The sequence below is a fragment of the Empedobacter sp. UBA6305 genome (assembly GCF_002440405.1).
GTDB lineage: Bacteria > Bacteroidota > Bacteroidia > Flavobacteriales > Weeksellaceae > Empedobacter > Empedobacter falsenii_B.
Genome location: NZ_DJTP01000045.1, coordinates 57,672 through 110,390, shown reverse-complemented (window position 1 = coordinate 110,390; position 52,719 = coordinate 57,672). Strand labels below are relative to the sequence as shown.

The following is a 52,719-nucleotide window of genomic DNA, read 5'->3' as shown; positions in this document are numbered from 1 at the left end:
TAACAAGGGGAAGATTACAAACTATAATAAGTCCAGAAATTAAAAAATAATTGAAAGAGCTATATCCTATTAATATAAAAAAGAAATAGGCAACTACTGAAATTAATGTGACAATTTTCCTTAGAGCACCATCTTCCATTGAAGGAATAAAATGGGTATTAAATATTATCATTATAAAAACTCGTCTTCATCATCAAAATCATCTTCCATTTCGTCGTCGTCAGGAGGATAATCTTCGATAAAAACTTTGAATAATCTTGGACAAATGATTTGCAAATTGGTTAAATTTTCGTCATCCCAATCAAACTCAGGTTTTGGAGATTTTTCGGTATAAAATTTAAAACATTCTTTGTCTACAAAGTCAATAATTTTGTGTTCGAATTTTTCATAGAAAACATTATCAGCGATTAAATGAAAATCTTCAAACTCATATAAATCATCTTCGTTGAAGCCTTCGTTAAAATAATCAGCTAAATTATCAGGATTCAAAATTGCCTTTTCAAACAATTCTTGTCCTTGCGAAATAATCCAATTTTTGAAATAATAGAAATGTGTTGGATCTGTATCATCATTCATAATACAAGCTGCACACCATATTTCAGGCGAATGTAATGAATAGGAGTAGAACTCTAATCGAAGTTGAAAACCAATAATATCCTCGGCAGTTAGATCTTCTAATTCTTGTTCCAAAGCCTTTTCTTGATCTTGCAAATTATTGGCATTGAGCAAAGAATTTTCTATAATTTGCCAAAACAAATCTTCTTCGAGCATACGCGAAATGCGCTCTGAGGGAAGGGTTGAAGAGTTAAACAAATCATCTAAAAAATCCATATTTCTACTTTTTAGTTTGTATTTAGTTGGTTTTGATTCGTAAAAAATTATCTAACGTTTTATTTCTTAAACCTTTAATTGATAAAACATTTTAATAAAATCTTTTTATAATTTATAAATAAAATATGATGAAACCTATTAATTTTTAAACTATTTACAATTTTTAAGGTAATTGTTTGATTTTGTTTAAACTAAAAAATGTCTAATTCGAAGTGGAATTAGACTTTTTGGTTTAAAATATTTTACTCAATAATATGCGGAACAAAACGACTTTTATCGGTTGTAATAAATTGGTCACTTTCGCGGAACGTAATTCCACACGATTCTTGCCCAATAATCCAACTTCCGATAATGGTATAACCTGTTTCTTCGTGATGTAAATTAGCCAAAGCTTGATAAATAAAACCTTCTTCGCCATATTCGCCAGAAGTTTGCTCCGAAATAGCTCCACTTTTTACAACTTCTACATTTGCGCCTTCACGAGATAACAATGGTTTTTTGACATAATTCTTCATCTCTTTTGGTGAATCTGTATAAGCTTCTAATAATAATGGATGATCTGGATACAATTCCCATAAAATTGGTAAAATAGCTTTGTTCGAAAGAATCATTTTCCAAGCTGGTTCTATCCAATTTGCGTTGATTTCATCATTTTTGATGTTGTATGCAAACAACTCGTTCATCATCCATTCCCACGGATAAAGTTTGAAAATATCTGTAATTGGTTCTTCTTCTAAATCAACAAAATTGACATTATTCCAACCGATTTCGTCTACATAAATTAATTTGGTATTAATTCCGGCTTGTATCGCACAATCTCTGATATATTCGATATTCGTCAAATCTTCTAACGATTCTCTCACGCAAGAAAAATGCAAGGTTTCACCTTTCAAATAAGGTTTTAACATTTTCCATGTTTCAATTAATTTATCGTGAACAGAATTGAATTGATCTTTTGTTTCTCCAAAATAATTTTCCATCCAAAACCATTGTACAACACCACATTCAAACAACGAAGTAGGTGTATCAGCATTGAATTCTAACATTTTCAATTGATCATTATCGTAAGCAAAATCAAAACGTCCATAAATACTTGGCGCATCATTTTCCCATGTATCAATCAAATAAGGTTGAATAAATTTTGGAATTTTAAATTCGTCCAAACGATTATTTTGAATCACATGTTCGACAGCATTCAAGCACATTTCCCACAATTCGTTTGTCGCTTCAAAGATTTTATCCGCTTCTTTTTCCGAAATAGAATAGTAATAATCTTCTACCCAATAGGTTTGTTTATTTTCGTCTGTATGATAGCCAAAGCCAATATTTTCTAACCTTTCTTGCCAGTTTTCGTCAGCTTTTATTCTTTTTAATTGCATAAAATTTGTTTAAGATGAAACTGAACGAGAAGAAGCAGATTTTCCGAATCCACCGCGAACAGTTTGACTTTTATACGCTTGCGCTTTTGCTGCGTTTGTTCCGACGTTAGACTGTTGATGCAAACCTTGACTTGCATAGCCCATTCCGCTGCCAGTTAAGCTACGAAAAGCCATAAACCAAAGCAACGAACTTCCCATTCCACCGTGATGCGAACCACCAGAATGAGATGCATAATTTGACGTAACATCTGTGTAAGGAGCAGTAGAATCTGCACGCATATATACCTTTTGTGCATTGTTCGTAACAGGCGCTTCTTCACGATTCATACACGAACTAAGAACCGAAGAAATTAACACTAAAGTCACGACTTTACTTGCTCTTTTTTCTCTTTTATTCATGATAGATTATTGAATGGTTACGTAAATAGGAATTTTGGTAGAATCGGTAGGTGTATATTGTTTGTGCGTAATCAAAGTATCTACTTTTTCTGCAATCATCAAATCGTTTGACCAAATTTTTTGTTTGGTAATATGTAAAACAGAGTCGCCTTTAGTTTCGGTTGTCAATACAACTTCGCGAGCCGATTTTTTATCAATTTGTTCTAAATTTTGATTTTCGTTTTGATTAGATTGACACGCAAAAAAAGTTGTCAATGGTAGTGTTACTAAAAGTATTTTTTTCATGTTTCTTAGACTTCTAACAAAGTTACATTATTTCACAAAAAAAGCATAATTCAGAATTTCTGAATTATGCTTTTTGAAAAAGTATAGTCTTATTATTTATTATTCTAATGATTCAAAACTAATAATTCTTCTTTTTTCATAGAACCTGTTTGTTTCAATCTTGTATGCCAAGAGAACGCTTCTTCTAAGATATGTGGCGTTTGACCACCTCTTTCTGCACAAGCTCTTTCGAAATAAGATAATAATTCACCTTTATAATCTGGATGAACACAGTTGTTGATAATTTCGATTGCTCTTTCGCGTGGTGCTAAACCTCTTAAATCGGCTAAACCTTGCTCTGTAACAATAATATCTACATCATGTTCTGTGTGATCGTGATGAGAAACCATCGGAACGATAGAAGAAATATTTCCACCTTTTGCGATAGAAGCAGTAACAAAGATTGAGATAAATGCATTACGAGCAAAATCTCCAGAACCTCCAATACCATTCATCATGTGTGTACCAGAAACATGAGTTGAGTTTACGTTACCATAAATATCACACTCTAAAGATGTATTGATTCCAATAATTCCTAAACGACGAATAACTTCGGCTGAGTTAGAAATAGATTGAGGACGTAAAACAATTTTATCTTTATAATTGTCGATGTTTCCTATAACACGGTCATAACATTCTTGAGAAACTGTCATAGAAGATGCCGAAGCAAACTTCATTTTTCCAGAATCAATTAAGTCAAATGTAGAATCTTGTAAAACTTCTGAGTACATTACTAAATCTTCAAAATCAGAATGTTCTAAACCACCTAAAACAGCGTTTGCAACTTTACCAATACCACATTGTAATGGCATTAATGATTTTGTAAGACTACCTTCTTCAACTTCATTTTCGAAGAATTTCACAATGTTTTGAGCAATTGCAGCAGTCGCTTCATCAGCTGGTTGAATGTCTCCTGGAGCATCTTGAATGTCGTGAAAAACAATTCCAACAATTTTAGAAGGATCTACTTTTATTGTTTCTGTTCCAATTTTTGTATCACAAGCAGTGATGTTAATTGGTGTACGTTTTCCATATTCTTCTACACTATAAATATCGTGAATACCTTTTATATTTGTAGGGATAGACGTGTTAATCTCAATGATTAATTTGTCTGCATTTGCAGCAATTTCAGCATTATTACCGATAGAAGTTGTAGGTACTAAAGAACCATCTTCTAAAATTTCAGCAACTTCTAAAACACCTAAATTAATTTTAAATTGTCCATCTAAAATATGTTCAGCAGTTTCTCCTAAATGCTGATCGATAAATAAAACATTACCTGCATTTATATTTTTACGCATTACAGTGTCTACTTGGAATGGTAAACGTTTTTTTAATGCTCCACTTTCTACTAAAGCTGCGTCTGTACCATGTCCTAATGAAGCTCCTGTTACTAAAGTGATTTTTAAATTTTCAGATTTGGCACGCTCCGCAACAGCTTTTAATACAACTTTTGTATCGCCTCCTCTTGTAAAACCACTAGAACCAACAGTCATTCCATCTTCAAAAAATTTGGCAGACTCCTCTGCTGTCATTACTTTTGACTGTAAGTTAGTTAATTTTATTCTTTCCAACATAATGCAACTTTTTCTTTCTAATACTATTCAATAATTGTTCCCTTCTGAACGAAGGGAATTACAAATATTGGATTAATTAATAAAAAGTTAATATTAAAAATAGTCAAATAATTATCTATTTCGGACATTTTTATTTGTGTACATTATACATCATATCAAATAAATTATTATATTAGTTCGCAGATTAAAGAAACTATGAATATACATTTGGATAATAAGTTCGAAACACGATATTACCTAACCGAAATTGACAAATTACCAACCTCAATTTTCTGTTACCATAAGGAAATTTCGGAAGCATACGTGGTAGAACATAAACATAACAAAGCGCAATTTCTTTATTGTGAGGGAGGAATAGTTTATGTAAAAATAGGAAAAGATACTTTTTATTTACCTGCAAGACACTATATGTGGATACCGCCTCATGTGGAACATAGTATACACCCAAATACACCAGAGGTGATTATGAGAAATTTATATTTCCCTATTAATGAAAGTGATAATTCGTTTTATAAAAAAGTAGGAATCTATCCTGCTGATGGATTGTTGTTAGAGCTTTTATTATTTTCTAACCAATGGAAAGGAGATATTGTTCCAGAAAACAGAAGCGAATATGTAATTGCACAAGCTTTTAAAGAAATATTACCTAAAGTAAGCAAAAGTAGTTTACGATTAGCTCTTCCATTACCACACGACGAACGTCTGAAAAAAATCGTTCAATTCTTAGATGATAATATGGATTCTTCGATTACAATGAAGAAAATTACAGCCGAATTCGGTTTCTCTGAACGATCATTATCACGATTATTCCAAAAAGATTTGAATATGACATTTGTTCAATATTTCACTATTTTAAGAATGTTACGCGCTTTACAATTGTTAATTGATAATACGTATTCAATCAGTGAAATTTCGACAATGGTTGGTTACAATAGTTTACCAACATTTAGTAATACATTCCAAAAAGTAATTGGAATTCGTCCAACAGATTACTCAAAGAAAAAAGATATATTATAAATTAAGGTATGAAAATTTATCAAGTAAGTGGATTAGGCGCAAACGCAAATGCTTTTCGAAATCTACGCTTGGAACAAGATTTTGAGCAAGTTTATATTCCTTGGTTAGATCCAGAGAAAGATGAAACTTTGGCTCATTATACCGAAAGATTATTAGATAAAATAAATCCCACAGAAGATTTTCTTTTGATGGGATTATCTTTTGGTGGAATAATTGTGCAGGAAATGAATCGTTTTATTAATCCAAAACATACATTTCTGATTTCGACAGTGAAGAATAGGGCAGAGCTTCCGAAGTTATTTCGATTCTCGGCTTCTATTAATGCACATAAAATAATTCCGATGAGTTTCTTAACTTCGGATCGGACATTTTCGTACATGATGATGCGAAAATTATATTATACTGATCGAGAAAAAGATAATATTGACGATATTTTTGAGTTTCGAAACAAAGAATATTTAAGTTGGTCGATTCATAAGATTGTAAACTGGGAACATTCTACAGCTTATCATGAAGAAAATATTACACATATTCATGGTACAAAAGATATTGTTTTTCCGATTGAATATATCAAAGATGCAATACAAATAGAAGGCGGAACACATATTATGGTGATGCAAAAGCCAAAATTAGTGAGCGATGAAATAAATAAAGTATTAATCACTTTATAACTAAAAAAAGCTTGAACATTTGTTCAAGCTTTTCTGATTTTATACTTCTTCTGTTGTATTTTCTTCTTCAAAATAGCTTTTTTCTAAAGCGAAATTTTCAGCATTGATGACATCAAATTCGCCAATTTTTGTACGACGAAGTGCTGTTAAATATCCACCAGAATTGACTGCTTTTCCAAAATCAAAAGCCAAAGAACGAATGTAGGTTCCTTTGCTACAATTCACTTCAAAATCGACAAAAGGTAAATCTATTTTTGTAATTTTAAAATCGTGAATCGTTATTTTACGTGCTTTACGTTCTATTTCTTGACCTTCGCGAGCTAATTCATATAAACGTTTTCCATCTACTTTTACCGCTGAATGCATTGGCGGAAATTGTTCAATTTCTCCAACAAATTGTTTTGTTGCTTCGCGAATAATTTCTTCTGTGATATGATTTGTCGGAAAAGTTTCATTTTCTTCCGATTCTAAATCATAGGTAGGCGTTGTAACACCTAATTTAATTGTACCAGTATAAGTCTTTTCTTGCGCCTGAAATTCATCAATGCGTTTTGTCCATTTCCCTGTACAAACCAATAAAAGTCCAGTAGCTTTTGGATCTAAAGTCCCAGCATGTCCAACTTTTATTTTCTTTAAGTTATATGCTTTTCTAATGTTCCAACGAATCTTATTTACAACATCAAAAGATGTCCAATCAAGTGGTTTATCAATCAAAAAAACGTGACCTTCTTGTATTTTTTCTACATTCATCTTATTTGTGCTGAATCATTGTAGTTTCTACTGAAGCGGCATTATCTTTTTCTGCTTGTGTTGGAGAATTATATGAGAAATAAATCAATAAAATAATTCCGATGATTATTCTGTACCACCCCCAAAATTTGAAACCATATTTTGTTAAAACTGCGATAAATGTTTTCACTGCGATTAATGCTACAATAAATGCTACAACATTTCCAATTAAGAATAATATAATATGGTTTTGATCTTGTAAAATCATTTCATAACCTTTCATTGGTGTTGCAGTATCTTCTCCCCAAGTTTTAACAAAAATAGAATAAACTGTAACCGCTAACATTGTCGGAACCGCTAAAAAGAATGAAAATTCTGCAGCTGCTTTACGCGATAAACCTTGTGTCATACCACCAATAATAGAAGCGGCAGAACGAGAAGTTCCAGGCATCATCGCCAAACATTGCCAAAAACCAATGATAATTGCTTGTTTTAATGTGATGTCTTTTTCATCATTAATTTTAGGATTTTTGAACCATTTATCTACAAATAATAAAATGATTCCTCCGAAAACTAACATTCCAGAAATAGCAACTTGATTTCCTAAAACAGCCTCGATTTTATCATCGAATAGTTTTCCTAAAATAAGTGCAGGAACAACCGCACAAGCTAATTTGATATAAAAATTGAAATTGAAATTTTTGAAGTCAAAGAATTTTTTCCAATATAAAACTACGATTGATAAAATTGCTCCAAATTGTATCGAAACTTGAAACATTTTTAAGAATTCGCTTTCTGGCATTCCCATCAAAGCTGCTGTGAATCCCATGTGTGCTGTAGAAGAAATTGGTAAATATTCGGTAAGACCTTCTATTATAGCAATTATAATTGCTTGTAAAGTATTCATTATTTTTCTTTATTCGGATTGATTAAAATGGCATAAATCTCGACGATGAAACCAACGACAACTAAAAATGGCGCTAATCTAATTCTACGAAAAGAATAGATTTCGTCGTTCCAATAATTTGCATCCCACGTTCCATCTGGTCTTGTGTTGGCATCGTGTCCTGTCATTAATAAAAATCCAAGACCAATTAGTGCAACACCAATTGCCATGAAAATGTAATTTCTTTTTCCGAATAAAAAAGTAAAACCAGCATCATTTGTAGATGCTGATTTTTTTGTTGTATCGATAGAATTTGATTTCATTAATAAAGTTGATCAGTTTTTAATCTTAAATAACGCCATGCAGCAAACAATGTACTAAATACGGCAATGACAACTCCAATTCCAATTAAAATAATAATAAGTGGAGTGAAGCTTGGGTTCCAAAGTACTAAACCAACTTTTGTTGCTAAAATGTACCATAAGAAACCTAATCCTACAGCTGCAATAAATGCTGCTAAGAAACCTAAAACTGCGGCTTCTATCAAGAAAGGTTTTACAATGAAACGTCTACGCGCTCCAACTAATTGCATTGTTTTGATGCTGAAACGTTTTGCGTATATTTTCAGACGAATAGAGTTGTTGATTAATACAACAACGATTACCAAGAAGATAACAGCAAAAATCATAATCCAGAATGTAATTTTATTGATGCTGTGGTAAATCGTTACCATCGCTTCTTTGTCACTTTTTACTTCGTCTACAATCGGATTTTTAGCCAATACCTTATTAATAGAATCAATTTGTTCAACAGATTGTATTAATGCAGGATTCAATGTAATTTGAACTGATGCAGGGAAAATACTTTCTTCGAAGAAATCGCTACCATCCGTACCCAAATCTTTTTTCGCAATTTTAGCTGCATCCTCTTTGCTGATATACTGTGTAGCTTCAACAAAAGGATACTTCACTTTCAACGAATCGATATAAGATTTTTGTAAATCAAGCTCCTTATCTTTTAATTTTGGATCTTCGACATCTTTAAAATATGCCTCGATTTTTAACTCTCTTTTTAGATGTTCTGCGTAACTTTGTGCATTAATGACAATTAAGCCGAAAATACCTAATAGAAATAAAACAAGCGAAATACTAATCACAACAGTGATGTTAGAAGATCGCAGTCTTTTTTTCTCAAATTTATCGTTCGTTTTTGACATTTGGGTTAATTTTGGGGCTAAGATAAAAAAAACTTATTTCGCAAGAAAGATATTCCGTATATATTCTACGGTAAGTTGGTTAAAGAAAACTTAAAATTTAGAATTTTTGAAAGTAAAAGCTAAAAAACATTTAGGTCAGCATTTTTTGAATGATGAAAATATTGCACGAGACATCGCCGAAGGGTTAACTTGGGAAGGTTATGATCGTGTCTTAGAAATTGGTCCAGGAATGGGCGTGTTGACAAAATATATTTTACAAGCAAAGAAAAATATAGAGGTTGTGGAGATTGATACAGAATCAGTCGAATATTTAAAAGAATATTATCAACCATTTTACCCAGGATTTAAAATTCATTCCGAAGATTTCTTAAAAATGGACTTTTCATCAAAGTTTGATGAACAAATTGCTATTTTAGGAAATTTTCCGTATAATATATCTTCGCAAATTATTTTTAAAGCTTTAGAAGAGCGTTATACTGTTCCCGAAATTTGTGGAATGTTTCAGAAAGAAGTAGCCGAACGTATCGCTTCTAAAAAAGGTACAAAAGATTATGGTATACTTTCTGTATTAGCGCAAGCTTATTATCATTGCGAGTATTTGTTCACCGTTCCAGAACACGTTTTTACACCACCACCAAAAGTGAAATCGGGCGTTATTATTATGAAACGCTACCGAACAGAAATTGAAGGAGTTGAACAGAAACGATTTTTTCAAGTGGTAAAAGCTGGTTTTGGACAAAGAAGAAAAACGCTTCGTAATTCGTTGAAAGCTTTGGGGATTCCTGAAGATTTAAACGATCACGAGTTTTTGAACATGCGCGCAGAACAATTATCTGTCGAAGATTTTATTGAGTTAACGAAAAGAATGAAATAGATTATGGAGGTAAAAATTACAAAAGATTTTATTGAACATTTAAATGAAAGTATTAATCAGCAAAATGCTAAAGCGGTTAAGGAGATGTTGCAAGATTTGCACCCCGCTGATATTGCTGAATTGTTTGATGAGCTTTCGACCAAAGAACAGTCTTTTGTAATTGATTTACTCGATAATGAAATTTCTGCAGATATCCTTCTTGAATTAGAGGAAGATGATCGACGCAAATTCCTGAAAACGCTTACTGCAAAAGAAATTGCTGAAGATGTCATCAATGAGATGGATACCGATGATGCTGTTGACGTCATTAATGAGCTTTCTGATGAAAAGAAAGATGAGGTAATTGCGCAATTAGAAGACCAAGAACATGCCCGTGAAATTGTAGATCTTTTACGTTATGACGAAGATACGGCTGGAGGTTTGATGGGAAAAGAGTTGATAAAAGTCAACAAAGATTGGTCGGTAATCACAGCAGTAAAACAAATGCGAAAACAAGCTGAGGATTTAGAAGAGGTTTTTTCAATTTATGTTGTTGATGAAGATGAAAAATTACTTGGAACATTGAGTTTGAAGCGTTTGTTGACGACTTCTGCGAATACAAAAGTGGCAGATGTTTACAATGAAAAGATCCAATATGTAAAGACCTATACAAAAGATATGGAGGTTGCGAAAGTAATCGAAAAATATGATTTGTACGAAGTACCTGTTGTAGATGAATTAATGCGTTTGGTTGGTGTAATTACGGTGGATGATGTGATTGATGTGATTCGTGAAGAAGCTGAAGAAAATTATCAATTAGCAGCCGGGATTACTCAAAATGTCGATTCTGATGATAATATCTTAAAATTAACTCGCGCTCGTTTGCCCTGGCTTTTATTGGCTTTGGTAGGTAGTTTTGTTGCAGTTAATGTGTCGCAAAGTTTTAGCGATGCGATGAATTTGTATCCGCAATTATTCTTTTTTACGCCGCTTGTTGCTGCCATGGCAGGAAATGTAGGTGTGCAATCTTCCGCGATTATTGTGCAAGGTTTGGCGAATAGTAATATTTCGGGTTCTATTTGGAAAAGATTAGGAAAAGAAATGTTATTGGCTTTATTAAACAGTACATTATTAGCTTTTGTACTTTTATTGGCGACGCATTTTTTAATGAGTACGAGTTACGAAATTTCCTCAACCATTGTATTAGCTTTAGTTATTGTGATGATTTTAGCAAGTTTGATTGGGACATTTATTCCAATTATGTTGCATAAATATGGTGTTGATCCTGCGATTGCTACAGGTCCATTTATCACAACAAGTAATGATATTTTTGGTTTGTTGATTTATTTTTCAATTGCGAAAATGATTTTAGGATTTTAAAAAAATAAAATGAATACATTAAAAATTATAGGAATAGCAACTCAAACGTCTAATAACGATAGTCAAGCGATTGAAGATTTAGGAAAACTGTGGCATCAATTTTTTGGTGAGAATATAATGACTAAAATTCCAAATACAATTAGTTCTAATATTTATTCTGTTTACACAGATTACGAAAGTGATTTTACAGGAAAGTATATGACAATTATTGGTTTAGAAGTTTCTTCATTAGATGAAATTCCAGAAGGTATGGTTGGTCGTGAATTTGAGCCACAAACATTCAAAAAATATATTGCCAAAGGAGAATTGCACGAAGCAGTTGGGAAAACTTGGACAGAAATTTGGAATGATGATGCAAATCTAAATCGCACGTATAAATATGATTACGAATTGTACACCGAAAAAGCTCAAAATCCTGCTGATGCAGAAATTGAGATTTATATTGGTGTAAAAGAATAGTAATTAATACTGATATATTAGAAAATAATATTAAAAAAATGAGCTGAAAGTAAAACTTTTCAGCTCATTTTTTATTTTGGATATTTTGTAGGATTTCTATGCGCATTAAAAACTGCATAAATAAAAAAGTTTTTTCTTCTTCATTAGTTTCAAAAAAAAACAAATAAGGAAAAGATCTAAAAGGTTTTGAACGCAAATTTCTATAGTTCACTTGATAGAAAGGATTATTTCCAAAGTTTCCAAAACTTAAGATTTTGCCGCAGATGTAGAAAAGTTTGAATAATAAGAAAGAGCTTGTTCAATATCTTGGGCAGCTTCAGAAGAAATTCTAGTCTTATAAATCATATTTTTCGTGTAATTCTTTCAATACATCTTTTGCGTTCATAATTATTAATTTTACAAAACAGTTGTCGTTCTAACAAAGTTACAAAAAGTATACCTTATTATATAATCAAGATTTTGTGTAATATTTCTGATTATTTTTTCAATAAAATCTTAAACTCAGTTCCCGTTTCTTTAGATGATTTAGCTACAAATATTTTTCCTTTGTGATAATCTTCGATAATTCGTTTTGCTAATGATAATCCCAATCCCCAACCGCGTTTTTTGGTAGTAAAGCCAGGTTGAAAAATCTTTTTCTGCAATTTGGTCGGAATTCCAGAACCTGTATCAGCAATAGAAATTTCGACAAATTTACCTTTCGTTTTTATATCGATATCCAAAACGCCTTTATTTTGCATTGCATCAGCGGCATTTTTCATCAAATTTTCGATAACCCAACTATATAAAGAAGAATTAAGATTGATGTTAAATTCATCGACATCGGTAGTAAAGTTTAATTCAATTCCTTTCGAAATGCGTTGCGAAATATAATCCACTGTTTGTTTGGAAGTTGAAATAATATCAGTTTGTTTGAGTTCAGAAGTTGAACCAATTTTCGAGAAACGTTCGGCAATATGTTTCAATCGATCCACATCTTTTTCAATTTCTATGACTGAAGTTTGATCGATTTCTTCCAATTTCAATAATTCGACCCAACCCATCAACGAAGAAAGTGGTGTACCAATTTGATGTGCCGTTTCTTTTGCCATTCCAGCCCATAAATAACTTTTTTCGGTGTCACGAACTGTTTTGAAATACCAGTACGAAAATCCAAAAAACAGTAAAATCAATAAAATAATGATGAGTGGATAATATTGTAATTGATTGAGAAGTTTTGAATTTTTGAAATAAACATAATTTTTAGTTCCGATTAATTCAACATCAATTGTTTGTTCCGACGATTTCATTTTGTTGACATATTTTTTTAATTGAACCGAATCTTTTACGATGGATTCATCAATATTTTTGGTGTCTACAATAATGCCTTTTTCGTCTACAAGTGCAACAGGGATTGATTTGTTGTCTTCAATTAATTTGAATAGAAAATCTTGCGTTTTCGGGTCTAAAAATTCTGATGAGCTTATCAACTCTAGCGATCGCGCATAATTCTCTACACGTTTGTGTTCTTCACGTTTTAGCTCTTGTACAATTTTGTTACTCGACCATATTGTAATAGCGAAAATCACAAATATTATAAAGAAGCCAATCCAACGTTTGTTTATTTTTTTTGTTAGAAAATTTCTCATCTAAATGTAAAATCTTTCTTAAATTTATATCAAATGTAATGATTATTTGATTATAATATATTTTTATGGCGAGATAAGATAAATATGATGAAAGTAATTTTTTTTAAAGCCTTAAATAGTTTATTTTTGTAGCTAAATCTCATAGAGAGTAAAATTTATGGATCGTTTTTCGTTTTTAAATGCCGCTCATTTAGAGTTTATAGGCGACTTATATGATCAATACGTCCAATATCCGGATAGTATTGAACCAAGTTGGAAAGCTTTTTTCCAAGGGTATGACTTTGCGAATGCAACATATGATGGAGAGCCATTATTTGCACCAGCAACACAAACAGCTCCTAACAAAGCTAGTCAAACAACGCAAGCAGTAGTTAATCCTGCAGTAGTATCTCAAGTTCCAGACAACGTACAGAAAGAATTTAAAGTAATCAATTTGATTGATGCTTACCGTTCTCGTGGACATTTGTTTACTAAGACTAACCCAGTTAGAGCGCGTAGAACTTTTGAACCTTCATTAGACATCAAGAACTTCGGTTTGACAGATGCCGATTTAGGATTGACATTCAATGCTGGTGAAATTTTAGGTATTGGTGGACCAATCACTTTACGTGAAATCATTGGACACTTAGAAAACATGTACTGCGAATCTATCGGAATCGAGTATATGTATGTAAGAGAACCTCAAAGAATTAATTGGATTCAGAATTGGTTAAACCAAAACTTGAATCAACCAAAATTATCTAAGGAGGAGAAAGAACGTGTTTTAGAAAAGTTGAATGAAGCAACTGCTTTTGAAAACTTTATGCACACGAAATATGTTGGACAAAAACGTTTCTCAGTAGAAGGAAATGAATCTTTAATTCCTGCTTTGGATACATTGATTAACCGTTCTGCAGATCACGGCGTACAAGAGGTTATCGTAGGGATGGCTCACCGTGGTCGTTTGAATGTTTTGGCTAACATTTTTGGAAAATCATATTCTCAAATCTTTTCAGAATTCGAAGGAAAAGCTTTTGATACAGATTTAATGGCTGGTGATGTTAAATATCACATGGGATCATCAAATCAAATCAAAGCATTGAATGGAAAAGATATCCGAATCAATTTAGCACCAAATCCATCTCACTTAGAGACTGTAGATGCAGTTGTAGAAGGGATTACACGTGCAAAAGTTGAGGAAGATTACAAAGATGATTATTCTAAAATTATTCCAATCTTAATTCATGGTGATGCTGCTGTAGCTGGACAAGGAATCGTTTACGAGGTTGTTCAAATGGCAGGATTAGACGGATATAAAACAGGTGGTACAGTACACGTTGTGGTAAATAACCAAGTTGGGTTTACAACAAACTATTTAGATGCGCGTACATCTACATATTGTACAGATGTTGCTAAAGTAACATTGTCTCCTGTAATGCATGTAAATTCTGATGATGTAGAAGCGGTAGTTCACGCTTTCCGTTTTGCAGCAGATTATCGTGCAGAATTCGGTTCTGATGTATTCATCGATTTATTAGGATACCGTAAATATGGACATAACGAAGGTGATGAACCAAAATTCACTCAACCTAAATTATATAACTTAATAGCTAAACACCCAAATCCTCGTGAAATTTACAAGGATAAATTATTAAAAGAAGGTGTAATAGGAGAAGAAATCGTTAAACAAAAAGAAGCAGAATTTAAAGCTCTATTAGAAACGAATTTCGAAGCTTCTAAAGAAATTGAGCGTAATCACATTTTCCCTTTCATGCCAGAAGAGTGGGAAGGATTTGAAATAGCTGATGATGCAAAAGTTTTTGAACAAGCAAATACTTCTTACGACGAAGTAAAATTAAAAGAAATTGCAAAAGCTGTTTCTACAGTTCCAGAAGGTAAAAAATTAATCAAAAAAGTTTCTCGTTTAATTGAAGGACGTGGAAAAATGATTGAGGAAGATAAAATTGACTGGGGATTAGGAGAAGCTTTAGCTTTCGGTTCTATCTTAACAGACGGACGTAACGTGCGTGTTTCTGGGGAAGATGTAGAACGTGGAACTTTCTCTCACCGTCATGCGGTTGTAAAAACTGAAGACACAGAAGAAGAAATTATCTTATTAAACCATATCAATAATGAACAAGGTCAATTAAGAATCTATAATTCATTATTATCTGAGTATGCAGTTTTAGGTTTTGATTATGGATATGCAATGGCAAATCCTAAAGCGTTAACTATTTGGGAAGCTCAATTTGGAGATTTCGTGAATGGAGCGCAAATCGTAATCGACCAATATATTTCTGCAGCAGAAGATAAATGGAAATTACAAAATGGTTTAGTAATGTTATTGCCTCATGGATATGAAGGGCAAGGAGCAGAGCACTCTTCAGCACGTTTAGAGCGTTTCTTACAAATGTGTGCTGGTAACAATATGTTTGTTGCAAATATCACAACTCCAGCTAACTTCTTCCACGCATTAAGAAGACAGGTTGTAACAGATTACCGCAAACCATTGGTTGTAATGTCACCAAAATCATTATTACGTCATCCATCAGCAGTATCATCATTAGCAGATTTCGCAAATGGAGGTTTCCAAGAAATCATCGAAGATGTAACAGTAGATGCGAAAAAAGTGAAAAAAGTAGTTTTCTGTTCAGGAAAAATCTACTACGATTTAGACAAAAAACGCCAAGAATTAGGTGATAAAGAAACTGCAATTATTCGTTTAGAGCAATTATATCCTTTAAATGAAGAAAAAGTAGATGCTATCATCTCTAAATTTGGTAATGCTAAATTGGTTTGGGCACAAGAAGAACCAGAAAATATGGGAGCTTGGATGTATATCTTACGTAAGTTAAGAAAATATCCATTCGACGTAGTTTCTCCAGCAGAAAGTGCTGCAACAGCACCAGGTTCAAGTAAACGTTGGGCTGCAATTTACGAAGAGGTAATTAATAAAGTATTCAATTAAAAAATAAAGCTAATAGATATGTTAGAAATGAAAGTCCCATCACCAGGGGAATCAATCACAGAAGTAGAGATCGCTACGTGGTTAGTAAAAGACGGTGATTACGTAGAAAAAGACCAAGCAATTGCTGAGGTTGACTCAGATAAAGCAACATTAGAATTACCAGCAGAAGAAAGTGGAATTATCACTTTGAAAGCGGAAGAAGGTGATGTTGTAGAAGTAGGACAAGTTGTTTGTCTTATTGATACATCAGCTGCTAAACCAGAAGGAGGAAGCGCTCCAGCTGCAGAAGCACCAAAAGCTGAGGTTAAAGAAGAAGTAAAAGCTGCTCCAGCTCCAGTTGCTACGCCAGCACCTGCTGCTCCAGCTGCAACTTACGCTACGGGAACTCCATCTCCAGCGGCTAAAAAAGTTTTAGACGAAAAAGGTATCGATGCTTCTCAAGTAAAAGGTTCAGGACGTGACGGACGTATCACTCAAGATGATGCAGCTCGTTTTACACCAGCAATGGGAACTTCTACTCAAGGAACTCGTGCTCAATCAGAGAAAAAATTATCATCATTACGTCGTAAAATTGCACAACGTTTAGTTTCTGTTAAAAATGAAACTGCAATGTTAACTACATTCAACGAAGTTGATATGTCTGCAATTTTTGCTTTACGTAACCAATATAAAGACGAATTCAAAGCTAAACACGGTGTTGGTTTAGGATTCATGTCTTTCTTTACAAAAGCAGTTACACGCGCATTAGAGTTATACCCAGACGTAAACTCTATGATTGACGGTGACTACCAAGTAAAATTTGACTTTGCTGACGTTTCTGTTGCAGTATCAGGACCAAAAGGTTTGATGGTACCAGTAGTACGTAATGCAGAAAACTTAACTTTCCGTGGTGTTGAGCAATCTATCAAAGATTTAGCAATCAAAGTACGTGACGGAAAAATTTCTGTTGATGAAATGACAGGAGGTACATTTACAATCACTAATGGTGGTGTATTTGGATCTATGATGTCTACACCAATCATCAACCCACCTCAATCAGGTATCTTAGGAATGCACAATATTGTTGAGCGTCCAGTTGTTAAAAACGGACAAATCGTTATCGCTCCAATGATGTATGTTGCTTTATCTTATGACCACCGTATCATCGACGGACGCGAATCTGTAGGATTCTTAGTTGCAGTTAAAGAAGCGGTAGAAGATCCATTAAACGTATTAATGGGCGGTGACGCTAAAAGAGCTTTAGAATTGTAATACATAAAAACATTCTAACAATCCATAAATTGAAAGCCATTCGAAAGAATGGCTTTTTTGGTTTATAAGTTGAGATTACCTAATTCTCCCTTCCTCTTCATTTACTTTATTCTCTTTCGAGATGGTTTTATTCAATCGGCCAAAATTATATTTAACACTAACTGATAGTTCTTGATAATCGACTAAAAATAGATTTTTAGAACTTATTTTATCATAATTCAGTGTTTCGCTAAATTTCATTTGTTTGAATAAATCATTGAAACGAATAGAAAAATCAAAGTTTTTGTATGATTTTGTCAATCCAAGATTAACGATAACTTGAGAATTTCGATCATAAATTCCTTCAGTTCGTTTGCTTAACCAATATCCATCAACCATAAAGTTGAAATCTTTTCCCAATTTGAAATTGTGATTAGAGTATAAATAGATATACGGAATCGATTTTTTTAACACAGCTTTTTCATCAATTATTTTACTATAAATTATAGCTAAACTAATTTGTGTTGACCAAAATTTATATTCGAATGGAACATCCAAAGCAACAGAAATGTTTTTTTCTTTTTCGAAATTAATCGTTGTAAATGTTGAAATATTTCTCACATCATTATAAATTAATGTATAATTCATCGGATTTTTACTTTGATAATACGTCACATTCATGTTCCATTTTTTTAATGAATAATTCGCTGAAAATGTGTCGGTGTAAGTAGGTAAAATATTAAAATTTCCACTGTATTCGATATAAGGACTTCCGTACAAATTCCCAGAAGAAAGATTGCTGTAATTCGGTCTGTCAATCGTACGTTTATAGTAAATTGTTAACGCATTTTTATTATCAAAAGTGTAATTAATTTCTGCATTCGGAAACCAATCGATGTATTTTTTATCAATATCCGAAAGTTGTTTTATTTCATCAAGACCTTTAGAATTAGTCGTTTCTGTTCTTAATCCAGCTTTATAATTCCATTTTTCATAATTTTTAGTGTATTGCAAATAGGCGGAAAGATTCAGTTCTTTGAAATTATAAAGAAATTCTTCTGATGATTGTTGAGGAAAAAATGTTTCATTATTCGTCTCAGATTTAGCGTGTGTAAAACGTCCTCCAAATTCAATTTTTTGATCAGATTCAAACTTTTTCTCTACATCAAATTTTCCTGCAAAAACCTTAAGACGATATTTTTGATAGCGCGATTGATTGTATTCGACATCATTCTCATTAATCTTATTATAAAAATCATATGTTGTTCCTGTATTATAAATCGTGTATTGTAATCCTGTTAAAATACTTGCGTCAATTGATTGAATATTTTTATTGTAATTCACCAAAGTATTCACAAAATTTCGATGATTTTCATTATCATTTAACGTTAAAATAGATTGATTTTCATTGTTTTCGGTATATTCTGTTTTGGTATCAAGCAAACCTTTATCTTTTCTAAAATTTGAATTAATAGCAAACGAAAAATAATCTCCAGATTCATTTAATTCCTGAAAAAAGCTTGTGTTTACAATAAAATGTGGACGTTTAGTTTGCGATTTTATGAAATAATTGGACTGAATATTTTTGTCTTTTATGCGATAATCGAATCCATTTCCTTCCCACGGATTTAGTTGATTATAAGATGCGTTCAGTTTAAATTCGCTTTTATTTTTACGAATTTGAAAAGTCGAATTGAAATAATTATTAAACTTTCTTTTGAAAGATAATGTTTCTTGCAAAGTCAATTTTAAACCTTCTTTTTTACTTTTCTTTAGATTAATTTTTACGATAGATTTTCCATTTGCTTCATATTTAGCAGAAGGGTTTTTGATAATTTCAATCGATTTTATGTCCTCAATTGCTAAACTCGAAATGGTAGAAAAATCAACTTGTTGATCGTCCAAATACAACAAAGGATTTCCTTTTCCAATAATCGTCAATGTTTCTTGATCTGCGCCTAACATGACGCTTGGTAATTTTGAAAATAATTCTTTAGTTGTAGCAAGTTTATTAAAATTTGAATTGGCGACATCAATATTATAATTGCCATTTTCTATTTTGAAAGTTTCTTTTTTTCCATTGATTATAACTTCATCAATTTGTACAGTTTCATCAATATTTAAGTGAAATGTTTTATTTTCGTTTAAATAAAAAGGTTCTTCATCTTGAATATTATTGTCATAAATAACAGAAATTAAATAGATTTTAGGTTCTAAATTTTCAAAGTTAAATTTAGAATTTTCAGTTTCAATTGTTTGAATAACATTTTGAAATTCATCGTATAAAATAACTTTTGCGTGAATTGTTTTTGACTCTTTTTCTGATGAAATATAGCCTGTAATCGAATATTTTTCTTGTGCAAAAGCAAAAGAGCTAATCAAAATGAGAATTAATTGTAGAAACTTCATAATAAAATTGTGTTGATTATTGTTTTACTTACATTTAGAGGAAGTAAAATTTTTGTTTGAACAATTTTAATTTATATTTTTAAATGTTTTTTATCAACTTGGTGTCAAATGATAATTGTTTACAATATTATTTAAATTAAAGAAATACAATATGTTACGTTTTATGATTTCGGGAAATAGGTTTCTTAAATTTATTATAGTTATTCTATTCATATTCAGTTCAGTAAATATGTTTGGAAAAACACAAAAAGATAAAGCTGAATTTTTGCGTCAAAAAAATAATGATTTGGTTGAAGAAAATCTTCGAATTATTGATTCAACGATTTCAACAGCTTATCGATTGAATGATAAAGTTGTGTTGAGTGAAGCTTATATCGAAAAAGGAAATTATTTTTTGGAGCAACGTAATTACAATAATGCATTGAAAAATTTCACCATTTCGAAACAACTATCAACTGAAATAAAAGATGATTTTACATTTTATTCTTCGCTTGTTGGAATTGCGAAAACAAAAGAAAACTTACATGAAATCAAGGAATCTATAGTGTTATACGAAACTTCTTTATCATATTTCGAAAAGCATAAACAGCAACCAAAATCGTTCAGCATTTATCTTTCCATTCTTGGGAAATTGTCTTATTTATATAGCAAAACAAATCATCTGAACAAAAGTGATTATTACAACAAAATTGAATTATCTGAAACGGTTGATACGGTAAATTATCAATATGCTTTGAAGAATAAAGGAATTATTGATTTCTACAAAAAAGATTATAATTCGGCATTTAATACATTGAAAAAAGCACAACAAGCTTTCTGGAAGCAAAATGATATCAAATGGTATGTGATTTCGGAGCAATTTTTAGGTGAAATTTTATATCAACAAAAGCGAAATAGAGAAGCAATCCAATATTTTGAAAATGTTGTGGAATTCTCAAAACAATATAAAATTCTTGATGAAGAACTGCGACTTTCTTATGAACGAGTAGTTGAATACAACGAGAAATATGGAAATAGTCGAGATAAATTATTATCTGTAAATAATTTATTGTCTTTTGATAGTTTATTTTATGTGGCTGATCATACTGTTTTGAAACCAAATCTCGAGAAATATGAAAATACATTCCTGAAAACTGAACGAAATTTATTGAAAGAAAAGAATCAAAACTTCAAAAGATCTTCATTTTTTGGTTTAGTAGTAATTCTATTTTTTGGTGGAATTGTTTTTTATAAAATGAATCAAAAACATCAAAAAAAGAAGAATTATTTACAAAAATGTCTTGATGAAATAACAATACTTGAGTTAGATATTAAGGAAGAAAATCAATTAGAAAAAACAAAATTCGAAGTTGAAATTGATGAAGATTTCGAACAAAGTTTGCAATTATTTGAAGAACAAAAGTTATTTCTAAATCCAAAATTTTCGTTGAATGATTTGGTTCTAGAATTGAACGCCAATCGAACAATTGTGTCAAATTATATTAATCGTTCGAGATCGAAAAATTTTAACCAATATATCAATGAATTGAGAATTAATCATCTTTTGAAACGAATTGAAAATGAGCCAAATCTCAAAAAATACACAATTGATGCGTTGGCAGAAGAAACAGGTTTTAATTCGAGAAAGACTTTTTCAGATGCTTTTTTGGAACATACAGGTTTTCGTCCGTCTCAATATTTACGGAATATTCTTGAATAAAAAAAGCAATCCAATTGGATTGCTTTTTTACTATTATATGAAATTGATTAATTGACTTTACTTAATGTACGAATTCTAATTTCTAGTAAAACATCTTCTACAGACATTCCTACATATGCACCTTCTTCTACAATTGGGTATAATTGATCGTAAGACATAATACGTGTATTGTCGATACGTAAATTTACGTGATAACGATTGAAATCTCTGTGAGATTTAACACCTGTTGCAGAAATTAACTCAGATAAAATATGCATTGTTTTCTTGTGGAAATTATACATACGAGTTGCTTTATCTTCTACGTCTAAACCTTTCATTAATTCACGATCTTGCGTCGCAACACCAACAGGACATGTATTTGTATTACATTGTAATGCTTGGATACATCCTACAGCCATCATCATTGCACGAGCCGAATAAACTAAATCCGCACCAATAGCCATTGCACGAGCAATGTGGAAAGAAGAAATAATTTTTCCAGAAGCTACAACACGAATATCTTTTTTAAGACCATAACCACGTAAAGTATCAACTGCAAAAGCTAAACCATCTAACAAAGGCATACCTAAAGAGTTTGAAAACTCTACAGGAGCAGCTCCAGTTCCTCCTTCACCACCGTCAATTGCAATATAATCTGGTTTGATACCCGTTTTAATCATTGCTTCACAAATCTCGATAAACTCACGTTTAATCCCAATACACAATTTAAATCCAACTGGTTTTCCACCTGATAATTCTCTTAATTGTTTGATGAAATGTAACATTCCTTCTGCATCAGAGAAAGCTGAGTGAGATGGAGGAGAATCAACAGTTGTATATGGTTCTACAGCACGAATCTTAGCGATTTCTGGAGTATTTTTATTTGCTGGTAAAATTCCTCCGTGACCTGGTTTTGCACCTTGAGAAATTTTCAACTCAATCATTTTTACATTTGGTAAAGTAGCACGCTCTACATACTTATCTGGATCGAAACCACCATCAGCTGCACGACATCCAAAATATCCTGTACCAATTTGCCAAATCAAATCTCCACCTGGCTGTAAGTGATATGGAGAAATTCCCCCTTCACCTGTATTGTGCGCAAAGTTTCCTAATTTGGCTCCTTTGTTCATTGCTAATACAGCATTTTCACTTAACGAACCGAAAGACATTGCAGAAATGTTTAATAAACTTGCTAAATAAGGTTGTTTACATTCGCTTCCACCAACTTTTACACGTGGATCATCAGCATGTTTGATTTTTCCTGCATACATCGAGTGATTTAACCACTCATATCCTGGTTCATAAACATCTAATTGCGTCCCAAAAGGAACTGTGTCAATTACATTTTTTGCACGACGATACACCATACTACGCATCAAACGGTCAATAGGTTTCCCTTCAGTATCCGTTTCAACAAAGTATTGCATAATTTCTGGACGAATACTTTCTAACAAATAACGTCCATGTCCAATAATTGGAAAGTTTCTTCTGATAGCGTGTTTTGTTTGCGAGATATCTGCAAATCCTAAAGCAATCAAAGGAAGAATAATTATTAAAGACCATAAGATACCTGGCCAAAAATAAGAGATTACTCCAATTGCAACAAGAGTAACGATAGATCCTACTACGAAAAGTTGTCTTACTTTCATAAGTAAAAATTTAAATGATTTTGATTAAAAATTTGGTGTCAAATATATCTAAAAAAACTCGGTTTAACGCCTATATTTCTGAAATAATTTCTTTTAAATTGTTGATTTCAAACGTTAGAGAAAACCCATTATTTCAAATAAGTTAACAATTATCTAATGTCGTGAAATAAAATGAAATATTATTTAGATTTTTTTAAAAGATGTTCAAACTTTTTGAGAAATGTCAAAAGAATTATTCTTTGTAAACTCTCGTTAAATCCAATAATTTGATTGGTCCCATCGAAAAATTCTTAACTTTTTTATTCAAAAATAACGTTGTTTGATCATAAAATAATGGCAAAATTGGAGCGTTTTGCATCATCAATGCATCCATTTTTTGATAAATTTTGGCACGTTCGTCTAGATTATTGGTCAAAAATGCTTGTTCGTACATTTTATCAAATTCACCATTTTTGTAATGTGAATAATTTGGACCTTCTGGCGCAAAGTTTTTCGAATAATATAAAGACAAAAAGTTTTCGGCATCTGGATAATCTGCTCCCCAATTTGCGCGGAACAACGTAAATTTTCCCGTTGCTTTTCCATCGCGCATCGTTGGTCCAGGTACAACATTCACTTTTATTGGTAAGCCTAATTTTGCCATTTCTGCCGCAATATATTCACAAACATCTACATATTCTTGCACAGTTGTCAGCTCGATTGGTACAATTTTTTCGTTCGTTTTTTTATAGCTATTGATTAGTTCACGTGCTTTTTCGGGAGAATATTTGTAACCACTTTCTGGCGAATAACCTGGTAAACCTTTCGGAATGAAACCTCCATCTGCTTCAAAAGCTTGACCTTTCATCATATATTTGATGATTTTGTTTTTATCAACTCCATAATTTAATGCTTGACGCAATTTCAAATCAACTGCATTGGGCGCATCAAGATAAAAACATAAATAAACGGTACTTAAATAAGGAACTTTTTGAATCGTTAAAATATTTGAATATTTTGGATTCAAATCTCCGATTGGATTTAAAATTTCATCTTTATAAGAAGGATCCAAATCTGCCATCATATCCAAATTACCTTTGATTAATTCTAAAAATTCTGAATTTTTCTCTGGTAAAAATGATAAATTAACCGCTTCTAAATATGGTAAACGTTGTCCTTTTTCATCAAACTCGAAATACTTTGGATTTTTTCTAAAAACCATTTTCACATTATCTTCCCAAATCTTAAATTGAAAAGGGCCTGTACCAATTGGATGTTTCAAGAATTCATCGTTTCCATTTTTGAATAATTCTTTCGGAACAACCGAAGCATATTTCATCGAAATTAATCCCAAAAATGCAGGATAAGCCTCTTTTAATTTAATTTCAAAAAGTGTATCATTTATCGCTTTATATGAATCAATATTATTCATAATCCAACCTCCAGAACCTCCAGCTTTCGGATCTTTTAAACGATTAAAACTATACTCGAAATCTGAAGCCGTTACAATTCGAGTCGAATCTTTTCCGAAAGCTTCATGTTTATGAAAAAAAACATCATTTCTCAAAGTAAAAGAATACGTTTTTCCATCTTCAGAAATTGTCCAAGATTTTGCAATATCTGGCTGAATTTCTAGTTCGTTATCAATCTTCACTAAACTATTGTACATTAAATTGCATGCCCAATTATTGGCTTGTGTACGTGCATTGATAGGATCTAAAGAAGAAATATTATCGTAACGATTTAATTTAAATACTTTGTTTTCATCGATTTCAATTTTCTTAGAACACGAAAATATTGAAACGAATAACATAATGTAGATAAAGTATTTAGTCATTTTGAATAGCTGATTTATTTATGTTTCAAAACTATGGATAATTTCTTAAATTTGCAGCTATGAATAATCAAACTAAAACAGTTGCATTTCATACATTGGGATGTAAACTTAATTTTTCTGAAACTTCGACGATCGCAAGAAACTTGAAAGATAATGGATATCAGAAGGTTGAGTTTACAGATTCTGCGAATGTGTACGTGATAAATACATGTTCGGTAACCGCAAATGCAGACAAAGAGTGCAGAACGATTGTGAAAAATGCAATGAAAGCAAATCCAGAAGGTTTTGTTGTCGTTGTAGGTTGTTATGCGCAGTTGAAACCGCAAGAAATTGCGGAAATGGAAGGTGTTGATTTGGTTTTAGGAGCTGCAGAAAAATTTAATATTGCTGAATATTTAGACGATATCAATAAAAAAGAAGAAACAATTGTACATTCTTGTGAGATTGAAGAAGCCGATTTTTACGTTGGTTCATACTCAATCGGTGATCGTACGCGTGCTTTTTTGAAAGTGCAAGATGGTTGCGACTACAAATGTACGTATTGTACAATTCCTTTGGCTCGTGGAATTTCGCGTTCAGATACAGTAGAAAATGTTATCAAAAATGCGAATGAAATTGCACAAAAAGGAATCAAAGAAATTGTATTAACGGGTGTAAATATTGGTGATTACGGTAAAGGTGAATTCGGGAATAAAAAACACGAACATACTTTCTTGGAATTGGTACAAGAATTAGATCAAGTTGATGCGATAGAACGAATCAGAATTTCTTCGATTGAACCAAATTTATTAAAAAATGAAACAATTGATTTTGTTTCAAAAAGTAATCGATTTGTTCCGCATTTCCATATTCCATTACAATCTGGTAGCGATGAGATTTTGAAGAAAATGAAACGTCGTTATTTATCTAATCTTTATTTAGATCGTGTAACAAAAATTCTAGAAGTGATGCCAAATGCGTGTATTGGTGTAGATGTAATTGTTGGTTTTCCAGGAGAAACAGAAGAATTGTTTATGGAAACATATAATTTCTTAAACGAATTACCAATTAGCTATTTACATGTATTTACTTATTCGGAGCGTGATAATACAGAAGCGATCGAATTTGAAGGAGTTGTAGATCAAGGAGAACGTAAACGTCGTAATAAAATGTTACGAATTTTATCAGAGAAAAAACGTCAAGCTTTTTATCAGTCTCAATTAAATTCTACTCAAAAAGTGCTTTGGGAACATGATAATAAAGACGGGAAAATGTTTGGTTTTACAGAAAATTATGTAAAAGTTCAGACAGATTTTAATCCTGAATTAGTCAACGAAACGCAAATTGTAGATTTGGTTAGAATCAATCACAATGGAATTGTTGAAGTGAAAATTCAAGAGTTAGAATTAGCAAAATAAAATTGTAAATATTAGTTAAAAAGAAGTTCATGTATTTTGAGCTTCTTTTTTTTTTGATTTACCTTTACATTTAGGAATAATAATTGTAGTTTTAAATAAAAAATCAAGGTCATGAAAATTATACACTTTACTTTTATAATTTTGTTGTCATTATTTGTAACAAGCTGTGGAACAGTTCAAGTAAGTACAGATTACGACAGATCAACAAATTTTGCTTCATATAAAACTTATACTTTTCACCAAAAAGGATTAGATAAGTTAAAGGTTAACGATTTGGATAAGAATCGACTAATTAAAGCAATTGATGCACAAATGGCTACAAAAGGATTTACAAAAGTAAGTTCTGATGCAGACTTAGTTATTAATTTATTGACAAGTTCTAAAGAACAAGTTTCTGTAAATAATAACAATTGGGGCTACGGTCCTTATGGTTACTATGGCGGATATTACGGCGGAAATAGCGTTTCTTCTTATCAAGCAGGAACAATTGTAATAGACATTATTGATGATAAACGTAATATATTGGTTTGGCAAGGTGTTGGTTCTGATCTTAATTTGAGTAATATCAGTGCTAAAGCGGAAAGAATCCCGAAAGCAATTGAAGAAATTCTTGCTAAATTTCCTCCTCAACCAAAAAAATAAATTTTCGAAAATAATATAGAAAGTTCTTCATTTGGAGAGCTTTTTTTATGAAATGAAGTTTGTATTAAAAAAAGCTTTAATTTTGTTAAAATTATACAATAACTTATGAAAAATTTAAAAACCAATCTATTAAGTTTATTTCTTTTAAGTTTATCTACTTTTTCTTTTGCTCAAATCGAATTTGGAGTTAAAGGAGGTGTTGGACTTAGTAACACAACTATTGTTCATGGAGTTTCTAAAGAGAGAGTTGGATTTTTAGTTGGAGGAGTTGCAAAATATCAATTAACTACTCGAAACGAAAATCATTATTTACAAGCTGAAGTTTTATATACTACTCAAGGTGAATATTCGTTATATAAAGAAGGTGGAGAGAAATACAAAGCTTTCTTAAATTATATCAATATTCCAATTATGTATAAATACTATTTTGATGATCAAGGAAAAGATTTCTTCGTTGAAGGTGGTCCTCAATTAGGTTTCAAAGTATCAGAAAAATTTGATGAAAATGAACCTGAAAGAGAAAATAATGTTCCAAAATCGTTTGATTTAGCTTTTAATATCGGTGGAGGTTATTCTATTGATAGAAAATACGAAATTAATTTACGCTATCAATATGGTTTAATAGATACTTACGACTATAAACGTTGGGATAATGGAACAAATCGTTCATCATTTTTAACTTTAGGAATTACATATTTCTTCAAATAAATTCAAAACCGCTTTATAGCGGTTTTTTTATTATCTTGTTTTAAAATTTAGTCAATGAATTTTAAACAAATTATTATTTTAGGTTTTTTCTTAATTAGTAGTAATCTATTTGCACAAAATACAATTAAAGGAAAAGTGATTGATGAAAAATCGCTTCCAATTATTAATGCTGAAATCTATGTCGATAATTCTACGATTAAATCAAAAACGAACGAAAAAGGTGAATTTGAACTAAGTCTTCCTAATGGACAATATAACTTAATTGTTCGTGCAAGTTTGTTTGAAAATTATATTTTGAATGTTAATACAAATCAAATTACATTTTATAAAGTAGTTTTAGAACCTGAAGTGGTAGCGTTGCAAGAAACAGTTGTTCAAGCAATATCTAAAGAAGATTGGTTGTATTATTATCAGACTTTTTTGAAATTGTTTTTGGGAAGTAATGAAGCTGCAAAAAAATGCAAAATAGAAAATTCGAAAGACTTAAGGTTTAAATATGATAAAAATACACGACAATTATCTGCTACTTCTAGAAATCCTTTAATCATTACAAACAATTACTTAGGTTATAAAATCGAGTATGACTTGGTTGATTTTAATGTTGATTTTAAGTCAAATTATGTCTTAACTCTTGGAACAGCACTTTTTACTGAGTTAAAATCATCAGCTTCTAAAGAAAAAAAATGGCAAGAAAATCGTCGTAAATCTTATTTAGGAAGTATTACTCATTTTATGAAAGCAGTTTATGAGAATAAAATTGAGGAAGAAGGATATGATATAAAACGATTGATTCGCAAGGATAATCCTGAATACATAAAATTTAAAGAAGAAACTTTGTTAGGAGGTAGAATTGAAGGTAAAGTTCCTCCAAAAATAATTACTTACTTAGTTAATCAAAAAGTTCCATATGATAGTTTGAAAATCGTTGATAATAATGATCAGTATCTTAATTTTAAAGGATTATATTCAGTTGAATATAAAAATGAAAAAGAGGATTTGGACTATGCAAAACAGAATGGTGCAAAATATATTTCGAACCAACTTTCTATTTTCGCTATAAAAAGCGATTTATTAAAAATTGAAGAAAATGGTACATATTACCATCCTGCTAATTTGGTTGTTGAAGGATATTGGAGCTGGGAAAAAATAGCAAACATGGTTCCTATGGATTATAAAATTGAGTAATATTTAAAACCTATTTCTTAATTCCATAATAACGATGGCTTTTCTTTATTGCCCATTTTTCTTTAAAATGAATCCATTTTAGTTGAAAAATCTTGCGCATCAATTTATCGGTATAGCGCATAATAAATACATGATAAATGGTATTCATCACTTGAAAAAACTCATTAGGAAAGGCGCGTAAAGACATTGAAAATCCTGCTTCTAAATAACGATTATAATGCCAATAACCGCGTGGGATAAATAAAGCATCGCCATGATTCATGACAAAATCAAAACCTTTTGCGTATTTCAAAGCTGGGAATTTTTCGTAATCAGGATGATCATAATCAATTTCGTAAATTGTATGTACAGAAAGTGGAACTTTATATAAAGCTTTGGATTGTTTTGGATCAAACAACAAAATTCGTTTATCACCTTGGAACTGAAAATGAATGAAATCCGTCATATCGACATCATAATGCATCAAAACTTTGGCTTCACTTCCTCCAAAAAACAATGTTGGTAAACGTTCAAAATATTTTAAACCTAGATCAGGATAAGTGAAATTTTTGAGTAATTCGGGAATTTTATCTTTGATGATAAAGAAAAAAATTCTCAAATCAGAGGGCTCTTTTTTGATCAAATCTACATATTCATTAAACTTCATATGTGTAGCAGGAGTGTCCGAACTTTTGTTAGCATCAGCAGGTTTGCTATCGTATAAAGGTACAATTTGTTCTCCAGCTTTTTCTTTGATATAATCGAGATTCCATTTGTCAAAATCTTTCCAATTCTTCGCATAACCTTTCAATAACAAAGGTTTCCTTTTTTTGAGATAATTTTTGATGAAATCTTCTTTCGAAATTGATTCAACTGTATCAATAGTCTGAAATTGCATGCGTTTTAAAGTATTGGATTACTCAAAAATAGAGAATCTATCTGAATTAAAAACAAAAAAGCCAACATATTGTTGACTTTTCATTTATTCTGTTTCTTTAACCATTCGAATCAGATACGCCATATTCCGAATTACACTATTGTGTTTTTTTACAAATGGATTTTCTTTGTTCCAAACGTATCCCGCTAAAACAGCACAAATTTTTTCTTTGACATCAGGATTTTCAGGTTGATGGAAAAATAATTCTTGCAAATTTCCTGTGTACCATTCTTGCACATAAGTGGTGAAAACATCGATACCTTCTTTCATATAATCTTCGTAATCTGTCTGCCAGTCTACTTTTTCGCCATTCATTTCTTTAATAGCAAGCTTAGCAGCTTTCAAACCACTTTCTGTTGCGAAACAAACACCAGAAGAGAAGACAGGGTCTAAAAACTCGGTACTATTTCCTGTCAAAACATAACCATCTCCAAACATTTTAGTCACCGCAGCGGAATAATTTTTTAACCAAATTGGGTTAAATTCAAATGGTAAATTACCAAAACGATTGACGTAAAAATCGGATTTTTGAATTGCATTTTGCAAAGCTTCTGTTGTATCTTGATTGGTTGATAATTGATTGATATAATCTGTTGGGCCAACGATCCCTACACTTGTTTTTCCATTCGAAAAAGGAATTACCCACAACCAAACTTTCGTTTCAATAATATCAAAAGAAATCTGCGTTCTTTCTTGACCTTCAGGGCGACGAACATCATTAATATGTGTGAAAATTGCTGAATGTGGATTTAGTTTTGATGGACTATCAATATTTAATAATCGTGGTAAAACGCGTCCATATCCACTCGCATCAATCAAAAATTTTGCATTGATTTGATACGTTTCTCCATTTTGTTTTTTTACAGTTGTAATCGATTTTTTTCCTTCAAATTGAACATCAATTACTTCTTCATTAAAACGCAAATCTGCACCTTTGTCTATAATTGCATCAGCTAAAGTCATGTCGAAATCAGCACGCGGAACTTGCCAAGTCCAATCTTGTCCTTTCCCAAACTTTTTACTGAAATCGAAAATACAAATTTGTTCGCCTCGAATAAATCTCGCACCAGGTTTTACTTCGAAATTTTGTTTCTCTAAATAAGGTAACAATCCAGCTTCTTCAAAATGATCCATAGAGCGAGGGATCAAACTTTCACCAACAACAATTCTGGGAAATTGAGTTTTTTCTAAAACAATAACTTTAATGTTTTTTTCTCTTAAATAGGCTGCTGCAACCGATCCCGAAGGTCCTGCACCAATGATTAAAACATCTGTATTTTCAATCATGACTTTTTGTATAGTTTTTTAATTATTTTTGCAACTGATTGAGGGAGTAAATAACCAAAATCGATAAATCTTTTACCTAATCAATAACATGACAAAATTAACAATTGACACTATAGAAAACATACTTTTTGAGAATAAAAAATTATTGCTTGATAAATCAACATTTGATCGTGTGGAGAATAGTTTTAAATTTTTAAAAGAATTTTCAAAAAATAAAATAATTTACGGCGTAAATACAGGTTTTGGACCAATGGCACAATATCGTATTGAAGATGAAAATACAATTCAGCTTCAATATAATCTAATCAGAAGTCATTGTACAGGAATTGGAGAACCGTTGACGTTAGACCAAACAAAAGCTGCGGTTATTGCACGTTTTAATACGCTTTCGTTGGGATATTCTGGGATTCATCCTTCAGTTTTAGTATTGATGCAAGAATTAGTAAACCGTGATATTTTACCTGTCATTTATCAACATGGAAGCGTTGGTGCTAGTGGAGATCTGGTTCAATTGGCGCATTTGGCTTTGACATTAATTGGAGAAGGAGAAGTTTTTTATAAAGGAGAAATCAAATCGACGAAAGAAGTGTTTGAACTTGAAAATCTTCAACCAATAGAAGTTCATATTCGCGAAGGTTTATCAATTATGAACGGAACTTCGGTAATGACGGGAATTGGAATGGTAAATTTGATTAAAGTTAATCAATTAATTAATCTTTCGATTACGTTAAGCTCGATGATGAATGAAATTGTACAATCTTTTGATGATCATTATTCAAAACCGTTGAACGAGGCTAAACAACATGTTGGTCAACGTTATGTGGCGAATAAAATGACCGATTTTTTGAATGATAGCAAATTAGTCAAAAAACGTGCAGACGAATTATATCAAGAACGTACTGAGAAAATTTTTGAAGAAAAAGTACAAGAATATTATTCGTTGCGTTGTGTTCCTCAGATTTTAGGACCAATTTATGATACTTGGAATGCCGCGAAAGAAGTACTAGAAAATGAAATAAATTCGGCGAGTGTTAATCCAATTATCGATGTTGAAAATCAAACTGTTCATCATGGAGGAAATTTTCATGGCGATTATGTTTCATTAGAATTGGATAAATTAAAATTGGCTGTTACGCGTCTATCAATGCTAAGTGAACGTCAATTAAACTATTTAGTCAATCCAAAAATCAATAATATTTTACCACCTTTTGTCAATTTAGGAACGCTTGGTTTTAATTTCGGTTTGCAAGCTGCTCAATTTACGGCGACTTCTACAACAGCTGAAAATCAAACACTTTCTACGTCAATGTATGTGCATAGTATTCCAAACAACAATGATAATCAAGATATTGTGAGTATGGGAACAAATGCGGCTACGATTTGTGCAAAAGTGATTGATAATACGTTCGAAGTGTTGACGGTTCAGAGTATGGCTGTAACGCAAGCGATAGAATTTCTACAAATACAAGATAAATTATCTTCGAAAGGGAAAGCATTTTATGATTCGATTCGTAAAATTGTTCCTGTATTTAAAGAAGATGAGGTGATTTATCCTTATCTTAAGGAAGTTAAAAAATATTTACTAAATAATAAAGTAAACTAAAGCATGAAATGTGCAATTGTAACAGGTGGTTCTCGTGGAATTGGAAAAGCAATTTGTTTGAAAATTGCCGAAGAACATGATTATCATCTTTTGATAAATTATAATTCGAATGAAGCTGCTGCGTTAGAGACTTTGAAAGAAGTTGAAGCATTAGGAGGAACAGGAGAAATTTTAAAATTTGATGTGGCTGATGCAAATCAAACGCAACAAGTTTTAACCGAATGGACAGAGAAAAATACAGATGCAATTGTAGAAGTTATTGTAAACAATGCAGGTATTACGAAAGACAATTTGTTTATGTGGATTACTCAAGAAGATTGGTCAAATGTGATTAATACAAGCTTGAATGGTTTTTACAACGTAACTCATTTCTTTATTAATCCATTATTGAGAAATAGATTCGGAAGAATTGTTAATATAGTTTCTGTTTCTGGTTTGAAAGGAACGCCAGGACAAACAAACTATTCTGCTGCAAAAGCTGCTGTGATAGGTGCTACGAAAGCATTGGCACAAGAAATAGCAAAACGTAATGTAACTGTGAATGCTGTTGCACCAGGTTTTATCGAAACGGATATGACAGATGAATTGGATCAACAAGAATTAAAGAAGTTGATTCCAGCAAATCGTTTTGGAAAAGCCGAAGAAGTTGCTGATTTGGTAAGCTTTTTGGTTTCTAAAAAATCGAGTTATATCACAGGAGAGGTTATTAATATAAATGGAGGAATTTATTCTTAGATAAAATGAGTCAAAGAGTAGTAATAACAGGAATGGGCATCTATTCTTGCTTAGGAACATCATTAGAAGAGGTAACAGAATCTTTGCGTCAAGGAAAATCAGGAATTATTTTTGATGAAGTACGCAAAGAATTTGGCTTTAAATCAGCTTTGACGGGAACTGTTCCAGTACCAGATTTGAAACCTTTTTTGAATCGTCGACAACGAATTACAATTGGTCAAGAAACAGAGTTCGCTTATATGGCAACTTTAGAAGCGTTGAAAAATGCTAATTTGACGGAAGAGTATATCAAGACTAACGAGGTCGGAATTATATATGGAAACGATAGTGTTTCAAAAGCAATTATTGATGCAATAGATATTGTTCGTGAGAAAAAAGATACTGAATTAATTGGTTCTGGAGCGATTTTCAAGTCAATGAATTCTACTGTAACCATGAATCTTGCAACAATTTTTGAGTTGACTGGAATTAGTTTTACGATTAGTGCAGCTTGTGCAAGTGGTTCGCATTCGATTGGATTAGGTTATATGATGATCAAAGATGGTCTGCAAGATATGATTATTTGTGGAGGAGCACAGGAGATTAATAAGTATGCAATGGCAAGTTTTGATGGTTTGGGTGTTTTTTCCGAAAATGAAGCAAATCCTACACAAGCTTGTCGTCCTTTCGATAAAAATCGTGATGGATTGGTGCCGAGTGGAGGTGGAGCAACATTGATTTTAGAAAGCTATGAATCCGCAGTAAAACGTGGTGCGCCAATTATTGCTGAGGTTTTGGGTTATGGTTTTTCGTCGAATGGTGGACATATTTCTACGCCAAATGTAGATGGGCCAGCAATTGCAATGAATAGAGCGTTGAAACAAGCAAAAATTTCTGCTGATGAAATTCAATATATCAATGCACATGCGACTTCTACGCCAGTTGGTGATGCGAACGAAGCAAAAGCGATTGACCAAGTTTTTGGAAAAACGAAACCTTTTGTAAGTTCTACAAAATCGATGACGGGACACGAATGTTGGATGGCAGGAGCAAGTGAGATTATTTATTCTAACTTAATGATGATGAATAACTTTATTGCACCAAATATTAATTTCGAAGAAGCAGACGAAGATTCAGTTAAATTAAACATTGTTAAAGAAACCTTAAATAAAGAATTTGATGTATATTTGTCGAATTCTTTTGGATTTGGTGGAACGAATTCTGCCTTAGTAATTAAAAAATTTAACTCCTAATATGGTGAAAAGTAAAATCGCTGAAAAATTAAATGCTATCTTAATTGATGAATTTGAAGTTGATCCTTCTGTGATTTCAGAGGAAAAAAATATTAAAGAATCTTTAGATTTAGATAGTTTGGACTATGTTGATTTAGTGGTAATCATTGAATCTAATTTCGGTGTGAAATTAATTAAAGAAGATTTTCAAAATATGATAACTTTTGAAGATTTCTATGCAATTGTAGAACAAAAGTTAGAGAATAAATAACAGATATGAAACAATGGGATGGTCGTTCTAAAGGAACGGTCCTGGGATACAAAATATTTGTCAACGTTATGAAAAAGCTCGGAATTAAGGCTGCTTACTCAGTCTTAATTTTTGTAGCTTTTTATTATTTTATAACGGCTTATAGCAGTAACAAATCTATTTACGAATACTTTCGTTATCGATTAAATTTTTCGGTTTTCAAATCAATTTTAAGTGTTTACAAAAGTTACTATACTTTTGGACAAGCCTTGATTGATAAAACAGCGATTAATGCAGGTTTACGTAACAAATATTCGTACGAATTTGATGGAATAGAATTATTAAGAAATCTATTGAATCAAAAACAAGGCGGAATCTTAATAAGTGCACATGTTGGTAATTTCGAAGTTGCTGAACATTTTTTTGCAGATATTGACTTTGATTGTCAAATTAATTTGGTTACAACAGATTTAGAACGAAATGTTATCAAAGAATATTTAGAAAGTATTTCGAAGAAACCTTCGGTAAAGTTTATCTTGATTCAAGAAGATTTATCTCATATTTTCGAAATAAATAATGCGCTTAGTCGAAACGAATTAATTTGTTTTACAGGAGATCGTTATTTCGAGGGAAATAAAACGATGTCTGAAGTGCTCCTTGGAAAACAAGCTAATTTTCCTGCAGGACCATTTTCTATTGCTTCTCGCTTGAAAGTGCCCGTTGCTTTTGTGTATGTAATGAAGGAAAAAAATCTACACTATCACTTATATGCGCGTCAAGCAAATTTCAAACATCGTGATGCAAATGCACTTTTGAAAGAGTTTTGCGTCAATCTAGAAACCATTGTAAAAAAATATCCTTATCAATGGTTTAATTATTTCGATTTTTGGATGTAAATTAGCCCACAATATGAATTTTCAAACCACTAAAAAACCTAAACTTTTACATGAAATGCAACGTATTAGTTGTTTATTACTCTCAGTCAGGACAGTTAAATGAGATTGTCGATCAAACAACATATGATTTAGTTCAAAATCAAGATATTAATTTAACGAAATACAAGATAGAAATGGAAGAGGAATTTCCTTTTCCGTGGGATTTTTATTCTTTTTTCAATGCTTTTCCAGATAGTTTTCTTCAAAAAGAAAAGAAGATTAAACCAATTCCGACTGAAATCTTGAATCAGAAATATGATTTAATTTTATTGTATTATCAAGTTTGGTTTTTATCACCATCTATTCAAATAAATTCTTTTTTAAAGGATAAACAAGTACAGCAAATTTTAGAAAATTCTAAAATAATTACAATTAGTGGTTCGCGAAATATGTGGTTTTTGGCACAAGAAAAAATCAAAACCATATTAAAAGAACGACAGTCTAAATTAGTCGGAAACATCGCATTGGTCGATCATACACCAAATTTAGTAAGTGCAATGACAATTGTAAATTGGATGTTTTCGGGCGTTAAAAAACGAATGTTCAATTTGTTGCCTTTGCCAGGAATTAGTGAAAAAACTATTCAAGAAAGTAGAAGATTTGGTAAAATTATTCTAAATTCAATCCAAAATAATAATTACTCTAATCTACAAGAAAACTTAATTGAATCTGGAGCCGTTGAGGTAAAACCTTTTTTAGTTTCTGTTGATACAAAAGGGAATCGAATGTTTAAAGTTTGGTCTAAAATTATTGATTCTAAACAAGGTAAACAGCGAGAAAAGTATTTGAAATTCTTTTATTATTATTTAATTTTAGCTATTTGGATAATATCTCCACTAGTAAATTTGTTATATATTATATTTTATCCGTTCAACTATTTTAAATATAAAAAACAGGTAAAATATTTTCAAGGAATAGAATAATATGCAAAATGTATATATAACGAAAACGTCGAAGTTTTTGCCAAATCAACCAATTTCTAACGAAGAAATGGAAGATTTTTTAGGAAAAATTAATCAAATTCCTTCAAAAGCTCGAAGAATCGTTTTAAGAAATAATGGAATCAAAACGCGTTATTACGCTCTCGATAAAACTGGAAATGTCACACATTCTAATGCCGAATTGACGAGTAATGCAATTACAAATTTATTTGATACACAGTTCACAAAAAATGAGGTAGAAGTGTTGTCTTGTGGGACTTCAACGCCAGATTTGTTGTTGCCTTCTCATGCCGCGATGGTACACGGTTTATTGCAAAATAGTGTTTCGGTAGAGTTAAATTCTTCTTCGGGAGTTTGTAATTCGGGGATGAATGCGCTGAAATTTGGTTATCTTTCGGTAAAGTCAGGTAATTCTAAAAATGCAGTTTGTTCAGGTTCTGAGCGAGTTTCGACATGGATGAAAGCAGAAAAATTTGAGCATGAAGTTGAGAATTTAAAAGAATTAGAAGAGCAACCAATTATAGCATTCAAAAAAGATTTTTTACGTTGGATGTTATCAGATGGGGCCGCAGCTTTTTTATTGCAAAATCAACCAAACGAAGATTCGATTTCGCTTAAAATAGAGTGGATGGAATCTTATTCTTACGCACACGAATTGGAAACATGTATGTATGCCGGAGGTGATAAATTACCGAATGGAGAAATGAAATCTTGGAGCGATTTTTCTTCGGAAGAATGGTTAAAAGAATCCGTTTTTTCTTTGAAACAAGATGTCAAAGTTCTGAATGATAATATTTTGATAAAAGGCGTAGAAAGCATGAAAGCTGCAATGGATAAACATCAATTATCTTCAAATGAAATTGATTATTTATTACCGCATGTCTCGTCAAATTATTTTGTTCAAGGTTTATATGACGAATTTTGTAAGAGAGATATTTATATTCCGTTAGAGAAATGGTTTATGAATTTAAGCAAAGTTGGAAATGTGGGTTCAGCGTCTGTTTTTTTGATGCTTGACGAACTATTTCAAGACGGAAATCTTAAAAAAGGAGATCGTATTATGCTTTGTGTACCAGAAAGTGGGCGTTTTTCGTATTCGTACGTCTATTTAACAGTCGTTTAAAAAATGAATAAAATACAATTACCCAATCATACAATAGGATTTATCAAACAATTGATTCCACAGCGTGAACCAATTATTATGGTAGATGCTATTTTTGAATATGAAGAGGAAAAAGTTGTTGGAGGCTTAACGGTCAAAAACGATTCGATTTTTGTCGAAAATAATCAATTGAAAGAATCTGGAATATTAGAACACATGGCACAAACAGTTGCTTTGTATACAGGTTATCAATTTTACATTCGAGATGAATCGGTTCCAACAGGATATATTGGCTCGATGAAATCAATAGAGATTAATCGTTTGCCAAAAGTGAATGAGAATTTAACAACAACAGCAACTATTTTGCACGAAGTAATGGGAGTGACTTTGGTTTCGATTGAAACAAAGATAGAAGGAGAAGTAATTGCAAAAGGAGAGATGAAAACAGTGATTGCAGAAACATAATTTTATGAAAGTAAATCAGGAAATTGATATTCAACAATTTCTTCCACATCGTGAACCAATGCTTTTTGTAGACAAGATTTCTTGGATTGAGAAAACCTATGTTGAAGCTTTATTTTCGATAAAATCGAATCAATTATTTATTCAGAACGAATATTTTGCAGAAGTTGGTTTATTGGAAAATATGGCGCAAGTTTGTTCGACAATTATTGGACAAAATTATTTTATCAATTTTTCTGATGTACATAAAGGTGATGTAATAGGTTTTATTAGTTCGATTAAACAAGCTGAAATTATGCAATTGCCAAAAGTTAATCAAACCATTATAACAAAAGCAACGTTGTTAGAAGTTTTTGATTACGATGAATTTACAATTAGTTTGATGCAAGCAAAAGTTATATTGAATGACGAAATAATTGCGACAGCTACAATGAATTTAATGCTTCAAAACCATAAAAAATGAAACAATCTGAAGTACCACAAGATAAAGGACATCTCAAGAATTTCAACGAAGTTTATTACGCAATTGATGAACAGGGAGAATTTTCCCAAACATTGAGTGCGGGTTGGGAAGCGAAGAATATTGTTCAGTCCGAAACCTTAAAAATTTTGGAGGAACGTATAGAGGAAGCAAGACAAAAAGTAATTGATGGAAAAGCAAGTCCAATTTTATATTTCATGGAATTGAAACGTATGGATTGGGAAATTTTGTCTAATTATGTCGAAATTTGGAAGATTTTTGTCAAAAGACATGCGAAACCAACTGTTTTCTCAAAATTAAAAGAATCAACACTAAAAAAATATGCCGAAGCTTTTGAAATTTCGGTTGATGAATTAAAAAACTTTGATGGAAACCATAACTGATTTTAAACATTTTCAATCAGCACATTGCGAAAATGGAGTAGCATCTAATTTATTAAAAAATAAAGGAATTGAGATTTCAGAACCAATGATTTTTGGAATTGGCTCAGGACTTTTTTTTGTGTTTTTACCTTTTCTAAAAGTCAATCACGCACCTGCAATTAGTTATCGTCCGATGCCAGGAATGATTTTTAATCGTGCAGCAAAAAATCTTGGTATAAAGGTTAAACGTCATAAATTTCGCTCTACAAAATCTGCCCAAACATTCTTAGATGAACAGCTTTTGGCCAATCGACCTTGCGGCTTACAGGTTGGTGTGTATAATTTAACTTATTTTCCAGAAGAATATAAATTTCATTTTAACGGACATAATTTAGTTGTTTTCGGTAAGCAAGATCAAACGTATTTAATCAGTGATCCTGTGATGCAAGAAACGACAAAGTTGACTGAAAATGAGTTAGAAAAAGTGCGTTTTTCGAAAGGTGTTTTAGCACCAAAAGGACATTTATATTATCCTGAATTTATTCCAGAAAATATAGATTTTGAGAAAGCAATCAAAAAAGGAATTAAGAAAATGTGTCGTGAAATGTTAGCACCAGTTCCGATTGTTGGTGTTCGAGGAATCAGAATGGTTGCGAAACGAATTAAAAAAATGCCAAAGAAAATTGGGAATGCAAAAACGAATTATTTTTTGGCACAAATGATTCGAATGCAAGAAGAGATTGGGACAGGAGGTGGAGGTTTTCGTTATATTTATGCTGCTTTTTTACAAGAAGCTTCACAAAAATTGAATCAACCAAATCTGAATGATTTTGCCTTAGAAATTTCTGCAATTGGGGATAAATGGCGAGATTTAGCTCTAAATGCATCAAGAGTTTATAAAAAACGAAACAATGCACAAGATATTTACGATGTGATTTCGGATCAATTATTGGAATTAGCAGATTTGGAAGAATCGTTTTTTAAACGTTTAAGAAAAGCAATTTAGTCACAGATGATTGAAATTGAAAAATTATATAAAAAATATAAAAATTCTGATGTTTTTGCGCTAGAAGATTTTTCTTTGACGATAAAACAGAACGAAATTCACGGTTTACTTGGTCCAAATGGAGCAGGGAAAACAACCTTGATGTCGATACTTTCTGGATTGATTAAACCAACTTCTGGTAATGTTGTGATTCAAAATTTAAATCAAAAAACAGATTTAAAAAAGATTCAAAAAATCATTGGAATTGTTCCGCAAGAATATGCGTTGTATCCAACGTTGACAGCGAGAGAAAATTTAGAATTTTTTGGAAAAATTTATAAAGTTCCTTCAAAAGAATTACACGAAAAGATTCAGCTTTTGACTGAAAAAGTAGGAATGAGTAAGTTTTTAGATAAAAAAATTGATTCTTTTTCGGGAGGAATGAAACGTCGCATTAATTTATTGGCAGGAATTCTTCATCAGCCAGAAATTCTTTTTTTAGATGAGCCAACTGTTGGCGTTGATATACAATCAAAAATTGCATTATTAGACTATTTACAAGAGCTTCATCAACAAGGAATGTCGATTGTTTATACATCTCATCATATGGCAGAAGCCGAAGATTTTTGTACGCAAGTCACGATTATGAATCAAGGAAAATCAATTGTTACAGCTGAACCGAAAGAATTAATCAAGCAAGTGAATGTATATAATTTGGAGGAAGCTTTTGTTAATTTAACTAAATTATCGTGATATGTTGAGCCAACTTTTAGCATGTATAAAGAAAGAAATTTTATTACTTATTCGTGATATTGGCGGATTGGTGATTCTTTTTATTATGCCTTTGATTTTGGTTATTACGGTGACTAAAATTCAGAAAAGTACCTATGATTCTTTTGCTGAAGCAAGTATTCCTGTTCTATTTATTGATCATGATCAAGGTAGTATTTCTGCGATTGTAAAAAAACATATTTCACATTCAGGAAATTTAAAAATTGTAACTGAATTAAATGGGAAAAAATTAACGGAAGATGAACTGAAAACTGAAGTTTTTAAAGGAAAATACCAAGTTGGAATTGTAATTCCAGCGAAATTATCAAAGGATTTGAATTATAAAATCAATCAAAATGTTGAGAAAATTCTGAACGAATTTGCTTTTGATAGCACGCAAGTTAAATATAATCAACAAGTCAATCCAAAAACGATTAAATTATACTTTGATCCTGCAACTTCATTGGCTTTCAAAGAAAATGTGTCGAATGTTTTGGATAAATTAATTACAGATACTGAGAATAAAAGTATTTACAAAGCATTTCAACAAGAGATGGGATCAAATGATTTAGGATTTCAAAATGAGAAGTTTATTCATTTTCAAGAGATTGTTCCTGAAGATTCTAAATCAGTTTTGAAACCAAATGTTACACAACATAATGTGCCTGCATGGACATTATTTGCGATATTTTTTATTGTTGTTCCGCTTTCTATCAACATTGTAAAAGAAAAAAGTTTAGGCACACATATTCGACTATTAACAAGTCCAATGCCTTATTCTGTTCAAATTATCGGAAAAACCATCACGTATTTAATCATAAGTTTATTGCAATTTACAATGATTTTATGTGTCGCTAAATTAGTCTTTCCATTGATTGATTTACCAGGTTTCAAAACGGATGGCATATTATTTTCTATTTACGGATTAACTATATTTGCTTCTTTGGCAGCAATTGGATTAGGACTTTTAATAGGTACAATTGCGAAAACCCAAGAACAATCTGCACCTTTTGGAGCGACTTTAGTCGTTATTTTAGCTGCAATTGGTGGTGTTTGGATTCCAGTTTTTGCGATGTCAGATTTTATGCAACATTTTGCGAAAATATCACCGATGAATTGGGCACTCGATGGCTATTATAGTTTAATTCTGCGAAATCAATCTTTTCTTCAGATTGTTCCGAATATTATTTTGTTAACTTTGTTCTATATTATTACCTTGTTTGCCGCTATATATTATGATAAGTTCAGAAGAGAAGATTAAAACATTAGTACATAATTCCAATTTCGCAGTACGATTCAATGAAACCGATCCGTTGGGAATCGTGTGGCATGGGAATTATATTACGTATTTTGAAGATGGAAGGGAAGCTTTTGGACGTCATTTTGGGATTAGTTATTTGGATATTCAAAAAAGCGGATTTGTAACACCAATCATTAAGTCGGTTTGTGAACATAAATTTCCATTGAAATATGGCGATAAATGTAGAGTAGAAACAACTTTTGAAGATACTTTGGCTGCTAAAATGATATACAGATTCAAGATTTTCAATCAAGATGAAAAATTGGTTTGTATTGGAGAAACGACTCAAGTTTTTTTAGACAACGAAGGAGATTTAATGTTAACATTGCCACCATTTTTTGAAGAATGGAAGAAAAAAGTAGGATTGTTGTAATGGAAAAAGTTTACATTAATCGTGCAAATATTTTAACGCCTTTCGGAAATTCAATTGAAACAAATTGGAATGAATTGTTGAAAGGAAATTCGGCTGTTTCTAAAATTGATTCATTTGGTCATTTAAAGAATTTTTATGCTGGGAAAATTGAGGATGATATTTTCTTAAATTTAAAAAATGAACTAAAAGATAATCAACATTATACACGATTAGAAATAATTGGTATTTCAGCTCTTCAATCTATTATTGAAAAATCAAAAATTTCACAACGAACTGCTTTTGTACTTTCAACTACAAAAGGAAATATTGATCAACTTTCTGATTCTTTAGAAAAAGTTTCAATTCCAAATTTTGCAAAGAAAATTGCAGATTATTTTGGATTTAAAACTGAACCAATTATCATTTCAAATGCTTGTGTTTCTGGAGTTTTAGCAGTTAATGTTGCAAAACGTTTCATTGAAATTGATGAGTTTGATGATGCATATGTTTTGGCTTTGGATGAGTTGACAGATTTTGTTTTGACAGGTTTCAATTCTTTTCAAGCAATGGATTTTGAATTATGTAAACCATTTGACAAAGATAGAAAAGGTGTTAATTTAGGCGAAGCTGCGGCTTGTGTTTATCTTTCAAAAAGTCAAGAAGAAAATAGTTTTCAGATTTTGGGTGAATCTTCAATTAACGATGCAAATCATATTTCTGGACCATCTCGAACGGGTGAAGGTTTGGTCTTGAGTATAGAAGTCGCGATGAAAGAAGCCAATATTTCATCAAATGAAATTGATTATATTTCGGCACATGGAACGGCGACATTGTATAACGATGAAATGGAAGCAATTGCTTTTAATCGTTTACAAATGGATAAAACTCCGACAAATAGTTTAAAAGCTTTTTATGGACATACATTGGGCGCTTCTGGATTGTTGGAATTAATTATTGCGATGAAGCAAGCTGAAGAAAATTTAGTTTTGAAAAGTCATAATTTTAGTGAAATAGGAACTTCAGTTCCATTAAATATTTTGAATGAAAATCTTCAAAAAGAAGTCAATATTATCTTGAAAACTTCATCTGGTTTTGGAGGAAGTAATGCTGTAATTATTCTAAAAAAAGTTCAGAATGACTAAAGTTGAGATTAAAAACGAACAAGTTTGGTTGTATGATGAACTTCATTTTGAAGATTCTTCAGGAGATTTTGGTATATTTTCGAAAAATTTCTTCAAATCTTTCGAAATTGATTATCCAAAATTTTATAAAATGGATTATCAAAGTAAATTAGCTTTTTTAGCTGCCGAAATTTTGTTGAAAGATGAGAATACTTTAAATGAAAATCAAGATATTGCATTGGTTTTTGCAAATCGAAATTCGAGTTTAGAATCAGATTTGAAACATCAACAAAGTATTCAATCTACTGATGAAATTTTTCCAAGTCCTGCTGTTTTTGTTTATACATTAGCAAATATTTGTTTAGGTGAAGTAAGTATTCGTCATGGATTGAAGACAGAAAATGCTTTTTTTATTTCGAAAAATTTTAATGAAGAACAATTAAAAAAATATGCGAATTATTTAATTCGAAAAAACAAAGCAAAGAAAGTTGTTTTGGCTTGGGTAGATTATTTACAAGGTGATTACGAAGCGAAAATGTACTTAATGGATTAAAAACAATATTAGTTTACAATAAAAAATACTATGGAAAATTTAATTAACGACTTAAAAGTAAAAATTATCGAAATTTTAAACCTTGAAGATGTATCAGTAGAGGATATCAAAAATGATGATCCTTTATTTGGTGACGGTTTGGGATTAGATTCAATCGATGCTTTGGAGTTGATTGTTTTATTGGATAAAGAATATGGAATCAAAATTACTGATCCAAAAGAAGGAAAAACAATCTTTCAATCGGTAGAAGTAATGGCAGATTATATTGAAAAAAATAGAACAAAATAATGCATAAAAAAGTTGGAATAACAGGAATGGGAATTATTTCGGCAATTGGTAAGAATGTCGAAGAGAATTTCGATTCATTAATTCATCAAAAGCATGGTTTATCATGCCTTGAAAATTTTGATTCTATTCATAAAAATGAAATTTTTGTAGGTGAAATTAAATTATCGAATGATGAATTAGCAACTTTTTTAAACTTATCTTCAGAGAATAATTTCTCTCGAACAGCGATGTTAGGACTAATAGCTGTGAAAGAAGCTCTGAAAAATGCAGGAATCGAAAACGTAAATGAAGTCAGAACAGGACTGATTTCTTCGACAAGTGTGGGAGGAATGGATATGACGGAAAATTATTTTTTGGATTATGAAAACCTGCCCGAGAAACAAAAGTATATTTCGAGTCACGATGCGGGCGCTTCTTCCAATCAAATTGCAAATGAAATTGGTTTGAAAGGCTTTGTTTCTACAATTAGTACGGCTTGTTCTTCGGCTGCGAATGCGATTATGTATGGAGCGCGCTTGATTAATTCAGGAAAATTAGATAGAGTGATTGTTGGCGGAACGGATGCTTTGTCAAAATTTACCATTAATGGATTCAAAAGTTTGATGATTTTGAGTGATGAGTTTAATCAACCATTTGATGAAAATCGAAAAGGTCTAAATCTTGGTGAAGCAGCAGCTTATTTAGTTTTAGAATCAGAAGAATCAGTTCAAAAGTCAAATAAAAAAGTTCTTGGTTATTTAGTTGGTGCTGGAAATGCTAATGATGCATTTCATCAAACAGCTTCGTCTGAAAATGGAGAAGGAGCGTATTTGGCGATGAAAAAAGCGTTCGAAACTTCTATTATTCAGCCTTCAGAAATCGATTATATTAATGTTCATGGAACTGCAACAAACAATAATGATATAACAGAAGGTCGAGCTTTGAAGAGAATTTTCCGAGAAAATGTCCCTAATTTTAGTTCTACAAAACCATTTACAGGTCATACGTTGGCTGCTGCAGCGAGTGTAGAAGCGGTATTCAGTTTGTTGAGTATTCAACATAATCTTGTTTATCCAAATCTTAATTTTCAATCTCCGATTGAAGAGTTGAATATCTTTCCGACCACAAAATTGGAAAAGAAAGATATTGAATATGTGTTATCAAATTCGTTTGGTTTTGGAGGAAATTGTTCAACTTTAATTTTTTCTAAATCATGAAAGAAGTATTTGTAAACGGATTAGGCTTTGTAAATGTGCGATTTATAGATATAATAACTGATGATTTTCTTCCTTTAGAAGCTTCTATTACTAAGGCAAAATCGCCTTCGTTAAAAGATATTATTTCTCCTGCGATGAGTCGTAGAATGGCTTCTGGTGTAAAAATGGGAATTTATTCTTCTCTAAAAGCATTGAATGAGGCAGGAATTAAACAACCAGAAGCAATAATTACTGGAACTGCTTTGGGTTGTTTGGTTGATTCTGAGAAGTTTTTGACAAATATTATTCAAAACAAAGAAGAGTTTTTGACGCCAACAGCTTTTATTCAATCTACGCACAATACAGTTGGTTCTCAAATTGCTTTGCATCTTGGTTGTAATGCGTATAATTTCACGTATACAAATGGTTTTAATTCGTTTGAAAATGCACTTCTAGATGGTTTTTTACAAGTTGAAAATCAAGAAGTAAATAACGTTTTGGTTGGTGGAATTGATGAAATTGGAGAAAGAACATATCAGTTGTTACAATTAATTGGTGAGATTGAATCAGAAGAAAATCAAGGAATTAAATATAGTGAAGGTGCTCATTTTTGTGTTTTATCTAATAAAAGAAATGAAAATTCTTATACAAAAGTTTTAGATGTTTCTATTTTAAATCAATTTGAAGATTTATATTCCGAAATTTTAAAATTCATTCAATTGAATCATATTGATTTAACCGATATTGATTCGATTATTTCTGGTGAAAATTTATTGAATATTAATGATTTAAATCAACTTGAGTTATTTGGATACAAAGATTTTATTGGAGAATTTGGAACTTCCTCTGCTTTCGGATTTGTGTTAGGTTGTGAATTATTGAAAAATCAAACTTTACCAAACCAATTCAAAAAGAATGACGTAAAAGCTGAAAGTTATAAAAACGTACTTTTAGTGAATGGTCATAAAGGTAAAGATTTGAGTTTAGTATTGCTTCAATCGATATGAAATTCAGAGTAGTCACAATCCTTTTTGTAGTTATACTAATTTGTTTATCAATTGGTTGTTTTACAAAAGGTTTGTCTTTTTTTTATTTGTTTATACCTTTTATTATTTGGTTGTTATTGACAATTTTTGGAGCTTTTGAAATTCGATTTAACTATTTTTTGAAAGCTTATCATCGAGGAAATAATCATTCAGAGAAAATAATTTCTCTTACTTTTGATGATGGACCGACGGAATTTACACTAAGAATTTTAACCATTTTAGAAAAAAATAGTGCAAAAGCAACTTTTTTTTGCATTGGTAGACAAATCGAAAATTATCCTGAAATTCTTGAAATAACTCATCAATCAGGACATTTGATAGGGAATCATACATTTCATCACTCTTCTAAAAATGGTTTTTATTCAACAGAAAAAATCATTGATGAAATCGTTTCTACCAATCAACTTATTGGAGAAAAAATAAACGTTACGACGAAAATTTTTAGACCACCTTTTGGTGTCACAAATCCACATATAGCAAAGGCTTTAAATAAAACACAACATAATGTAATTGGTTGGGATATTCGTTCTTTGGATACAGTTATCAATGATGAAAAAAAATTATTGAACCGAATTACTGGTCGAATAAAGCCTGGTTCTATTATTTTGATGCACGATACTTCAGACAAAACTGCGAATGTTTTAGAGCAATTATTCGTATTTTTACAAAAGGAAAATTATAAAGTAGTTCCATTAAATGAACTCTTGAAAATTGATGTATATGAAAACTAAAATCTTCATTTTATTAGCTTTTTTTCACTTGACAATTTTTGCGCAAGAAAGTAAAATGAGTAATGCTGAAATTGAGAATTTCAAAAAAGATATTATAGCTGATTCTAAGAAAATACAAACGTTGACGGCTGATTTTACACAATATAAAGTGATGAGTTTCTTGGATAAACCAATTGTTTCGAAAGGAAAATTGTACTTGCAAAATCCTAAAGCGATGCGTTGGAATTATACACAACCAATTGATTATAATGTGATTTTTAACAATGGAAAAATTTACATTAATGATGAAGGGAAAAAATCGAGTGTAGATTTACAAGGAAATAAAAAATTTGAAAAATTAAATCAATTAATTGTCGGAAGTGTAAGTGGAAATTTGTTTGATACAAACGATTTTATCATAACTTTTGCGAAAACTGATAAATCTCGAATTGCAAAATTACAACCAAAAATAAAGGATGTAAAAAAGTACATCAAAGAAATTCAGTTGACGTTTTATTCAGGTCAATCAACGGTTACAGAAGTCAAATTAATTGAACCTTCGGATGATTACACGAAAATTTTATTTACCAACAAATCTTTAAATAAAACAATAAATGCGTCTGTTTTTAATCCTTAGTTTTTTCATTTTAACCTCTTGTGGAACGACTTACAAAATTGCTGATATACAAGAACAACAAAAGGATGAAAGGGAGTTTTTGAACCCATATTTTAGTTCAACTGATAAAGAGTATAGTTATCGTTTCAAGATTACGTTCATGAAAAAGGAAATGAAAGGTAATTTTGTTGTGAAAAAATTGGGTTACAACTCGCATCGTGTGGTAATGACGTCTGATTTTGGGAATACGTTATTCGATTTGTCAGTTACAGACCACGATTATACATTGAATTATGTAATGCCAGATTTGAAAAAAAAAGTGGTTGTAAAAACTCTTGCAGAAGATTTACAAGCTATTTTTAAGAATGATTTTCAAGTTGATGAGCATATAAAAACGACAGATCAAACGATTTTAAAATCAAAAGAAGTGAGTTTAATTTTTGCTAAGAATGAATCAAATTATTTTAAAGAATTGGTTCATTTAAAGAAGAATAAAATAAAAACGATTAATCAATTTTCAGGAGATCAAACAGATTTTCCTGATCAGATTTTAATCAAACATAATCACTTCAATTTAAGTATCACACTTACAAAAGTAAATATACAATTAGAGGAAGAGTAAACTAACGTACAAATCATCTTTTTTTAGATTATATTTGTAACTCAAAACTATTACAAATGCTTATTCCTAATCTATATATCATTAAAAATACTGAGAAAATTGATGAAAATAATTTTAAAGTTCAAATTGAATTAAATCCAAATCATCAAGTTTTCGAAGGTCATTTTCCAAATAACCCAATTACACCTGGTGTTTGCATGATGCAGATAATAAAGGAGATAACAGAAGGTTTTGTTTCGAAAGATTTGTTTTTGTCTAAAGTTTCGAATGTGAAATTTATGGCGACAATAAATCCGTTTATTAATCCTATTTTGGATTTGAGTTTGAATGTTGTTTGTGAAAATAATGAAGTGAAAGTGAAAAATTCTTCATTTTTTGAAACGACAAATGCGTTAAAATTTAGTGCAATTTATAAAGTTTTAGATTAATGAAAACTCTATTATCTATTTTTTTATCGGTTTCATTTTTCTTTGGATTAACCTTATCCGAATTGAGAACAGATTTTGAAAACGCTTCAAAATCATCGAATAATGTATCTATTTTGTATAATAAATTAGATAATTATTCAGGTGATAATCAAACAATTATTGCATATAAAGGTGCGTCTAAAATTCTGAAAGCAAGGTATATAAAAGATAAGGAAACGAAGAAACAATATTTTACAGATGGAGCAACTTTGATCAATAATTCGATAAAAAAAGACTCTAAAGATGTTGAAAATCGTTTAATTCGATTGATTATTCAAGAGAATATTCCAAAGTTTATCAAATACAATCAAAATATACAAGAAGATAAAACATTTATTGTCGAAAATTTTAGTTCTGCACCAAAAGAAGTAAAAACTTTGGTGAAATCGTACGCCAAAAAATACAATACTTTTACAGCGCAACAGCTGAAAAAACTAAATTAATCAATGGATTTTTCGATTATTCGACATAAAATAGACGAACAAAAAGTTTGTGTACTTATTCCGACTTACAACAATCATAAAACATTGAAGCGTGTGATTGACGGAGTTTTAGATTACACGAATCAAATTATAGTTATAAATGATGGATCGACGGATTCTACTTCTGAAATTTTAAAAGATTATCAGAATCAGTTTATTGTAATTGAACTTCCAGAGAACAAAGGAAAAGGAAATGCACTTCGTATTGGTTTTAAAACTGCGCGAGAAAAAGGCTACCATTATGCATTGACAATCGATTCTGACGGTCAACATTTTCCATATGATATTCCAAATTTTATTACAGAATTAGATCAAAAAAATAAGCCTGTTTTAATTATTGGAAGTCGTCAAATGGAGCAAGATGGAATTCCGAAGAAAAGTAGTTTTGGAAATAAGTTTTCTAACTTTTGGTTTTGGTTCGAGACTGGAATTAAGCTGAATGATACACAATCTGGTTATCGTTTGTATCCGTTGAAATTTATTCCGAAAAAGTTTTGGACAAATAAATTCGAATTCGAAATTGAGATTATTGTACGAACAGCTTGGAAAGGAGTTGAGGTGACCAATATTCCGATTGATATTTTGTACGATCCAAACGAACGAGTTTCACATTTTCGTCCATTTCAAGATTTTACGAGAATTAGTATTTTGAATACTTTTCTGGTTTTTTTGACGATTTTTTACATCAAACCACGAAATTTTTTCTTCAGTTTCAAAAAAAAAAATATACGAACATTCATTAAAGAAGATATTCTAGGGAGTAATGATAGCAATAAAGTAAAAGCGCTTTCAATTGCTTTGGGAATTTTTCTTGGAATTGCACCATTTTGGGGCTTTCAAACTTTTTTATCCATTTTTTTAGCGTCGATGTTTCGTCTTAATAAAGTGATTAGTTTCTTTTGTTCCAACATTAGTATTCCGCCAATGATTCCGATAATTATTTATCTTTCTTTGTTGACTGGGGGATTTATTTTGCAAGACAATTTTCAATTGGATTTGAGTTTGGTTTCTTTTGAAATTATCAAAAAAAATCTGCTTCGTTATATTGTCGGAAGTTTAGTTTTAGCTACTTTTTGTAGTATTGTTAGTGGAATTGTAAGTTATTTTTTATTAATTTATTTCAGTCAAAAGACAATTAAGAATGCATAAATTTTTCTACAACATATTTTTACAAATCAAGGCAAATAAATGGTTGAGTGTATTATTTTTTATTCTCTTTTTACTTGGTTGTGTTTTTTTTTCAAATCGACTAAAATTTGAAGAAGATATTACGCGAATCATTCCGAAAGATGAGAAAAATGATGCAATGGCAAAGGTTATTGCTCAATTAAAATTTACGGATAAAGTTGCGGTGATTATCGAAAAAGATAAAGCTGGAACGTTGGATGATATGACGGCGCAAGCAACAGATTTTTTAGATAGTGTTCAGCCGTTAAGTAATTATTATAATGATATTCAAGGTCAATATGATTTAGATAATTTTGCTTCGACTTTTGATTTCGTTCATCAAAATTTGCCACTTTTTTTAGAGAAAGAAGATTATAAAAAGTTAGAACAAAAACTCTTAAAAGATTCGATTGCTTCTATTGTTGAAAGTAATTACAAAAGTTTGATTACACCGACTGGAATTGTTTCAAAAGAATTTATGTTGAAAGATCCGCTTGGGTTGACTTTTGTTGCATTAAATCGTTTAAAAGAAAAGAATTTGACGGATGATTTCGAAGTTTACAATGGATTTATTGTGACGAAAGATCATTCGAAATTATTTCTTTTTATCAATCCTAAATTTTCAGGAAGTGAAACAGAACATAATACTGAATTTGTTAATCGTTTAGAAGAAATTCAACAGCATTTAAATCCAGAATATAGCGGAAAATCAACATTGAGTTATTTCGGTTCAAGCTTTATTGCAGTTGCGAATGCAAAACAAATTAAACAAGATATTATAACAACCGTTTTGATTTCGATGATTACATTAATGATCATTTTAATTGTATTCTATCGAAAAATTTACATTCCGATAATTATTTTTATTCCTTCCGTTTTTGGTTTTTTCTTCGCTTTGGCACTTTTGTATTTTATTCAAGGTACAATTTCTGCAATTTCATTGAGTATTGGAGCAGTTTTATTAGGAATAACAATTGATTATTCGCTGCATATCATGACGCATTATAAGCACAATAGCGATTCTAAAACATTGTTTAGAGAGATTACGAAACCGTTAATCATGAGCTGTACGACAACAGCGATTGCATTTTTGTGTTTACTTTTTGTGAAATCAGATGTGTTGAAAGATTTAGGAATTTTTGCTGGAATAACAGTTATTGTTTCTGGTATTTTTTCTTTATTGATTATTCCACATTTATATCATCCAAAACAAGATGCGATTGAAAATAATTCTTCAATAATAGAGAAGTTAGCGTTCTTTTCATTTCATAATAACAAGATATTGATTGGTGCTTGTGTTCTTTTGATTATTGTGAGTTGTTTTACGTTTAATAATGTCAATTTTGATAAAGATTTATCCAAATTGAATTACGTTCCAACCGATCAAAAAATAGCGGAACAAAAGTTAGAAACATCGTCTAATTCTATCTCAAAATCGTTGTATGTTGTCAATTATGGAAACAATGTAGAAGACGTATTAAATGAAAATATTGCGTTAACAAATAAGTTACAAAAAGCAGAAAATAGAGATGAGATTTTAAGTTATAATTCTATTCAATCGTTGATTTTACCAATTTCTGTTCAACAAGAAAAAATATATGATTGGAAAAATTTTTGGAATTCAGATAAAGTGAATTTTGTAAAGAATGAATTTATCAAGGATGGAAAAAAATATGGTTTCAAAAAAGAAATTTATAATCAATTTTTCTCAATTTTTGATAAAGCATATCAACCTTTAAATTTAGAAGATTATAGAGCATTTAATC

53 protein-coding genes (1 of these 53 cut by a window edge) are annotated in these 52,719 nt (G+C 31.1%); 38 read left to right on the top strand and 15 right to left on the bottom strand.

From position 1 onward, the window contains the following. Nucleotides 1-171 precede the first annotated feature (171 nt). From B3M86_RS11615 to B3M86_RS11595, 5 genes are all read right to left on the bottom strand, one after another. Nucleotides 172-831: a DUF4240 domain-containing protein gene (locus B3M86_RS11615; RefSeq protein WP_286496108.1), complete on the bottom strand. Its 660-nt coding sequence runs from the start codon at nt 829-831 to the stop codon at nt 172-174. A 242-nt stretch (nt 832-1,073) separates the two neighbouring features. After that, entirely contained in the window at nt 1,074-2,210 is a 1,137-nt protein-coding gene (locus B3M86_RS11610; protein ID WP_286496109.1) for a glutathionylspermidine synthase family protein, read from the bottom strand. 9 nt (nt 2,211-2,219) lie between these two features. After that, entirely contained in the window at nt 2,220-2,609 is a 390-nt protein-coding gene (locus tag B3M86_RS11605) for a hypothetical protein (RefSeq protein WP_219034280.1), read from the bottom strand. Nucleotides 2,610-2,615: 6 nt separating this feature from the next. Beyond that, nucleotides 2,616-2,894: a hypothetical protein gene (locus B3M86_RS11600; RefSeq protein ID WP_280035742.1), complete on the bottom strand. Its 279-nt coding sequence runs from the start codon at nt 2,892-2,894 to the stop codon at nt 2,616-2,618. Between the two features lie 104 nt (nt 2,895-2,998). Continuing rightward, nucleotides 2,999-4,510 carry a succinate CoA transferase gene (locus B3M86_RS11595; RefSeq protein WP_291076780.1) on the bottom strand — a complete coding sequence of 504 codons (1,512 nt, stop codon included), beginning with the start codon at nt 4,508-4,510 and terminating at the stop codon, nt 2,999-3,001. A 195-nt stretch (nt 4,511-4,705) separates the two neighbouring features. Between B3M86_RS11595 and B3M86_RS11590 the strand changes: the two genes are divergently transcribed. Together B3M86_RS11590 and B3M86_RS11585 are read left to right on the top strand one after the other, a co-directional pair. Then, nucleotides 4,706-5,527, top strand: coding sequence for an AraC family transcriptional regulator (locus tag B3M86_RS11590; RefSeq protein WP_291076782.1), 822 nt, complete (start codon nt 4,706-4,708; stop codon nt 5,525-5,527). A gap of 8 nt (nt 5,528-5,535) precedes the next feature. Next, a complete protein-coding gene (locus B3M86_RS11585; protein ID WP_114999497.1) occupies nt 5,536-6,198 on the top strand; it encodes an alpha/beta fold hydrolase in 663 nt (220 codons plus the stop codon). 39 nt (nt 6,199-6,237) lie between these two features. Here the strand turns inward: B3M86_RS11585 and truB are convergent, their stop codons facing one another. The 4 genes from truB to B3M86_RS11565 are packed head-to-tail and all read right to left on the bottom strand — an operon-like array spanning nt 6,238 to nt 9,029. Next, on the bottom strand, nt 6,238-6,948 hold the full coding sequence (gene truB / locus B3M86_RS11580) for a tRNA pseudouridine(55) synthase TruB (protein WP_125349728.1): 711 nt from the start codon (nt 6,946-6,948) through the stop codon (nt 6,238-6,240). A 1-nt stretch (nt 6,949) separates the two neighbouring features. Beyond that, complete coding sequence (locus B3M86_RS11575; protein ID WP_125349727.1) at nt 6,950-7,834, bottom strand: undecaprenyl-diphosphate phosphatase; 885 nt, start codon at nt 7,832-7,834, stop codon at nt 6,950-6,952. Next, entirely contained in the window at nt 7,834-8,136 is a 303-nt protein-coding gene (locus tag B3M86_RS11570) for a DUF3098 domain-containing protein (protein WP_052217597.1), read from the bottom strand. The genes B3M86_RS11575 and B3M86_RS11570 overlap by 1 nt, the downstream gene beginning before the upstream one ends. Continuing rightward, the gene (locus B3M86_RS11565; RefSeq protein WP_221855311.1) at nt 8,136-9,029 is read right to left on the bottom strand and encodes a cell division protein FtsX; all 894 of its coding nucleotides are present in this window, start codon (nt 9,027-9,029) and stop codon (nt 8,136-8,138) included. Before B3M86_RS11565 ends, B3M86_RS11570 begins: the two co-directional genes overlap by 1 nt. Before the next feature lie 106 nt (nt 9,030-9,135). Between B3M86_RS11565 and rsmA the strand changes: the two genes are divergently transcribed. From rsmA to B3M86_RS11550, 3 genes are read left to right on the top strand one after another with little or no spacing between them, the layout of a single operon-like run. Then, nucleotides 9,136-9,903 carry a 16S rRNA (adenine(1518)-N(6)/adenine(1519)-N(6))-dimethyltransferase RsmA gene (rsmA, locus tag B3M86_RS11560; RefSeq protein WP_180906179.1) on the top strand — a complete coding sequence of 256 codons (768 nt, stop codon included), beginning with the start codon at nt 9,136-9,138 and terminating at the stop codon, nt 9,901-9,903. A gap of 3 nt (nt 9,904-9,906) precedes the next feature. Beyond that, nucleotides 9,907-11,262: a magnesium transporter gene (gene mgtE, locus B3M86_RS11555; protein WP_038332427.1), complete on the top strand. Its 1,356-nt coding sequence runs from the start codon at nt 9,907-9,909 to the stop codon at nt 11,260-11,262. A 9-nt stretch (nt 11,263-11,271) separates the two neighbouring features. Beyond that, entirely contained in the window at nt 11,272-11,721 is a 450-nt protein-coding gene (locus tag B3M86_RS11550) for a GyrI-like domain-containing protein (RefSeq protein ID WP_180906180.1), read from the top strand. A gap of 476 nt (nt 11,722-12,197) precedes the next feature. Here the strand turns inward: B3M86_RS11550 and B3M86_RS11545 are convergent, their stop codons facing one another. Further along, nucleotides 12,198-13,349 (bottom strand): sensor histidine kinase, encoded by a 1,152-nt coding sequence (locus B3M86_RS11545; RefSeq protein WP_219034287.1) that lies wholly within the window; start codon nt 13,347-13,349, stop codon nt 12,198-12,200. A gap of 157 nt (nt 13,350-13,506) precedes the next feature. On the opposite strand from B3M86_RS11545, the gene B3M86_RS11540 reads away from it, so the two are divergent. Together B3M86_RS11540 and odhB are read left to right on the top strand one after the other, a co-directional pair. Continuing rightward, a complete protein-coding gene (locus B3M86_RS11540; RefSeq protein ID WP_291076785.1) occupies nt 13,507-16,296 on the top strand; it encodes a 2-oxoglutarate dehydrogenase E1 component in 2,790 nt (929 codons plus the stop codon). 18 nt (nt 16,297-16,314) lie between these two features. Continuing rightward, on the top strand, nt 16,315-17,547 hold the full coding sequence (gene odhB, locus B3M86_RS11535) for a 2-oxoglutarate dehydrogenase complex dihydrolipoyllysine-residue succinyltransferase (RefSeq protein ID WP_185096030.1): 1,233 nt from the start codon (nt 16,315-16,317) through the stop codon (nt 17,545-17,547). Between the two features lie 75 nt (nt 17,548-17,622). Here odhB and B3M86_RS11530 read toward each other — a convergent pair whose 3' ends face one another. Next, complete coding sequence (locus B3M86_RS11530; RefSeq protein WP_286496114.1) at nt 17,623-19,935, bottom strand: outer membrane beta-barrel family protein; 2,313 nt, start codon at nt 19,933-19,935, stop codon at nt 17,623-17,625. Nucleotides 19,936-20,164: 229 nt separating this feature from the next. On the opposite strand from B3M86_RS11530, the gene B3M86_RS11525 reads away from it, so the two are divergent. After that, nucleotides 20,165-21,634 carry a helix-turn-helix domain-containing protein gene (locus B3M86_RS11525; RefSeq protein ID WP_286496115.1) on the top strand — a complete coding sequence of 490 codons (1,470 nt, stop codon included), beginning with the start codon at nt 20,165-20,167 and terminating at the stop codon, nt 21,632-21,634. A 47-nt stretch (nt 21,635-21,681) separates the two neighbouring features. On the opposite strand, the gene B3M86_RS11520 is transcribed toward B3M86_RS11525, so the two are convergent. Together B3M86_RS11520 and B3M86_RS11515 are read right to left on the bottom strand one after the other, a co-directional pair. After that, on the bottom strand, nt 21,682-23,265 hold the full coding sequence (locus tag B3M86_RS11520) for an FMN-binding glutamate synthase family protein (protein WP_291076787.1): 1,584 nt from the start codon (nt 23,263-23,265) through the stop codon (nt 21,682-21,684). Between the two features lie 232 nt (nt 23,266-23,497). Next, nucleotides 23,498-25,081 (bottom strand): ABC transporter substrate-binding protein, encoded by a 1,584-nt coding sequence (locus B3M86_RS11515; protein ID WP_286496118.1) that lies wholly within the window; start codon nt 25,079-25,081, stop codon nt 23,498-23,500. Between the two features lie 59 nt (nt 25,082-25,140). On the opposite strand from B3M86_RS11515, the gene mtaB reads away from it, so the two are divergent. The 4 genes from mtaB to B3M86_RS11495 all read left to right on the top strand — a co-directional run bounded on the left by mtaB (nt 25,141) and on the right by B3M86_RS11495 (nt 29,013). After that, nucleotides 25,141-26,478 (top strand): tRNA (N(6)-L-threonylcarbamoyladenosine(37)-C(2))-methylthiotransferase MtaB, encoded by a 1,338-nt coding sequence (mtaB, locus tag B3M86_RS11510; RefSeq protein WP_291076789.1) that lies wholly within the window; start codon nt 25,141-25,143, stop codon nt 26,476-26,478. A 111-nt stretch (nt 26,479-26,589) separates the two neighbouring features. Continuing rightward, nucleotides 26,590-27,120, top strand: a complete 531-nt coding sequence (locus tag B3M86_RS11505) for a DUF4136 domain-containing protein (RefSeq protein WP_114999525.1) — start codon at nt 26,590-26,592, stop codon at nt 27,118-27,120. A 105-nt stretch (nt 27,121-27,225) separates the two neighbouring features. Further along, nucleotides 27,226-27,828, top strand: a complete 603-nt coding sequence (locus B3M86_RS11500) for a porin family protein (RefSeq protein ID WP_114999523.1) — start codon at nt 27,226-27,228, stop codon at nt 27,826-27,828. Nucleotides 27,829-27,882: 54 nt separating this feature from the next. Beyond that, the gene (locus tag B3M86_RS11495) at nt 27,883-29,013 is read left to right on the top strand and encodes a carboxypeptidase-like regulatory domain-containing protein (protein ID WP_291046930.1); all 1,131 of its coding nucleotides are present in this window, start codon (nt 27,883-27,885) and stop codon (nt 29,011-29,013) included. A 10-nt stretch (nt 29,014-29,023) separates the two neighbouring features. On the opposite strand, the gene B3M86_RS11490 is transcribed toward B3M86_RS11495, so the two are convergent. Both B3M86_RS11490 and B3M86_RS11485 read right to left on the bottom strand, forming a co-directional pair. Continuing rightward, nucleotides 29,024-29,890 carry a cupin-like domain-containing protein gene (locus tag B3M86_RS11490; protein ID WP_291046928.1) on the bottom strand — a complete coding sequence of 289 codons (867 nt, stop codon included), beginning with the start codon at nt 29,888-29,890 and terminating at the stop codon, nt 29,024-29,026. Nucleotides 29,891-29,974: 84 nt separating this feature from the next. Beyond that, on the bottom strand, nt 29,975-31,216 hold the full coding sequence (locus B3M86_RS11485) for an NAD(P)/FAD-dependent oxidoreductase (RefSeq protein WP_291046926.1): 1,242 nt from the start codon (nt 31,214-31,216) through the stop codon (nt 29,975-29,977). Nucleotides 31,217-31,304: 88 nt separating this feature from the next. On the opposite strand from B3M86_RS11485, the gene B3M86_RS11480 reads away from it, so the two are divergent. The 26 genes from B3M86_RS11480 to B3M86_RS11355 form a co-directional block, all read left to right on the top strand. Next, a complete protein-coding gene (locus B3M86_RS11480) occupies nt 31,305-32,819 on the top strand; it encodes an HAL/PAL/TAL family ammonia-lyase (RefSeq protein WP_291076791.1) in 1,515 nt (504 codons plus the stop codon). 3 nt (nt 32,820-32,822) lie between these two features. Beyond that, the gene (gene fabG / locus B3M86_RS11475; protein WP_291076792.1) at nt 32,823-33,554 is read left to right on the top strand and encodes a 3-oxoacyl-ACP reductase FabG; all 732 of its coding nucleotides are present in this window, start codon (nt 32,823-32,825) and stop codon (nt 33,552-33,554) included. 5 nt (nt 33,555-33,559) lie between these two features. After that, a complete protein-coding gene (locus B3M86_RS11470; RefSeq protein ID WP_291046922.1) occupies nt 33,560-34,786 on the top strand; it encodes a beta-ketoacyl-[acyl-carrier-protein] synthase family protein in 1,227 nt (408 codons plus the stop codon). Nucleotide 34,787: 1 nt separating this feature from the next. After that, nucleotides 34,788-35,036 carry an acyl carrier protein gene (locus B3M86_RS11465; protein ID WP_038332291.1) on the top strand — a complete coding sequence of 83 codons (249 nt, stop codon included), beginning with the start codon at nt 34,788-34,790 and terminating at the stop codon, nt 35,034-35,036. Between the two features lie 5 nt (nt 35,037-35,041). Further along, entirely contained in the window at nt 35,042-35,911 is an 870-nt protein-coding gene (locus tag B3M86_RS11460; RefSeq protein ID WP_291046920.1) for a lipid A biosynthesis acyltransferase, read from the top strand. A 50-nt stretch (nt 35,912-35,961) separates the two neighbouring features. Beyond that, on the top strand, nt 35,962-36,873 hold the full coding sequence (locus B3M86_RS11455; RefSeq protein ID WP_291052746.1) for a dialkylrecorsinol condensing enzyme DarA: 912 nt from the start codon (nt 35,962-35,964) through the stop codon (nt 36,871-36,873). A 1-nt stretch (nt 36,874) separates the two neighbouring features. Next, nucleotides 36,875-38,014, top strand: a complete 1,140-nt coding sequence (locus B3M86_RS11450) for a beta-ketoacyl-ACP synthase III (RefSeq protein WP_280049818.1) — start codon at nt 36,875-36,877, stop codon at nt 38,012-38,014. A gap of 3 nt (nt 38,015-38,017) precedes the next feature. Beyond that, the gene (locus B3M86_RS11445; RefSeq protein ID WP_114999650.1) at nt 38,018-38,458 is read left to right on the top strand and encodes a hypothetical protein; all 441 of its coding nucleotides are present in this window, start codon (nt 38,018-38,020) and stop codon (nt 38,456-38,458) included. Nucleotides 38,459-38,462: 4 nt separating this feature from the next. Further along, a complete protein-coding gene (locus tag B3M86_RS11440; protein WP_291076794.1) occupies nt 38,463-38,918 on the top strand; it encodes an ABC transporter permease in 456 nt (151 codons plus the stop codon). Then, a complete protein-coding gene (locus tag B3M86_RS11435) occupies nt 38,915-39,319 on the top strand; it encodes a hypothetical protein (protein WP_125350383.1) in 405 nt (134 codons plus the stop codon). The genes B3M86_RS11440 and B3M86_RS11435 overlap by 4 nt, the downstream gene beginning before the upstream one ends. Then, on the top strand, nt 39,303-40,304 hold the full coding sequence (locus B3M86_RS11430) for a BtrH N-terminal domain-containing protein (protein WP_291059088.1): 1,002 nt from the start codon (nt 39,303-39,305) through the stop codon (nt 40,302-40,304). The genes B3M86_RS11435 and B3M86_RS11430 overlap by 17 nt, the downstream gene beginning before the upstream one ends. Nucleotides 40,305-40,310: 6 nt before the next feature. Continuing rightward, nucleotides 40,311-41,036 (top strand): ABC transporter ATP-binding protein, encoded by a 726-nt coding sequence (locus tag B3M86_RS11425; protein WP_221854825.1) that lies wholly within the window; start codon nt 40,311-40,313, stop codon nt 41,034-41,036. Between the two features lies 1 nt (nt 41,037). Further along, nucleotides 41,038-42,315: an ABC transporter permease gene (locus B3M86_RS11420; protein ID WP_221854826.1), complete on the top strand. Its 1,278-nt coding sequence runs from the start codon at nt 41,038-41,040 to the stop codon at nt 42,313-42,315. Beyond that, the gene (locus B3M86_RS11415; protein WP_221854827.1) at nt 42,290-42,727 is read left to right on the top strand and encodes an acyl-CoA thioesterase; all 438 of its coding nucleotides are present in this window, start codon (nt 42,290-42,292) and stop codon (nt 42,725-42,727) included. The genes B3M86_RS11420 and B3M86_RS11415 overlap by 26 nt, the downstream gene beginning before the upstream one ends. Beyond that, a complete protein-coding gene (locus tag B3M86_RS11410) occupies nt 42,700-43,848 on the top strand; it encodes a beta-ketoacyl-[acyl-carrier-protein] synthase family protein (protein WP_291046904.1) in 1,149 nt (382 codons plus the stop codon). Before B3M86_RS11415 ends, B3M86_RS11410 begins: the two co-directional genes overlap by 28 nt. Further along, a complete protein-coding gene (locus tag B3M86_RS11405; RefSeq protein WP_291076796.1) occupies nt 43,841-44,380 on the top strand; it encodes a 3-oxoacyl-ACP synthase in 540 nt (179 codons plus the stop codon). Before B3M86_RS11410 ends, B3M86_RS11405 begins: the two co-directional genes overlap by 8 nt. Before the next feature lie 30 nt (nt 44,381-44,410). Further along, nucleotides 44,411-44,668, top strand: coding sequence for a phosphopantetheine-binding protein (locus B3M86_RS11400; protein WP_019975316.1), 258 nt, complete (start codon nt 44,411-44,413; stop codon nt 44,666-44,668). Then, nucleotides 44,668-45,864, top strand: a complete 1,197-nt coding sequence (locus B3M86_RS11395) for a beta-ketoacyl-[acyl-carrier-protein] synthase family protein (RefSeq protein ID WP_280051371.1) — start codon at nt 44,668-44,670, stop codon at nt 45,862-45,864. The genes B3M86_RS11400 and B3M86_RS11395 overlap by 1 nt, the downstream gene beginning before the upstream one ends. Then, a complete protein-coding gene (locus B3M86_RS11390) occupies nt 45,861-46,850 on the top strand; it encodes a beta-ketoacyl synthase chain length factor (protein ID WP_286495636.1) in 990 nt (329 codons plus the stop codon). The genes B3M86_RS11395 and B3M86_RS11390 overlap by 4 nt, the downstream gene beginning before the upstream one ends. 158 nt (nt 46,851-47,008) lie before the next feature. Then, a complete protein-coding gene (locus B3M86_RS11385) occupies nt 47,009-47,620 on the top strand; it encodes a polysaccharide deacetylase family protein (RefSeq protein WP_291059084.1) in 612 nt (203 codons plus the stop codon). Continuing rightward, a complete protein-coding gene (locus B3M86_RS11380) occupies nt 47,610-48,236 on the top strand; it encodes a LolA family protein (protein WP_409410633.1) in 627 nt (208 codons plus the stop codon). Before B3M86_RS11385 ends, B3M86_RS11380 begins: the two co-directional genes overlap by 11 nt. Next, a complete protein-coding gene (locus B3M86_RS11375) occupies nt 48,214-48,837 on the top strand; it encodes a hypothetical protein (protein ID WP_125350373.1) in 624 nt (207 codons plus the stop codon). The genes B3M86_RS11380 and B3M86_RS11375 overlap by 23 nt, the downstream gene beginning before the upstream one ends. Nucleotides 48,838-48,893: 56 nt before the next feature. Beyond that, nucleotides 48,894-49,265 carry a 3-hydroxyacyl-ACP dehydratase gene (locus tag B3M86_RS11370; RefSeq protein WP_125350372.1) on the top strand — a complete coding sequence of 124 codons (372 nt, stop codon included), beginning with the start codon at nt 48,894-48,896 and terminating at the stop codon, nt 49,263-49,265. Further along, nucleotides 49,265-49,747 (top strand): hypothetical protein, encoded by a 483-nt coding sequence (locus B3M86_RS11365; protein WP_291065373.1) that lies wholly within the window; start codon nt 49,265-49,267, stop codon nt 49,745-49,747. Before B3M86_RS11370 ends, B3M86_RS11365 begins: the two co-directional genes overlap by 1 nt. Nucleotides 49,748-49,750: 3 nt before the next feature. Beyond that, entirely contained in the window at nt 49,751-50,935 is a 1,185-nt protein-coding gene (locus B3M86_RS11360) for a DUF2062 domain-containing protein (RefSeq protein WP_291065371.1), read from the top strand. Next, on the top strand, nt 50,928-52,719 hold the 5' end (the start) of the coding sequence (locus B3M86_RS11355; RefSeq protein WP_291076798.1) for an MMPL family transporter. Its footprint extends 1,868 nt past the window's final position; only the first 1,792 of its 3,660 coding nucleotides appear in the window; the start codon lies at nt 50,928-50,930; its stop codon lies off the right edge, out of view. Before B3M86_RS11360 ends, B3M86_RS11355 begins: the two co-directional genes overlap by 8 nt.

Coding starts and splice junctions, on each gene's coding strand:
- B3M86_RS11550 (WP_180906180.1), top strand. CDS start 11,272: ATGAATACATTAAAAATTATAGGAATAGCAACTCAAACGTCTAATAAC.
- B3M86_RS11485 (WP_291046926.1), bottom strand. CDS start 31,216: ATGATTGAAAATACAGATGTTTTAATCATTGGTGCAGGACCTTCGGGA.
- B3M86_RS11445 (WP_114999650.1), top strand. CDS start 38,018: ATGAATAAAATACAATTACCCAATCATACAATAGGATTTATCAAACAA.
- B3M86_RS11470 (WP_291046922.1), top strand. CDS start 33,560: ATGAGTCAAAGAGTAGTAATAACAGGAATGGGCATCTATTCTTGCTTA.
- B3M86_RS11440 (WP_291076794.1), top strand. CDS start 38,463: ATGAAAGTAAATCAGGAAATTGATATTCAACAATTTCTTCCACATCGT.
- B3M86_RS11585 (WP_114999497.1), top strand. CDS start 5,536: ATGAAAATTTATCAAGTAAGTGGATTAGGCGCAAACGCAAATGCTTTT.
- B3M86_RS11590 (WP_291076782.1), top strand. CDS start 4,706: ATGAATATACATTTGGATAATAAGTTCGAAACACGATATTACCTAACC.
- B3M86_RS11430 (WP_291059088.1), top strand. CDS start 39,303: ATGGAAACCATAACTGATTTTAAACATTTTCAATCAGCACATTGCGAA.
- fabG (WP_291076792.1), top strand. CDS start 32,823: ATGAAATGTGCAATTGTAACAGGTGGTTCTCGTGGAATTGGAAAAGCA.
- B3M86_RS11525 (WP_286496115.1), top strand. CDS start 20,165: ATGTTTGGAAAAACACAAAAAGATAAAGCTGAATTTTTGCGTCAAAAA.
- mgtE (WP_038332427.1), top strand. CDS start 9,907: ATGGAGGTAAAAATTACAAAAGATTTTATTGAACATTTAAATGAAAGT.
- B3M86_RS11500 (WP_114999523.1), top strand. CDS start 27,226: ATGAAAAATTTAAAAACCAATCTATTAAGTTTATTTCTTTTAAGTTTA.
- B3M86_RS11565 (WP_221855311.1), bottom strand. CDS start 9,029: ATGTCAAAAACGAACGATAAATTTGAGAAAAAAAGACTGCGATCTTCT.
- B3M86_RS11600 (WP_280035742.1), bottom strand. CDS start 2,894: ATGAAAAAAATACTTTTAGTAACACTACCATTGACAACTTTTTTTGCG.
- B3M86_RS11610 (WP_286496109.1), bottom strand. CDS start 2,210: ATGCAATTAAAAAGAATAAAAGCTGACGAAAACTGGCAAGAAAGGTTA.
- B3M86_RS11360 (WP_291065371.1), top strand. CDS start 49,751: ATGGATTTTTCGATTATTCGACATAAAATAGACGAACAAAAAGTTTGT.
- B3M86_RS11370 (WP_125350372.1), top strand. CDS start 48,894: ATGCTTATTCCTAATCTATATATCATTAAAAATACTGAGAAAATTGAT.
- B3M86_RS11505 (WP_114999525.1), top strand. CDS start 26,590: ATGAAAATTATACACTTTACTTTTATAATTTTGTTGTCATTATTTGTA.
- B3M86_RS11575 (WP_125349727.1), bottom strand. CDS start 7,834: ATGAATACTTTACAAGCAATTATAATTGCTATAATAGAAGGTCTTACC.
- B3M86_RS11410 (WP_291046904.1), top strand. CDS start 42,700: ATGGAAGAAAAAAGTAGGATTGTTGTAATGGAAAAAGTTTACATTAAT.
- B3M86_RS11540 (WP_291076785.1), top strand. CDS start 13,507: ATGGATCGTTTTTCGTTTTTAAATGCCGCTCATTTAGAGTTTATAGGC.
- B3M86_RS11515 (WP_286496118.1), bottom strand. CDS start 25,081: ATGACTAAATACTTTATCTACATTATGTTATTCGTTTCAATATTTTCG.
- B3M86_RS11375 (WP_125350373.1), top strand. CDS start 48,214: ATGCGTCTGTTTTTAATCCTTAGTTTTTTCATTTTAACCTCTTGTGGA.
- mtaB (WP_291076789.1), top strand. CDS start 25,141: ATGAATAATCAAACTAAAACAGTTGCATTTCATACATTGGGATGTAAA.
- B3M86_RS11365 (WP_291065373.1), top strand. CDS start 49,265: ATGAAAACTCTATTATCTATTTTTTTATCGGTTTCATTTTTCTTTGGA.
- B3M86_RS11405 (WP_291076796.1), top strand. CDS start 43,841: ATGACTAAAGTTGAGATTAAAAACGAACAAGTTTGGTTGTATGATGAA.
- B3M86_RS11450 (WP_280049818.1), top strand. CDS start 36,875: ATGCAAAATGTATATATAACGAAAACGTCGAAGTTTTTGCCAAATCAA.
- B3M86_RS11390 (WP_286495636.1), top strand. CDS start 45,861: ATGAAAGAAGTATTTGTAAACGGATTAGGCTTTGTAAATGTGCGATTT.
- B3M86_RS11455 (WP_291052746.1), top strand. CDS start 35,962: ATGAAATGCAACGTATTAGTTGTTTATTACTCTCAGTCAGGACAGTTA.
- B3M86_RS11570 (WP_052217597.1), bottom strand. CDS start 8,136: ATGAAATCAAATTCTATCGATACAACAAAAAAATCAGCATCTACAAAT.
- B3M86_RS11520 (WP_291076787.1), bottom strand. CDS start 23,265: ATGAAAGTAAGACAACTTTTCGTAGTAGGATCTATCGTTACTCTTGTT.
- B3M86_RS11595 (WP_291076780.1), bottom strand. CDS start 4,510: ATGTTGGAAAGAATAAAATTAACTAACTTACAGTCAAAAGTAATGACA.
- B3M86_RS11490 (WP_291046928.1), bottom strand. CDS start 29,890: ATGCAATTTCAGACTATTGATACAGTTGAATCAATTTCGAAAGAAGAT.
- B3M86_RS11480 (WP_291076791.1), top strand. CDS start 31,305: ATGACAAAATTAACAATTGACACTATAGAAAACATACTTTTTGAGAAT.
- B3M86_RS11400 (WP_019975316.1), top strand. CDS start 44,411: ATGGAAAATTTAATTAACGACTTAAAAGTAAAAATTATCGAAATTTTA.
- B3M86_RS11420 (WP_221854826.1), top strand. CDS start 41,038: ATGTTGAGCCAACTTTTAGCATGTATAAAGAAAGAAATTTTATTACTT.
- B3M86_RS11545 (WP_219034287.1), bottom strand. CDS start 13,349: ATGAGAAATTTTCTAACAAAAAAAATAAACAAACGTTGGATTGGCTTC.
- B3M86_RS11435 (WP_125350383.1), top strand. CDS start 38,915: ATGAAACAATCTGAAGTACCACAAGATAAAGGACATCTCAAGAATTTC.
- odhB (WP_185096030.1), top strand. CDS start 16,315: ATGTTAGAAATGAAAGTCCCATCACCAGGGGAATCAATCACAGAAGTA.
- truB (WP_125349728.1), bottom strand. CDS start 6,948: ATGAATGTAGAAAAAATACAAGAAGGTCACGTTTTTTTGATTGATAAA.
- B3M86_RS11465 (WP_038332291.1), top strand. CDS start 34,788: ATGGTGAAAAGTAAAATCGCTGAAAAATTAAATGCTATCTTAATTGAT.
- B3M86_RS11415 (WP_221854827.1), top strand. CDS start 42,290: ATGATAAGTTCAGAAGAGAAGATTAAAACATTAGTACATAATTCCAAT.
- B3M86_RS11605 (WP_219034280.1), bottom strand. CDS start 2,609: ATGAATAAAAGAGAAAAAAGAGCAAGTAAAGTCGTGACTTTAGTGTTA.
- B3M86_RS11530 (WP_286496114.1), bottom strand. CDS start 19,935: ATGAAGTTTCTACAATTAATTCTCATTTTGATTAGCTCTTTTGCTTTT.
- B3M86_RS11460 (WP_291046920.1), top strand. CDS start 35,042: ATGAAACAATGGGATGGTCGTTCTAAAGGAACGGTCCTGGGATACAAA.
- B3M86_RS11395 (WP_280051371.1), top strand. CDS start 44,668: ATGCATAAAAAAGTTGGAATAACAGGAATGGGAATTATTTCGGCAATT.
- B3M86_RS11615 (WP_286496108.1), bottom strand. CDS start 831: ATGGATTTTTTAGATGATTTGTTTAACTCTTCAACCCTTCCCTCAGAG.
- B3M86_RS11380 (WP_409410633.1), top strand. CDS start 47,610: ATGAAAACTAAAATCTTCATTTTATTAGCTTTTTTTCACTTGACAATT.
- B3M86_RS11495 (WP_291046930.1), top strand. CDS start 27,883: ATGAATTTTAAACAAATTATTATTTTAGGTTTTTTCTTAATTAGTAGT.
- B3M86_RS11425 (WP_221854825.1), top strand. CDS start 40,311: ATGATTGAAATTGAAAAATTATATAAAAAATATAAAAATTCTGATGTT.